This is a genomic window from Phyllobacterium brassicacearum (assembly GCF_003010955.1).
GTDB classification, from domain to species: Bacteria; Pseudomonadota; Alphaproteobacteria; order Rhizobiales; family Rhizobiaceae; genus Phyllobacterium; species Phyllobacterium brassicacearum.
In genome coordinates this window covers 341,449-393,795 of record NZ_PGGO01000003.1, presented here as the reverse complement: position 1 = coordinate 393,795, position 52,347 = coordinate 341,449, and the positions used below count along the sequence as shown (strand labels likewise).

The 52,347-nt window shown below is 57.2% G+C and carries 49 protein-coding genes and 1 riboswitch (1 of these 50 only partly in view); of the genes, 20 read left to right on the top strand and 29 right to left on the bottom strand.

Going from position 1 to position 52,347, the window contains the following annotated elements:
- Positions 1 to 89: 89 nt before the first annotated feature.
- Both CU102_RS07080 and CU102_RS07075 read right to left on the bottom strand, forming a co-directional pair.
- Positions 90 to 2,171, bottom strand: coding sequence for a putative bifunctional diguanylate cyclase/phosphodiesterase (locus tag CU102_RS07080; protein ID WP_245425246.1), 2,082 nt, complete (start codon positions 2,169 to 2,171; stop codon positions 90 to 92).
- Positions 2,172 to 2,549: 378 nt separating this feature from the next.
- Positions 2,550 to 2,852 (bottom strand): ArsR/SmtB family transcription factor, encoded by a 303-nt coding sequence (locus CU102_RS07075; RefSeq protein ID WP_106710298.1) that lies wholly within the window; start codon positions 2,850 to 2,852, stop codon positions 2,550 to 2,552.
- 105 nt (positions 2,853 to 2,957) lie between these two features.
- Here CU102_RS07075 and CU102_RS07070 point away from each other — a divergent pair, with 105 nt between their 5' ends.
- The 4 genes from CU102_RS07070 (at position 2,958) to CU102_RS07045 (ending at position 7,404) form a co-directional block, all read left to right on the top strand.
- A complete protein-coding gene (locus CU102_RS07070) occupies positions 2,958 to 4,055 on the top strand; it encodes an NADH:flavin oxidoreductase/NADH oxidase (RefSeq protein ID WP_106710297.1) in 1,098 nt (365 codons plus the stop codon).
- A gap of 841 nt (positions 4,056 to 4,896) precedes the next feature.
- Positions 4,897 to 5,937 carry a methionine ABC transporter ATP-binding protein gene (locus CU102_RS07055; protein ID WP_106710365.1) on the top strand — a complete coding sequence of 347 codons (1,041 nt, stop codon included), beginning with the start codon at positions 4,897 to 4,899 and terminating at the stop codon, positions 5,935 to 5,937.
- A complete protein-coding gene (locus tag CU102_RS07050; protein ID WP_106710295.1) occupies positions 5,927 to 6,592 on the top strand; it encodes a methionine ABC transporter permease in 666 nt (221 codons plus the stop codon). The genes CU102_RS07055 and CU102_RS07050 overlap by 11 nt, the downstream gene beginning before the upstream one ends.
- A 32-nt stretch (positions 6,593 to 6,624) precedes the next feature.
- Complete coding sequence (locus CU102_RS07045; protein WP_106710363.1) at positions 6,625 to 7,404, top strand: MetQ/NlpA family ABC transporter substrate-binding protein; 780 nt, start codon at positions 6,625 to 6,627, stop codon at positions 7,402 to 7,404.
- 26 nt (positions 7,405 to 7,430) lie between these two features.
- Here the strand turns inward: CU102_RS07045 and ugpC are convergent, their stop codons facing one another.
- From ugpC to CU102_RS07000, 9 genes are all read right to left on the bottom strand, one after another.
- A complete protein-coding gene (gene ugpC, locus CU102_RS07040) occupies positions 7,431 to 8,510 on the bottom strand; it encodes a sn-glycerol-3-phosphate ABC transporter ATP-binding protein UgpC (RefSeq protein ID WP_106710294.1) in 1,080 nt (359 codons plus the stop codon).
- Between the two features lies 1 nt (position 8,511).
- Positions 8,512 to 9,360, bottom strand: a complete 849-nt coding sequence (gene ugpE, locus CU102_RS07035; RefSeq protein WP_106710293.1) for a sn-glycerol-3-phosphate ABC transporter permease UgpE — start codon at positions 9,358 to 9,360, stop codon at positions 8,512 to 8,514.
- A 9-nt stretch (positions 9,361 to 9,369) separates the two neighbouring features.
- Complete coding sequence (gene ugpA, locus CU102_RS07030; protein ID WP_106710292.1) at positions 9,370 to 10,260, bottom strand: sn-glycerol-3-phosphate ABC transporter permease UgpA; 891 nt, start codon at positions 10,258 to 10,260, stop codon at positions 9,370 to 9,372.
- A gap of 65 nt (positions 10,261 to 10,325) precedes the next feature.
- Positions 10,326 to 11,636: a sn-glycerol-3-phosphate ABC transporter substrate-binding protein UgpB gene (gene ugpB, locus CU102_RS07025; protein WP_106710291.1), complete on the bottom strand. Its 1,311-nt coding sequence runs from the start codon at positions 11,634 to 11,636 to the stop codon at positions 10,326 to 10,328.
- A 139-nt stretch (positions 11,637 to 11,775) separates the two neighbouring features.
- The gene (pncA, locus tag CU102_RS07020) at positions 11,776 to 12,375 is read right to left on the bottom strand and encodes a bifunctional nicotinamidase/pyrazinamidase (protein ID WP_106710290.1); all 600 of its coding nucleotides are present in this window, start codon (positions 12,373 to 12,375) and stop codon (positions 11,776 to 11,778) included.
- Positions 12,376 to 12,428: 53 nt separating this feature from the next.
- Positions 12,429 to 13,589 carry an N-acetylglucosamine-6-phosphate deacetylase gene (gene nagA / locus CU102_RS07015; protein ID WP_106710289.1) on the bottom strand — a complete coding sequence of 387 codons (1,161 nt, stop codon included), beginning with the start codon at positions 13,587 to 13,589 and terminating at the stop codon, positions 12,429 to 12,431.
- On the bottom strand, positions 13,586 to 14,596 hold the full coding sequence (locus CU102_RS07010) for an SIS domain-containing protein (RefSeq protein ID WP_106710288.1): 1,011 nt from the start codon (positions 14,594 to 14,596) through the stop codon (positions 13,586 to 13,588). Before CU102_RS07010 ends, nagA begins: the two co-directional genes overlap by 4 nt.
- Positions 14,597 to 14,613: 17 nt before the next feature.
- On the bottom strand, positions 14,614 to 15,402 hold the full coding sequence (locus CU102_RS07005; RefSeq protein WP_106710287.1) for a GntR family transcriptional regulator: 789 nt from the start codon (positions 15,400 to 15,402) through the stop codon (positions 14,614 to 14,616).
- The gene (locus CU102_RS07000; RefSeq protein ID WP_106710286.1) at positions 15,395 to 16,282 is read right to left on the bottom strand and encodes a glucosamine kinase nucleotide-binding domain-containing protein; all 888 of its coding nucleotides are present in this window, start codon (positions 16,280 to 16,282) and stop codon (positions 15,395 to 15,397) included. Before CU102_RS07000 ends, CU102_RS07005 begins: the two co-directional genes overlap by 8 nt.
- Before the next feature lie 198 nt (positions 16,283 to 16,480).
- Here CU102_RS07000 and CU102_RS06995 point away from each other — a divergent pair, with 198 nt between their 5' ends.
- The 8 genes from CU102_RS06995 to CU102_RS06960 all read left to right on the top strand — a co-directional run bounded on the left by CU102_RS06995 (position 16,481) and on the right by CU102_RS06960 (position 25,341).
- Positions 16,481 to 17,392: an N-acetylmuramic acid 6-phosphate etherase gene (locus tag CU102_RS06995; RefSeq protein ID WP_106710285.1), complete on the top strand. Its 912-nt coding sequence runs from the start codon at positions 16,481 to 16,483 to the stop codon at positions 17,390 to 17,392.
- A 35-nt stretch (positions 17,393 to 17,427) separates the two neighbouring features.
- Positions 17,428 to 18,687, top strand: coding sequence for an ABC transporter substrate-binding protein (locus tag CU102_RS06990; RefSeq protein WP_106710361.1), 1,260 nt, complete (start codon positions 17,428 to 17,430; stop codon positions 18,685 to 18,687).
- 142 nt (positions 18,688 to 18,829) lie between these two features.
- Complete coding sequence (locus CU102_RS06985) at positions 18,830 to 19,780, top strand: carbohydrate ABC transporter permease (RefSeq protein WP_106710284.1); 951 nt, start codon at positions 18,830 to 18,832, stop codon at positions 19,778 to 19,780.
- A gap of 13 nt (positions 19,781 to 19,793) precedes the next feature.
- Positions 19,794 to 20,633: a carbohydrate ABC transporter permease gene (locus CU102_RS06980; protein WP_106710283.1), complete on the top strand. Its 840-nt coding sequence runs from the start codon at positions 19,794 to 19,796 to the stop codon at positions 20,631 to 20,633.
- Positions 20,630 to 21,691 (top strand): Gfo/Idh/MocA family protein, encoded by a 1,062-nt coding sequence (locus tag CU102_RS06975; protein WP_106710282.1) that lies wholly within the window; start codon positions 20,630 to 20,632, stop codon positions 21,689 to 21,691. The genes CU102_RS06980 and CU102_RS06975 overlap by 4 nt, the downstream gene beginning before the upstream one ends.
- A 27-nt stretch (positions 21,692 to 21,718) precedes the next feature.
- A complete protein-coding gene (locus CU102_RS06970; protein WP_106710281.1) occupies positions 21,719 to 22,720 on the top strand; it encodes an ABC transporter ATP-binding protein in 1,002 nt (333 codons plus the stop codon).
- Between the two features lie 107 nt (positions 22,721 to 22,827).
- On the top strand, positions 22,828 to 23,889 hold the full coding sequence (mgrA, locus tag CU102_RS06965) for an L-glyceraldehyde 3-phosphate reductase (RefSeq protein WP_106710280.1): 1,062 nt from the start codon (positions 22,828 to 22,830) through the stop codon (positions 23,887 to 23,889).
- A 132-nt stretch (positions 23,890 to 24,021) separates the two neighbouring features.
- Positions 24,022 to 25,341, top strand: coding sequence for a UDP-glucose dehydrogenase family protein (locus CU102_RS06960; protein WP_106710279.1), 1,320 nt, complete (start codon positions 24,022 to 24,024; stop codon positions 25,339 to 25,341).
- 83 nt (positions 25,342 to 25,424) lie between these two features.
- Here CU102_RS06960 and CU102_RS06955 read toward each other — a convergent pair whose 3' ends face one another.
- Both CU102_RS06955 and CU102_RS06950 read right to left on the bottom strand, forming a co-directional pair.
- A complete protein-coding gene (locus CU102_RS06955; protein WP_133624411.1) occupies positions 25,425 to 25,955 on the bottom strand; it encodes a hypothetical protein in 531 nt (176 codons plus the stop codon).
- Positions 25,956 to 26,130: 175 nt separating this feature from the next.
- The gene (locus CU102_RS06950; protein ID WP_106710359.1) at positions 26,131 to 27,027 is read right to left on the bottom strand and encodes an NAD(P)/FAD-dependent oxidoreductase; all 897 of its coding nucleotides are present in this window, start codon (positions 27,025 to 27,027) and stop codon (positions 26,131 to 26,133) included.
- A 130-nt stretch (positions 27,028 to 27,157) separates the two neighbouring features.
- Here CU102_RS06950 and CU102_RS06945 point away from each other — a divergent pair, with 130 nt between their 5' ends.
- Positions 27,158 to 27,616: an Rrf2 family transcriptional regulator gene (locus CU102_RS06945; RefSeq protein WP_106710277.1), complete on the top strand. Its 459-nt coding sequence runs from the start codon at positions 27,158 to 27,160 to the stop codon at positions 27,614 to 27,616.
- Positions 27,617 to 27,618: 2 nt separating this feature from the next.
- Here the strand turns inward: CU102_RS06945 and fae are convergent, their stop codons facing one another.
- The 7 genes from fae to CU102_RS06910 all read right to left on the bottom strand — a co-directional run bounded on the left by fae (position 27,619) and on the right by CU102_RS06910 (position 34,917).
- On the bottom strand, positions 27,619 to 28,158 hold the full coding sequence (gene fae / locus CU102_RS06940; protein ID WP_106710276.1) for a formaldehyde-activating enzyme: 540 nt from the start codon (positions 28,156 to 28,158) through the stop codon (positions 27,619 to 27,621).
- Between the two features lie 124 nt (positions 28,159 to 28,282).
- The gene (locus CU102_RS06935) at positions 28,283 to 29,971 is read right to left on the bottom strand and encodes an ArnT family glycosyltransferase (RefSeq protein ID WP_106710357.1); all 1,689 of its coding nucleotides are present in this window, start codon (positions 29,969 to 29,971) and stop codon (positions 28,283 to 28,285) included.
- Positions 29,972 to 29,985: 14 nt separating this feature from the next.
- A complete protein-coding gene (locus tag CU102_RS06930) occupies positions 29,986 to 30,306 on the bottom strand; it encodes a lipid-A-disaccharide synthase N-terminal domain-containing protein (RefSeq protein ID WP_106710275.1) in 321 nt (106 codons plus the stop codon).
- A complete protein-coding gene (locus CU102_RS06925; protein ID WP_106710274.1) occupies positions 30,299 to 31,030 on the bottom strand; it encodes a glycosyltransferase family 2 protein in 732 nt (243 codons plus the stop codon). The genes CU102_RS06930 and CU102_RS06925 overlap by 8 nt, the downstream gene beginning before the upstream one ends.
- Positions 31,031 to 31,134: 104 nt before the next feature.
- The gene (locus CU102_RS06920; protein WP_106710273.1) at positions 31,135 to 32,784 is read right to left on the bottom strand and encodes a thiamine pyrophosphate-binding protein; all 1,650 of its coding nucleotides are present in this window, start codon (positions 32,782 to 32,784) and stop codon (positions 31,135 to 31,137) included.
- Positions 32,768 to 33,955, bottom strand: coding sequence for a CaiB/BaiF CoA transferase family protein (locus CU102_RS06915; RefSeq protein ID WP_106710272.1), 1,188 nt, complete (start codon positions 33,953 to 33,955; stop codon positions 32,768 to 32,770). Before CU102_RS06915 ends, CU102_RS06920 begins: the two co-directional genes overlap by 17 nt.
- A gap of 5 nt (positions 33,956 to 33,960) precedes the next feature.
- The gene (locus CU102_RS06910; RefSeq protein ID WP_106710271.1) at positions 33,961 to 34,917 is read right to left on the bottom strand and encodes an alpha/beta fold hydrolase; all 957 of its coding nucleotides are present in this window, start codon (positions 34,915 to 34,917) and stop codon (positions 33,961 to 33,963) included.
- 971 nt (positions 34,918 to 35,888) lie between these two features.
- On the opposite strand from CU102_RS06910, the gene ettA reads away from it, so the two are divergent.
- The 3 genes from ettA to bluB all read left to right on the top strand — a co-directional run bounded on the left by ettA (position 35,889) and on the right by bluB (position 39,261).
- Entirely contained in the window at positions 35,889 to 37,538 is a 1,650-nt protein-coding gene (gene ettA, locus CU102_RS06905; protein ID WP_106710270.1) for an energy-dependent translational throttle protein EttA, read from the top strand.
- Between the two features lie 114 nt (positions 37,539 to 37,652).
- Positions 37,653 to 38,261, top strand: coding sequence for an MOSC domain-containing protein (locus CU102_RS06900; protein ID WP_106710269.1), 609 nt, complete (start codon positions 37,653 to 37,655; stop codon positions 38,259 to 38,261).
- A gap of 26 nt (positions 38,262 to 38,287) precedes the next feature.
- Positions 38,288 to 38,464, top strand: a riboswitch (cobalamin riboswitch).
- Positions 38,465 to 38,511: 47 nt separating this feature from the next.
- Complete coding sequence (gene bluB / locus CU102_RS06895; protein WP_106710268.1) at positions 38,512 to 39,261, top strand: 5,6-dimethylbenzimidazole synthase; 750 nt, start codon at positions 38,512 to 38,514, stop codon at positions 39,259 to 39,261.
- Here the strand turns inward: bluB and CU102_RS06890 are convergent.
- Positions 39,194 to 39,511, bottom strand: a complete 318-nt coding sequence (locus tag CU102_RS06890; RefSeq protein WP_106710267.1) for a DUF2293 domain-containing protein — start codon at positions 39,509 to 39,511, stop codon at positions 39,194 to 39,196. The genes bluB and CU102_RS06890 overlap by 68 nt on opposite strands.
- Before the next feature lie 131 nt (positions 39,512 to 39,642).
- On the opposite strand from CU102_RS06890, the gene CU102_RS06885 reads away from it, so the two are divergent.
- Both CU102_RS06885 and metF read left to right on the top strand, forming a co-directional pair.
- On the top strand, positions 39,643 to 40,650 hold the full coding sequence (locus CU102_RS06885) for an ArsR/SmtB family transcription factor (RefSeq protein WP_106710355.1): 1,008 nt from the start codon (positions 39,643 to 39,645) through the stop codon (positions 40,648 to 40,650).
- On the top strand, positions 40,650 to 41,576 hold the full coding sequence (gene metF, locus CU102_RS06880; RefSeq protein ID WP_106710354.1) for a methylenetetrahydrofolate reductase [NAD(P)H]: 927 nt from the start codon (positions 40,650 to 40,652) through the stop codon (positions 41,574 to 41,576). Before CU102_RS06885 ends, metF begins: the two co-directional genes overlap by 1 nt.
- Positions 41,577 to 42,083: 507 nt before the next feature.
- Here the strand turns inward: metF and CU102_RS06875 are convergent.
- Positions 42,084 to 43,022: a DMT family transporter gene (locus CU102_RS06875; protein WP_106710353.1), complete on the bottom strand. Its 939-nt coding sequence runs from the start codon at positions 43,020 to 43,022 to the stop codon at positions 42,084 to 42,086.
- Between the two features lie 142 nt (positions 43,023 to 43,164).
- Between CU102_RS06875 and CU102_RS06870 the strand changes: the two genes are divergently transcribed.
- A complete protein-coding gene (locus CU102_RS06870) occupies positions 43,165 to 44,394 on the top strand; it encodes an alanine racemase (RefSeq protein ID WP_106710351.1) in 1,230 nt (409 codons plus the stop codon).
- On the opposite strand, the gene CU102_RS06865 is transcribed toward CU102_RS06870, so the two are convergent.
- The 3 genes from CU102_RS06865 to CU102_RS06855 form a co-directional block, all read right to left on the bottom strand.
- A complete protein-coding gene (locus CU102_RS06865; protein WP_106710266.1) occupies positions 44,391 to 45,605 on the bottom strand; it encodes a lytic murein transglycosylase in 1,215 nt (404 codons plus the stop codon). The genes CU102_RS06870 and CU102_RS06865 overlap by 4 nt on opposite strands.
- Before the next feature lie 116 nt (positions 45,606 to 45,721).
- Entirely contained in the window at positions 45,722 to 46,543 is an 822-nt protein-coding gene (locus CU102_RS06860) for a glycoside hydrolase family 25 protein (RefSeq protein ID WP_106710265.1), read from the bottom strand.
- A gap of 208 nt (positions 46,544 to 46,751) precedes the next feature.
- Positions 46,752 to 47,021, bottom strand: coding sequence for a DUF2277 domain-containing protein (locus CU102_RS06855; RefSeq protein ID WP_106710264.1), 270 nt, complete (start codon positions 47,019 to 47,021; stop codon positions 46,752 to 46,754).
- 251 nt (positions 47,022 to 47,272) lie between these two features.
- Between CU102_RS06855 and CU102_RS06850 the strand changes: the two genes are divergently transcribed.
- Complete coding sequence (locus CU102_RS06850; RefSeq protein WP_106710263.1) at positions 47,273 to 48,295, top strand: Tle-like phospholipase domain-containing protein; 1,023 nt, start codon at positions 47,273 to 47,275, stop codon at positions 48,293 to 48,295.
- Positions 48,296 to 48,303: 8 nt separating this feature from the next.
- On the opposite strand, the gene CU102_RS06845 is transcribed toward CU102_RS06850, so the two are convergent.
- From CU102_RS06845 to CU102_RS06830, 4 genes are all read right to left on the bottom strand, one after another.
- Positions 48,304 to 48,960, bottom strand: a complete 657-nt coding sequence (locus CU102_RS06845) for a class I SAM-dependent methyltransferase (RefSeq protein ID WP_106710262.1) — start codon at positions 48,958 to 48,960, stop codon at positions 48,304 to 48,306.
- Positions 48,961 to 48,965: 5 nt separating this feature from the next.
- On the bottom strand, positions 48,966 to 50,219 hold the full coding sequence (locus tag CU102_RS06840) for a BtaA family protein (protein ID WP_106710261.1): 1,254 nt from the start codon (positions 50,217 to 50,219) through the stop codon (positions 48,966 to 48,968).
- A 234-nt stretch (positions 50,220 to 50,453) separates the two neighbouring features.
- On the bottom strand, positions 50,454 to 51,494 hold the full coding sequence (locus CU102_RS06835; RefSeq protein WP_106710260.1) for an HlyD family secretion protein: 1,041 nt from the start codon (positions 51,492 to 51,494) through the stop codon (positions 50,454 to 50,456).
- Between the two features lie 7 nt (positions 51,495 to 51,501).
- Positions 51,502 to 52,347: the 3' portion of an MFS transporter gene (locus CU102_RS06830; protein ID WP_106710259.1), read on the bottom strand. It continues 816 nt past the right edge of the window; 846 of the gene's 1,662 nt are visible here — the last part of the coding sequence; its start codon lies beyond the right edge, outside the window; the stop codon is at positions 51,502 to 51,504.

Below are 52,347 nucleotides of genomic sequence, written 5' to 3'. Positions count from 1 at the left end.
CGATCATATGGAAGTTTCTATCACCAGACATAGCAGCAGACATAGAAATTCACACCGAAGCTTATTGCTCCAGCATCAATACCGGCCCCTCAAAGCGCCCGCCAGATGGGGCGACCTTGGCGCTTACTGATCTTGTCGAAAGGCATTTTACGCAGATAGCTCAAGCTGGAATAGCCGGTACCGAAATCATCGAGAGCAATGCTTACGCCCATGGCGCGGAACTGGCGCAGCAGCGAAATCGCCGCGACGTTAGCCTCCAAGAAGACAGACTCTGTGATTTCCAGTTCCAGACGATTTGGTTTGAGCTTGTTCTTGGAGAGGGCATCCCGAACGATCGATGCGAGATCCGAGTGCCGGAACTGAATTGCAGATATGTTGATGGCGACGTGAATATCCTGTGGCCATGAGACGGCAATGCGGCATGCTTCCTGAATAATCCATTCGCCAAGCGGAATGATATTGCCTGTCTCTTCGGCGATCGGAATGAAGATCGTCGGAGAGATGAAACCGTGCACCGGATGTTTCCAGCGAAGCAGGGTTTCGAAGCCGACTGTCTTCAGGCTCTGCGCCGAGACAATGGGCTGGAAGTGCAGAATGAATTCTCCGCGGGCTAATGCACCACGCAGATCCATGGCGAGCGCACGTTTGGCCTCGATGCGCGCGTCCATTTCGACCTCGTAGAAACGGAAGCTGTTGCGGCCTTCGTTTTTGGTGCGGTAGAGGGCGAGGTCGGCACAGCGCATGATATCGTTGACGCTGTCAGTCGGCGCAATGGCAATACCGACGCTGATGTGAATGTTGATCTGGATACCGTCGATCCAGAACGGCTGTGAGATGCTTTGGACCAGTTGCTCGGCAAGTTCTGTCGCAGCAGCCTGGTCGGCGCCCCGCGCCAGAATCGCAAATTCATCGCCAGACAGCCGGGCAACCACATAGGTTGCGGGGGAAGAATTGCGCAGACGCTCCGCCACCTGTTTCAGAAGCTGGTCGCCTATCCCATGGCCGAAACTGTCATTGACGGTCTTGAACTCGTCGAGATCGATACAGAAAACTGCAAAGCTGCGAAGACCCTTTTCAAGGTCCTTCGTCGCCTGGCTGAGCTGGTCCGTAAACAGCGTGCGGTTGGGTAGATCAGTCAGCACATCATAACGTGCAAGGTAGGATAGCTGATCGTCCGACTGCTTCGCGGCAGTCACGTCCGAGCCAACGCCCCTGTACCCGACGAACTGGCCGGCATTGTCGAAGATGGCCTTGCCAGTCAGTGACCACCAGCGGGTTTCGCCCTTGATGTTGATCGGCAGAATGTGGTTTCGGAATGTGGTGCGGTTTTCAATGGCCTGCCAGATGGAACCGACCTTGACGGCTTCCTCCGCATGCGACTGGTCGATCTTGAACAGTTGCGCAAAGGGCATCCCTTGCAGCTCTTTGGTCGTCTTCGCGGCAATCTGGGCGAGACGCGGGGAGGTGTGCTGGAGTTTCAGGTCCGAGTCGGTCTCCCATATCCAGTCACTGGCATTCTCCTCGAAATCATACAGCAGCAGGCTGATGACTTCCTTCTGCTGCTCAACCTTGATCTGGTCCAAAGTGCGCATCACGATGAGATTGCTCATGTGAACGATAGTGAAGAGGATGAACAGAGCGTAGAACGCCAGGAGGATGGCGATAAAAAGAAAAAAATCTTCGCCCGTCGAGGCCAGTGCGAAAAAGGAGCCGGTGATAATCGTGCCGGAATAGGCGATTGCCGCCAGAGGCACAACGGCCACACCGATACCGGTGGCCATCAACCCGGCCGCAGTACACGCGATCAACAGCCGATGATAAGCGTCCGCATCGAGAAACAGCATCAAAGGAATACTGGCGAGGCAGATGCCATAAAGCGATGATACGATGATCAGATATTTGATCGCATCGAAGCTGAGCTCCTTGACCTTCGGCACTTTGTACCATTGAAAGCAGGCGATGAGTGAGCCTACCGTCAGAAGTGCGACAACGATTGCGACTCCTGCCAGGTAGACGCGAGGTCCGAGGTCCCAGAATACAAACGAAACAACGAACACCACACACATTGCAACGAGCACTGTAAAGGGCGCCAGTCTCAAGGCTACGTCCATCTGTTCGGCATAGACACGGCGCTTGACCGCCGGGTTTATGGCCCCGCGCATTCCGAACATGGATCGGATCGCGTCAAAGGTATGAAAGTTGGACAATCGCACGCAAAGACCTCAGGCAGGTGAGTTCATCGTTTCCCCATGTTAGTTTTTTTACGTTCGGCATTGGTTAATATACTTAACATTTTTTGTAATAGTTACCAATGTCTTTATGCCCGTTCGGCTTACTCCGGTAAAGATGTATTTTTTTGGACTGGCCTTTTTCGGCAATGAAAATCAATACAATTTTACATAATCTTAAGTATTATAAAGAATATATTAGCAAGTCATATAGTATATGTTAAAATAACGCAATTTTACATTCAAATATTGCTTTTGATCTCGAGTTGAGCAAATTTGCAGGTTGTTCAAACCCAGTGTTTGCATGCGGCCGGGACACCCTCATTTCGGTGCGGCAAGGATTGCGGCCAGCAAACCAGGAAAGGTAGAGTTCAGATCACCACTGCGCAACTCGTTCATGTGCGATGTGCCATCGTTGCGGGTCTTCACGATGCCGCACTCGCGCAGGACACGAAAATGGTGAGACATGCTGGATTTGGGACGCCCGCCGTCGAGCGCTGCGCATGTCGCTTCGCCTTCGCGCGCCAATTGCCGGACGATTGACAAGCGAACCGGATCACTCAGGGCATAAAGTACGGATTCGAGCTGGATATCACTGATAGCGGGGTGTCGGAAATTTCTCATACCGCCACCCTAGCACAAAATTTTGTGTATTGCTATTGTTCGAATATTATCGAACAATAAAACATTGTTGGCATTCGCCGTAGAACCAAATTGGAGTGATGATTGATGGCCTCTCTTTTCGAACCCTTCGTGCTGAAGGATGTGACACTTCGCAACCGGATTGCCGCATCGCCCATGTGCCAGTATTCCGCAACAGATGGAATGATCAATGACTGGCACCGGGTGCACCTTGGAGCATTGGCGCGCGGCGGGTTGGGTCTGTTGGTCATGGAGGTGACAGGCGTTTCGCCGGAAGGGCGCATCACGCCGAACTGCCTTGGCCTGTGGAATGACGAACAGGCCGCAGCGCTGGCTCCATCCGTCCAACTCATCAAGAACGCAGGCGCCGTACCGGGCATCCAGATCGGCCATGCCGGTCGCAAGGCCAGCGCAAATCGCCCCTGGGAAGGTGACGATCATATCCGCGCGGGCGATCCACGTGGTTGGGAGACGATTGCACCGTCTGCAATTGCCTATGGCGGAGGTCTTTCAAAAGTTCCGCATGAGATGACGAAGACGGACATCGAACGCGTGAGACAAGCTTTCGTGGACAGCGCCAAACGAGCTCTGGCGAGTGGCTTCCAATGGCTGGAATTGCATTTCGCCCATGGCTATTTGGCGCAGAGTTTTCTATCGAAGCACTCGAACCATCGCACCGACGAATATGGCGGCAGCCTTGAAAACCGTAGCCGCTTCATTCTTGAGACGCTTCGCGCTGTACGTTCAGTCTGGCCGGAAAATCTCCCTTTGGCGGCACGTCTTGGTGTCATCGAGTTCGATGGCAATGACGAAGAGACGCTGAGCGAGGCGATTGAACTCGTCAGGCAGATGAAGGCCAATGGGCTTGACTTCATCGATGTCAGCATGGGTTTCTCACTCGGCAAGGCGAATATCCCTTGGGGTCCGGCATTCCTTGGTCCAGTTGCGGCCCGGGTGCGTCGCGAAGCCGCTCTTCCGGCCTCCACCTCATGGTACATAAGCACACCTCAACAGGCGGATGGGCTGGTACGTGACGGCTCAGTTGATCTGGTCATGCTGGCGCGGCCGCTTCTCAATGATCCACATTGGCCCTACAAGGCTGCCAAGGAACTTGGCGTCGAGAACCCTGCTTCGGTGCTTCCGGCGCCCTACGCTCATTGGCTTGACCGGTATCGGGCCGCTTAGGCCTTCTCCGGTGTGAATCGATCGGTCGAAACCATCGGCGGCTTCGGTTAGTGTCACAGTTTGACTGGATCGACGCGGAGGATGCCACCATGACCGATGAAGCACAGCGTGAGCCGGCGCGAAATCCTCAGGATCTGGAGCGCCTGCTTATCGCCCGACAGTGGATCGGCGACGTTGACGGGATGGCGGCGCTATTTGAGCCAAATGCCGAACAACGGCGAGGGGCCATTGACGGTCGGGAGAGAAGCAATCCGCGCCTTGTTCGCGGATATCACTGCAACGGGGCAAAAAATTTGCAGCCGGAATCCAGAGTCCGGCTGTTGTCAGTGGCGACTTGGCGCTGACTTCAACCCACCTCCCCGATGGCAGCGTCACCGCCGAGGTGGCGCGGCGGCAAAGTGACGGAACGTGGTTGTGGGTCATCGATCGATTCTCCGTTACGTAGAAGGCGGTCGCACCGTTCATTCCAGAACTCGGTGGCTTGCGAGTATGCCGGGTTGAATGCAACACTGTCGGCCTTCGTTTTGGAATAACATTTTCAGAATGACGCCAAATATGGAACGCCGGATGTGTCCGGCCCGCGGAACATTTCCTATTGTCGGCGTCGCGGCGGCACCTTTGGCCGCATTCTCCAATCCATCTCAAATCGCGTTGAAATGTTCATGCCTGTTGTCAAGGTCTATCGAAAATCCCAGATGGTCTGTATAGACGGTCGCAAAAAGACAACAGGGCGGTTGTGCGAGCACCGCAAATGAACATGGCGATTATAACGAACAGGGTGAAAAACCCACTCAACATGGCTGCGAATGATGAACCGCAGGTGCACAAGTCAGCGAACCCGATGGTCGCTTTCGAATGTGTTTCCAAGCGCTTTGCGGCGGCCCGTTCCAGTGCGGAAGTGATCGCGCTGGACAGTATCGACCTCGTTGTTCCGCGCGGTTCGGTGACCGGCATTATCGGTCGTTCAGGTGCCGGCAAATCCACGCTGATCCGCCTCGTCAACGGCCTGGAGAAGCCAAGTTCCGGCCGCGTCCTGGTTGATGGTGTCGACGTCGCCGGGCTGGATGAGAAAAATCTGCGTTCCGTGCGCCGCTCGATCGGCATGATCTTTCAGCATTTCAACCTGCTTTCCTCGCGCACTGCCTTCGACAATATTGCCCTGCCGCTGGAAATTGCCGGGGTAGACCGGCAGTCGATCGAAAAACGTGTCGCGCCACTCCTCGACCTGGTCGGCCTTTCCGACAAGCGCGACCGGTATCCATCCGAACTGTCCGGGGGGCAGAAGCAGCGTATCGGTATTGCCCGCGCACTCGCCACGGAGCCGAAGCTTCTGCTTTCCGACGAGGCAACCTCGGCGCTTGATCCGGAAACGACGCGCTCAATCCTTGCCCTGCTCAAGCAGATCAACAAGGAACTCGACCTGACCGTCCTTTTGATCACGCATGAGATGGAAGTGGTGAAGACTATCGCCGATCATGTAGCGGTGATTGATGGCGGCCGCATCGTTGAGCAAGGACCAACATTCGACGTCTTCACGGGCCACGCCCACGAAACCACACGTGCCCTGCTTGGTGGTCTCGCCGGCATGCGTTTGCCGGAATTTCTGACCAGCCGCATGACGGAGCAACCGGAACCGGATTCCCGCACGATCCTCCGTGTCATCTTCAAGGGCGAGAACGCAACAGAACCCATGCTGGCCCGGCTTGGCAGCGATCTCGGCATTGAAGTCAACATCCTGGCGGGCGCTGTTGACGAGATCGCCGGACGGCCGTTCGGCATGCTCGTCGTATCCCTGCGCGCCGATGAGGCGAAAATCGCCGAAGCGAGGCAATTTCTCGCCAATCATGGCCTGGCATCGGAGGTGGTTGGCTATGTCCGCTGATATTCTGGCGCTTCTCGTCAAAGCAACCGGACAGACGCTCTATATGGTCGTCGTCGCTGGCCTGGTCGGTTCGCTCTTCGGCATCCCGCTAGGCGTCTTTCTGGCGACCAGCGGAAAAGGCGAGCTGTTTCCTGCGCCATCGGTCAACAAGGTTCTTGGCGCTATCGTCAATGCCACCCGGTCGACACCGTTCATCATCCTTGTCGTTGCGATCATTCCGTTTACACGGCTCATCGCCGGAACCTCGATAGGCACGTCCGCCGCTATCGTACCCTTGACGATCGCGACCATTCCCTTCGTCGCGCGGCTTGTCGAGACAGCAATCCGCGAGGTCGATCCGGGGCTGACGGAGGCTGCGCGCGCCATGGGTGCTAGTCCGATACAGATCGTGTTCAAGGTGCTGCTTGCCGAAGCCCGACCTGGCATCGCCTCAGCCCTGACCCTGACCATCGTCAGTCTGATTGGCTATTCGGCCATGGTCGGCGCTGTCGGCGGGGGTGGCCTTGGCGATCTTGGCATTCGGTATGGCTACCAACGCTTCATGCCAGATGTCATGGCCACCGTTGTCGTGGTGCTTATTGTACTTGTCCAACTGGTTCAAAGCGCCGGTGACCGGCTTGCGCGCCGCTTCGACAAGCGCGTTCGCCCCCGCTGAGTTCTTCGTATAATAAACAGGAGTATGAAATGCTGAAGAAGATCCTTGCCACCGCCGCCGTGGCGGCAATATTGAGTGCGACCGGCGCACTGGCTGAGACGATCAAGATCGGTGTGACGCCGGGTGAGCACGCGCAGATCATGGAAAAGGTCAAGGAAGTTGCCCAGCCGAAGGGGTTGGATATCGAGATCTTTGAGTTTTCGGATTATGTCGTTCCGAACCAGGCGCTGAACGATGGCGAACTTGATGCCAATTCTTTCCAGCACAAGCCCTATCTCGACAACCAGATTGCTGACCGCAAGTTCGATCTTGTCGATGTAGCCTATACGGTCAATTTCCCGATGGGCGTCTATTCGAAGAAGGTGAAGAGCTTCGATGAATTGGCCGATGACGCGACCATCGCGATCCCGAACGATCCGACGAATGGCGGTCGTGCCCTTCTGATCCTTGCTGACAAGGGCGCGATCAAGCTGAAGGAGGGCGTCGGCCTCAAGGTCACAACGGCAGACATTACGGAGAACAAGAAGAACTTCAAGTTCGTCGAACTCGATGCCGCGCAGTTGCCACGTTCTATCGATGACGTGGATGCCGCTGCGATCAACACCAATTATGCGCTCGAGGCCGGACTTGATCCGATGAACGGCACCATCCTCAAGGAAGGCGAGAAGGCTCCGTACATCAATCTCATCGCTGTTCGCACGGCCGACAAGGACAAGCCTTGGGTCAAGACGTTGATCGAATCCTATCATTCGGATCCGGTGAAGCAGTTCATCGTCGACAAATACAAGGGCGCCGCTGTCCCAAGCTGGTAACTCTGGATTCAAGGCTGGATCTCACCCTATGCGGGTGGGATCCTTTTTCCATCTGCGCCAAACAAGTGCAGCTTTTCCTTGGGGATGATCACCCGCAAATGATCGCCGGTCTGTGACGGAGAACGGCCGGCCACGCGAACCACGACGCGTTCGCCGCCGACCACGCCGTAGACATAGCTTTCCGCGCCCACCGGCTCTACACCCAAAACCTTCAGGTCGAGCTGCAATCCACCAATGTGCTTTTCATGTCCAGCTGCGACCTCCAGGTCTTCCGGCCGGAAGCCAATGACTGCTCCGGTCGTTGGGACTGTCAGTCCTTCAGCGCCGATATGTGTCCCATCCTTCAGGATGAGGCCGGTATTGTCCGCGGTAACGTGGACGAGGTTCATGGGCGGGGCCCCGATGAAACTTGCAACGAACGTGCTTGCCGGTTTTTCATAGATATCAAGTGGTGCACCGATCTGTTCGACCGAGCCGGAATTCATGACGACGAGCGTATCTGCTAGGGTCATGGCCTCAAGCTGATCATGTGTCACGTAGACGCTGGTGACCCCCAATTGGCGCTGCAGGTTCTTGATTTCGACCCGCATCTGTCCACGCAGTTTGGCATCAAGATTGGACAGAGGTTCGTCAAATAGGAAAACCTTGGGGTTGCGGACAATGGCTCGCCCCATGGCAACGCGCTGGCGCTGGCCGCCAGAAAGTTCCTTGGGACGGCGCTCCAGTAGGTGAGTCAATTCAAGTGTTTGCGCGGCTTCTCTGACGCGTTTGTCGATCTGGTCCTTGGGCATGCCGCGGTTGCGCAGTCCGTAGGCCATGTTGTCGTAAACCTTCATGTGCGGGTAGAGCGCATAGTTCTGGAACACCATGGCGATGTCGCGCTCGGCTGGTCCGAGATTATTGACCACTGCGTTCTCGATCTTGACCGTGCCGTCGGTGATCGATTCGAGCCCAGCGATCATGCGCAACAGCGTTGACTTTCCGCAGCCGGAAGGACCAACGAGCACGCATAGTGCGCCATCCTCAATGGCAATATTGACGCCTTTGACCGCTTCGACCGAATTCCCATAGACCTTGCGGACGTTGGTCAATTCTACATTTGCCATTTCATTTCTCCGTTTCGACCAGCCCGCGCACAAACCAGCGTTGCATCAGCATGACAACGAGGATCGGGGGAACAATGGCGAGAATGCAGGTGACCATCACCAGATGCCATTCGGTATCTGCATCGGCGAAGGAGATCATTTTGCGCAGGCCGATGACAATGGTCGTCATGTCATTGCGGTTGGTCATCAGTAACGGCCAGAGATATTGCGTCCAGCCATAGATGAAGAGGATCACGAACAGTGCGGCGATATTGGTCTTGGACAAGGGCAGGAGGATGTCCTTGAAGAAGCGCCACGGACCGGCCCCATCGACGCGGGCAGCCTCGACCAACTCGCCGGGGATGGTCATGAAGAATTGGCGGAAGAGCAGCGTCGCCGTTGCTGATGCCATCAACGGCAGTGTCAGCCCCGTATAGGTGTCGATCAGACCGAGATCAACCATGACCTTGTAAGTCGGCAGGATGCGGACTTCGACTGGCAGCATCAGGGTGATGAAGATGAGCCAGAAGAAGATCATGCGGCCGGGAAAACGGAAGAAGACGATCGCGTAGGCTGACAGGATCGAGATCGCGATCTTACCGACGGCGATCGCGAGCGCCATGACGATCGTGTTGAAAAGCAGGCGATCGACCCCGACGCCGCCTATCCGACCGACGCCACCGAAGAGGGCGGCCGAATAATTTTCCCAGAAGTGGTTCCCGGGAAGCAGTGAAAGGGGCGGCCGCATGATCTCCTGCAGCGACTGCGTCGAGGCCACGAAGGTATAATAGATCGGAAACGCGACGATCATGATGCCAATAATCAGGATGATGTGCGCAATAAACCGGCCGATGGGGTTGTTCTGGATCATGTTTCCACCTCAGCCGTAATGGACTTTGCGTTCGACGTAGCGGAATTGGATCGCTGTGAGGCCGATGACGATGATCATCAGGATCACTGACTGCGCCGCAGAGTCGCCGAGGATAAGATTTACAAAGCCATCATTGTAGACCTTGTAGACCAGCGTTTCCGTCGCCTTGCCCGGGCCGCCTCCAGTGACGGCGTGGATGATACCGAATGTGTCGAAGAACGCGTAGACCGTGTTGACGACCAGCAGGAAGAATGTTGTCGGAGCGAGCAGCGGAAAGATAATGGTCCAGAAGCGCTTGGTCTCGCCTGCACCATCGATCGCGGCGGCTTCGATCAGTGATTTCGGAATCGACTGCAACCCAGCGACGAAAAACAGGAAATTGTAGCTTATCTGCTTCCACGCCGCGGCGGATACGACCAGCACCATGGCCTGGTCGCCATTGAGCAGCGGATCCCAGTTATATCCGGCCGAGCGGACCAGGTAGGCCAGCGTTCCCATCGATGGGTTGAACAGGAAGAGCCAGAGCATGCCAGCAATAGCTGGCGCAACTGCATAGGGCCAGATCAGCAATGTCCGATAGATGCCTTTGCCGCGGATGACCTTGTCGGCCATGACGGCGAGGAGCAGGGCAAGAGCCATAGCAATAAGCGCGGTGGCGACGGAAAAGATCACTGTCACCTGAAGCGAATTGACATAATTCGGATCGCTGATGACGCGCCTGAAATTATCGAGGCCGACAAACTGCGTCGACAGTCCAAATGGATCCTCTCGCAGGACAGACTGGTAGATCGCCTGCGATGCGGGCCAGTAAAAGAAAATCGCCGTGATGGCGAGCTGCGGTGCCAACAGAAGATAAGGCAGAAGCTTGTTTGGAAAAGTGACGCGCGTTGACGATGCCATGAATGCCTCGCGAAAAAATTGCCCTGTCCGTATTGGGTACGGACAGGGCGGTCATGAGGGGATGATTACTGGCCGATGGCCTGCTTGATGGCAGCGTTGCCGCGCTTGACGGCATTGTCGAGGGCCTGCTGGGCTGTCTGTTTGCCTGCCAGCATGTTTTCATACTCTTCATTTTCGATGTCGCGAACCTGCGGCAGGTTCACGAGGCGAACGCCTTTGGAGTTTTCCGTCGGAGCCTTACCCATCATCTGCTTGATCGGAATCTCGCGGGCAGGGTTCTTGTCGTAGAAGCCGGATTTCTTCGTTTCCTCATAGGCCGCCAGCGTCACTGGCAGATAACCCGAAACCTGATGCAGGCGGGCCTGGATCTCGGTCTTCGACAGGAAATTGAAGAATGCTGCGACGCCCTTGTACTGTTCGTCACTCTTGCCCGCGAATACCCAGAGGCTGGCGCCGCCCGGTATGGTGTTTTGCGGAGCACCCTTGGCTTCCGGTTCGTACGGCAACTGACCTGTGCCGTAGTTCATCCCCGACTTGATCACATCGCCAAGGCCACCTGAGGATTCGGTGAAGATACCGCATTCGCCGGAGATAAACAGCTGCTTGGCTTCCGAAGTGCGCCCACCGTAGCGGAATGTACCGTCCTTGGCGAGGTCAGCCAGTTCCTGGAAGTGCTTGACGAAAATCGGTGAGTTGATCTTCAATTCGACATCGGTGCCGGCAATTCCGTTCTCGTTGCTGCCGAACGAAAGATCGTTCCAGGCCGCAAAGTTTTCCGTATGGATCCAGGTCAGCCACGTCGAGGTAAAACCGCAATTTGCTGCACCGCTGGTCTTGATCTTCTTTGCTGCTTCCCAGACTTCCGGCCAGGTCTTTGGCGGGTTGTTTTCGTCAAGTCCCGCCTTCTTGAAGATATCCTTGTTGTAATAAAGGATCGGTGAGGAGCTATTATAGGGGAAGGACAGCATCGTGCCGTCCGGCTTCGAGTAGTAGGAGACGATGCCAGGCAAATAGAGGCTCTTGTCGAACTTCGTGCCGCCCATCGACAAGATATCCGCGACCGGTTTGATCGCGCCTTGAGCACCCATCATCACCCCGGTCCCTGCATCGAATACCTGCATGATATCGGGTGCCTGCTTGGCGCGGAATGCGGCGATGCCGGCATTGAGCGTTTCGGGATAGGTTCCCTTGAATACCGGAACGACCTTGTAGTCGCTCTGGCTTTCATTGAATTCCTTGGACAGCGTTTCAACAACCTCGTTGTTGGCGCCAGTCATTGCGTGCCACCAGCTGATTTCCGTGAGGGCAAAGGATGAAGTGGATGAAGCGAGCATAATGCCAAGAGCAAGGCTCAAGCGGGTACCGCGATAGGTCATTTCAATCTCCCATGATAAGGCGTCATCTGAAGTGCGCTTGAGGGCAGTATTCCCATTTTGTGACAAAGAAACAACAAGCTTATGACTTAAGCCCGACGGGACTGTGGAAAATTGCGCAGCTGTTCATTTTCGAGGCTGATTAGATCAGCGTGACGCCTGCCTTGCGCATTTTCGTGATCATCGCTGCGAGTGAACCGCCAAGGTCGATTCCACGACATGCATCGAGGAGAACATCGGCGGCAAAACCATGTTCAACTGCGTCGAGTGCGGAGTAGGCGACGCAATAATCTGTTGCAAGACCGGCGAAGGTTACGTTGGTGATCTTGCGTTCCCTCAGATAGCCGGCGAGGCCGGTAGGAGTCTTGTGGTCGTTTTCGAAAAATGCCGAATAGCTGTCGACATGCGGCCTGAAACCCTTGCGGATCACCAGTTCAGCCTTTGTCCAATCCAGGTCGTGATGGAAATCCGCACCGACCGAGCCTTGGATACAGTGCTCTGGCCATAGCGTTTGCTCGCCATAGGGCATCATGATCGATTCGAATGGCGCCTTGCCGGGATGCGATGAGGCGAAGCTTGAATGGCCAGCCGGGTGCCAATCCTGCGTGATGATAACGTGGTCGAACCGTACCATTAGCCTGTTGATGATCGGAACGATCTCATGGCCGGCTTCCACTCCAAGTGCGCCACCCGGACAGAAATCGTTCTGCACATCAACGACGATCAGCGCGTCCTTGGCCATTCCAATTCTCCAACTCATTGAAGATTATGAATATGGCCAATCGGTTTGCGGCGTCAACGAGCGTAATGCACGTCTCCATCGATCCAGACGTGATTGACATCGAGCTCGTTGTCGAGGTGGACGATATTGGCCACATAACCCGCAGCAAGCCGGCCATAGCGGTGATCGATGCGGATGCTTTCCGCCGGATAGAGCGAGGCCATGCGCAGCGCCTCACCGAGGGGCAGTCCGAGATCGCGGTGAACGAAGCGGACGGCGGAAATCATGTCGAGATCGGCACCGGCGAGCGTGCCGTCTTCCAGAGTCAGGCGGCCTCCGGCGCGGGTGATCTTGCGGCCGTTCAGGGTGAACGAGGTAATGTCTGTGCCGATCGTAGACATGGCGTCGGTGACGAGGAATATCTTCGATGGTCCCTGTTTTGCACGTAGTGCGATCGCCATGGAGGCCTTGTCGACGTGAAATCCATCGGCGATCAGTCCTGCGGACAATTCGCCCGATTGCAATACTGCTCCGACAACGCCCGGACTGCGATGGCCAAGCTGGCTCATTGCATTGAAAAGATGCGTCACCATGGTTGCGCCTGCATCCTTTGCCGCCATGGCGACTTCATAGGAAGCGCCGCTGTGGCCGAGGCTGACGATCACGCCGGCATCAGTCAGCGCCCGGATCTTTTCTATGGGAACTGTTTCCGGAGCAACGGTGGTCAGGAGAACCGGCACTTCCTGCACCGCCTCGATAAGAGCCATGAAATCGGCATCGTCCATTGGCCTGATCAGTTTGGGATCGTGTGTGCCCTTATGCGTCAGGGAAAGGTGCGGCCCCTCGATATGCAGCCCGATGAAACCTGTAACCTTTTCCTGCGCTGCGGCCTTGCCGGCGGCAAGTGCGGCGGTGGTGATCTGCGGCGTATCGGTGATCAGGGTCGGGAGTAGGGCAGTGGTGCCAAAGGCAAAATGCGCGTCGCATATGGTGCGGATGACATCGACGCTCGGGCCGTCGTTGAGAAGCACACCGCCGCCGCCATTGACCTGGAGGTCGATGAAGCCCGGCACGAGCTTGCCGCCCCTCAACGCGACCTGGCGAAGTCCGGCAGGCAGGTCCGAATTTGCAGTCAAGCTTTGGACAACTCCGCCGTCTACGATGAGCGCCGAATTGGCATGCCAGTTCTCGCCGTCGAATATCTCGGCGCCGGTGAGTGCGTATGGTGAACTCATATCGTCTCGGTCACTTTTCTCAAATGCGGAGGTTCATCCGGATTCAGTCCCCGGCTGCGGGCAAAGGCTTCCACGAACGCATAGAACGACACGAGCAAAGCCAGTGGATCGGTCAAAGGATGCGACGTTGCGACAAAGGGCACGGCCGTTGCCTTCGAGGGCTTTGCCGATGTGACGAATACGGCTGCGCCCTGTTCGGCGAGACGGTTGGCAGACTCAATGATCGAGTCTTCGGCGGCGTCACGCGCGGCCAGAACCAGGACTGGAAAGCCTTTCCCGACTATGGCTTTCGGGCCGTGCATGACTTCTGCCGCGCTGTAGGACTCGGCATGAACTGCACTCGTTTCCTTGAATTTCAGCGCGACCTCGTTCGAAATTGCAAGCGACGGGCCGCGTCCGAGCACGAAGAGAGAATTTTCATCCTTCAAAGTGGTGGCGAAGGGCGACCAGTCACAGTCGACCGCTTTTTCCAGGGCGGTGGGAAGAGCGTCGATTGCAGCAAGCAGTTGCTTGTCTTCGGTCCAATGGCCGATGAGCGCCAGACCGGCAACGGCCGAACTGACAAAGGACTTCGTTGCGGCGACGCTGCGTTCGGGACCGGCCAGGATATCGATGGGAAAATCACTTGCATTGGCAAGGTCGGAATTGATGACATTCGTGATGGCTATAGTCAGCGCGCCGCTTTCACTGGCCGCCTTGGTCATGCTGACAATGTCTGGGCTTTTGCCGGATTGCGAGATCGACAATGTTGCCGCGCTGCCGAGCTTCAGCGTGACACCATAGATCGATGCGACTGAGGGACCGAGCGAGGCAACGGGAATGCCCGCAGTTAGCTCGCTCGAATATTTCAGGAAGGCGCTGACATGATCGGACGAACCCCGGGCGATCGATGCCAGAAATGGCGGGTCCTTCTCGCGCAACTTCGCGCCTGCCGCTGCAAGCGTGTCGCGTGAGGCATCGAGAAATCGCGCCGTGACCGCGGGAATGGACAGAATTTCTTCCCGCATGAGGGTTGTTTTGGTTGTCAAAGCACTGCTCCTGATATTTCCGAAGAATCGCCGAGTTTCAGTTCGGCGACAAATTCATAGGCGTCGGCCCGATAGATCGATTTGGTGAATTCGATCACTTTGCCCGATTCCAGATAGGATATGCGCTCGATGTTCAGACTGGCCGAGCCAGCGGGAACCTGCAGCAATTTAGCATCATTCTCTTTCAATATGGCTGCAGAAATGCGCTGGATTGCCCTGACCGGCCGATTTCCGCTTTCTGCCAGCACGGCGTAAAGCGACAGCGTGACCAATTCAGGGTTGGGCAGAACATGGATCGACAGTGCCGCGCGCTCTATTGCCATTGGTGTCTCGTTGGCAACGCGCAGACGGCTGATGCGTGCCACCTTCTCGCCGGACGAAAGGCCGAGCGTGACCATCTCTTCCGGCGAGGGCGCATATATGCCGCGATCAAGCCATGTCGAACGGACGATCATGCCGCGACGGGCCATGTCCTCGGTGAACGATGTCAGATGTGACAGCGACTGTTCAACACGTTCGGAACGCGGTGCAACGAATGTGCCGGAGCCATGTCGCTGTACGAGCAGCCCGCTATTCACGAGACCTTGGACCGCTTTCCGCACCGTGACGCGCGATATGTCGGCCATGGCCGCAAGCTCGCGCTCGGGTGGCAAGGCATCTCCCGGATGCAGCATCCCATCCCGGACGGCATTTTCGATGAGGCGCTGGAGTTTCACATAAAGCGGACCGCCGGCGGCCGAGCCGTCATTGAGTGAAGGCAAGATATCGATCAAACCATCAGCCATGGACGGTCTCCGTGACTTTCGAAGCAAAATTCTGTGCCGCCAATTGGACCGCTCCGGTGAGTGCGTCGTTGAGAGGCGTCTGCAATTGGGCCCGATATCGCGGCGATAGAAGCGGACCATAGAGCGCGCCAAGGCCACCCAACAAGGAGAGGCGGGTTGGGTTGTTCGCTGTGATAGCATCCAGTCCTTCTTCGATCTGGCCGATCGTTTTCCGCAAGAGAGCAAGAGCAACATCATCTTTCTGCGATGCATACTCGAACACCATTGGCGCAAACGAACCAAAATCGCTTGGGCGCGCCGAATGAGCGAACTGGACAATGCGATGCGGATTGCCACCAAACCGTTCCATGATCGCCTCGGTCAACGGCGACGAGGGGTGGAATTTATCATAGGCGAGCAACGTCTCTTCGAGTAGATCGCGGCCTAGCCGAGCGCCACCGCCGAGATCACTGACCTTGAATCCCCAGCCGCCCGCAAAACGGATATCGCTTCCAACCCGGGTTACATAGGCCGAGCCGGTTCCAAGGATGACCACTGTTCCGTCATGGTCGCCGAGTGCGCCCTGTAGCGCGATAACGCCGTCAGAATAAACAAGCGAATTCCTGAAAGGCAGCATGGCTTGAAGCTGGGCGGCATTGCTCCCGACATTTGCACCGGCAAGACCAAGAACGGCCGATAGAGAGGGGATCGCCGAGTGGTCGATCCGAGCATCGGCCAGCGCTGCTTCCGTGGCGTCCAGAATGTTGAGGCGTGCGGTATTCATGTCGGTCATGATGTTAGCCGAACCGCTCTTGCCGGTACCCAGAACCTGGCCGTTCATGTCAGCCAGCGCCGCCCTGCAGCCCGTTCCACCACCATCAATTCCCAGGAGATAAGTCACGTTCAATCATCCTCCAAAAACAGAATACCAATAAAATACCAATATCCAAGCATTAATTTCCGCTTTTTCAGGATTTCCTTCTTACCATTGAATTCATTGCATAAAAAGCCTTGTTAAAAAATCATTGCGGAAATTTTTTAAGATTTGCTGGACAAGTGGTATTTTTTTGGCATTAATTGTCCCAACGAGGAGAGAGCAGTGGGAACAACCCGTACCGAGCAACGCAATGACAGGGCATCAGGTCTGGACGAGCGATCGCCAGAAGATATCCTGCGTTTGCTGTACGAGGCACAGGTCGAGGCGGCGGCGTCGGTTGCCCGGGCTACGGATTCCATCGCAAAGGCGTCACTTTTGGCCGCTGAAACTCTTCGGGCTGGCGGCCGTCTTGCTTATGCCGCGGCTGGGAGTTCCGGCCTGATGGCGCTGGCGGATGCGCTCGAATTGCCGGGTACATATGGCATCGCCCCAGATCGCATCGTTATCCTGCTCGCTGGCGGCGTTGCCAGCCTCAATCGCCTCGCCGGCACTTACGAAGATGACACTGCCCAGGCGGCGAGAGACATTGCTGCTGCCGGACTTGCAGAGGGTGATTGCCTGATCGCGATTTCGGCCAGCGGTTCGACGCCCTATGCACTGGCGGCAATCGACGAGGCTACAAACCGCGGTCTGAAGATCATATCAATCGCCAACAATCCGGATGTTCCGCTGTTCAGTCTTGCGGATGTGGCTATCACGCTACCAACCCCGCCGGAGATGGTCGCCGGGTCGACGCGCATGGGGGCAGGTACTGCCCAGAAAATTGCGCTCAATCTGCTGTCGACATTGATGGCTGTTCATCTCGGTCATGTACACGACGGCTACATGGTCAACCTTACCGCGGACAATATCAAGCTGCGCGAGCGGGCGGCACGCATAGTATCTGCCATTAGCGCCTGCGACATCAGCGATGCGGCAAGGCTGCTCGAGGCAAGCGGCGGGTCTGTCAAATCTGCAATTCTGCTCGCGGCCGGTGCGCCAAGTGCAGAACAAGCAACAGAGATTCTCGAAAGCAATCAACAGAGGCTTCGCCCGGCGCTTTCGAAATTGAAAGGGAGCCTCGGCTCTCGTTAACGGCACTGGTCATGAGGGTGCAACAGGAGACTAAAATGGGAAGCAAAACACTGAAAACACTGCTAATGGCGACGAGCATTCTGGCTACGGCCGGATTTGCCCATGCAGCAGATACCACACTGACGATTGAAAGCTGGCGTACGGACGATCTTGCGATCTGGCAGGAGAAGCTGATTCCGGCTTTCGAAGCCAAGAACCCCGGCATCAAGGTCAAGTTCTCTCCAACGCCTCCGACCGAATACGACGCTGCCCTCGGTGCGCGTTTCGATGCGGGCAGCGCCGGTGACATCATCACCTGCCGTCCATTCGACAAGTCGCTGGAACAGTTCAAGCGCGGCAATCTCGCAAGCCTCAATGACCTTTCGGGCATGAAGAACTTCTCCGACGTCGCCAAGGCTGCCTGGACGACGGACGATGGCAAGGACACGTTCTGCGTACCGATGGCTTCGGTTATCCATGGTTTCATCTACAACAAGGATGCCTTCGACAAGCTTGGAATTGCCATCCCGACCACGGAAGCTGAATTCTTCGCTGCGCTCGACAAGATCAAGGCCGACGGAACCTATATTCCAATGGCAATGGGCACGAAGGATCTCTGGGAAGCCGCAACGATGGGCTATCAGAACATCGGACCGACCTACTGGAAGGGTGAAGAGGGCCGCGCCAAACTGATCAAGGGCGAATCCAAGCTCACTGATCCGGAATGGGTCGAGCCTTACAAGGTTCTTCTCAAGTGGAAGGATTATCTCGGCGACGGTTTCGAAGCGCAGACTTATCCAGACAGTCAGAACCTGTTCACGCTCGGCCGCGCTGCGATCTATCCGGCTGGTTCGTGGGAAATCGGTCTGTTCAACACGCAGGCCCAATTCAAGATGGGTGCCTTCCCGCCGCCGGTCAAAAATGCCGGTGACGCATGCTACATCTCCGACCACAACGACATCGGTGTCGGTCTCAATTCCAAGAGCGGGCACCCGGAAGAAGCCAAGAAGTTCCTGGACTGGGTTGCCTCTCCGGAATTTGCCGACATCTACGCCAACGCCCTTCCGGGCTTCTTCAGCCTGAATTCGACCGCGGTGAAGATGCAGGACCCGCTAGCCCAGGAATTCGTGTCCTGGCGCGAAAAGTGCAAGCCGACGATCCGCTCGACCTACCAGATCCTGTCACGCGGCACGCCAAACCTCGAGAACGAAACCTGGGTTGAATCGGCCAACGTGATCAACGGCACCGACACACCGGAAGCTGCGGCCAAGAAGCTTCAGGACGGACTCGACAGCTGGTTCAAGCCTGCCAAGTAACCACTCAATAGCCGGAGCGTCCGTCATGGGCGTTCCGGCCATTTCTTTATCTGAAGCACGGTATTGGCCGTTGCGCTATCATCTTGAGAACGGCAGTCGTGTGCCGCGTTATGCACGACCAAAAATCAAAAGCAGGGCTCTAATGACCACAGTCGCAGAAGTATCGATCGACAGAGGCGCAGACAAGCGCCAGCGGCGCTGGCACATTTTGGTGTTTCTCGCACCGGCGGTGCTTGTCTATACGGCTGTGATGATCCTGCCGCTCATCGAAACGTTGCGGCTCTCCCTGTTCAACGTCAAGGACGGCCAGAGCGTATTCGTTGGCTTTGGCAATTTCCAGGTTCTGTTCGGTGATCCGCGCTGGGCGGCAAGCTTCTGGAATGCGCTGCGCAACAATTTCGTTTTCTTCCTGATCCATATGCTGGTGCAAAACCCGATCGGTGTGGCGCTGGCCGCCTTGCTTTCCGTGCCGAAGCTGCGCTTTGGTGCGTTTTACCGTACCGCCATGTTCCTGCCGACGCTCCTGTCTTTCGTGATCGTCGGCTTCATCTGGAAGCTCATCCTGTCACCCATCTGGGGCGTATCGCCCTATCTGATGGACCTGGTCGGTCTGAAGTCGATGTTTTCACCCTGGCTCGGCAAACCGGGCACGGCACTTATCGCTGTGTCGCTCATCTCGGTCTGGCAATATGTCGGCATCCCGATGATGCTGATCTATGCGGCCATGCTGAACATCCCCGATGAAGTTCTCGAAGCTGCCGAATGCGATGGCGTCACCGGCTGGAGCCAGTTCTGGAAGATCAAGCTGCCGCTGATCCTGCCGTCGATCGGCATCATTTCCATCCTGACTTTCGTCGGCAATTTCAATGCGTTCGACCTGATTTATACCGTACAGGGTGCGCTCGCCGGGCCGGATGGCTCAACGGATATCCTTGGTACTTTGCTCTACCGCACCTTCTTCGGCTTCCAGCTGCAGATCGGCGACAAGTCCATGGGCGCGACGATCGCGACGGTGATGTTCCTAATCATCCTCTCGGGTGTCTGCCTTTATCTCTTTGCTATCCAGCGGCGCATGCGCCGGTACCAGTTCTAGGAGCGATCGATCCATGGCCAAACCAACCGCATCGCCCCTGCGCACCGGCCTCGTGCACCTCGCGCTCGGCACCTACACGCTGATCGCGCTCTTCCCGGTGTTCCTGACCGTAATCAACTCGTTCAAGGACCGGGCATCGATATTCCGTGATCCGCTCGGCCTGCCGACGCCGTCCACATTCAGCCTTGTCGGGTATAATACCGTGCTGGGGCAAGGGGATTTTGTCCTCTACTTCCAGAACAGTTTCATCGTCACGGCCGTTTCGATCTTCTTCGTTCTGCTGTTCGGGGCAATGGCCGCCTTTGCGCTTTCGGAATACCGTTTCAAAGGCAACACCATGATGGGCCTTTATCTGGCGCTGGGCATCATGATCCCCATCCGCCTCGGCACGGTAGCGATCCTGCAAGGGATGGTTGCCGCTGGGCTCGTCAACACGTTGACGGCGCTCATTCTGGTTTACACGGCGCAGGGCCTGCCACTTGCGGTCTTCATCCTCACCGAATTCATGCGGACCGTTTCTGACGATCTCAAGAATGCGGGACGGATCGATGGCCTCTCCGAATATTCGATCTTCTTCCGGCTGGTGCTGCCGCTGGTCCGGCCCGCCATGGCCACCGTAGCCGTCTTCACCATGATCCCGATCTGGAACGATCTGTGGTTCCCGCTGATCCTTGCTCCAAGCGACGCGACCAAGACAGTGACGCTCGGCTCGCAGGTGTTCATCGGACAGTTCGTCACCAACTGGAACGCAGTCCTTGCCGCGTTGACGCTGGCAATCTTGCCGGTCCTCGTCCTCTACCTCGTCTTCTCGCGGCAGCTCATCCGCGGCATCACATCGGGAGCGGTCAAATGATAGCGCAAAAGCCAATCCGGGTTCTTGTGGCGGGGCTCGGCAATATGGGCCGCAGTCATGCGCTGGCCTACCACAACAATCCGGGTTTCGAGATTGTCGGGCTGGTCAACCGTTCGATTGTGCCCCTGCCGGAAGAACTGCGCTCCTACACGATCCATCCGTCGTTCGACGAAGCATTGGCCGAGCTCAAGCCCGATCTCGTGTCGATCAATACCTATTCCGACAGCCACGCGGATTATGCCGTGGCGGCCATGGATGCGGGCGCTGACGTCTTCGTCGAGAAGCCGCTTGCAACGACGGTAGCCGATGCCGAGCGGGTCGTCGCTGCCGCCAGGAAGCATGGCCGCAAGCTCGTGATCGGCTATATCCTCCGCCATCATCCTTCGTGGGTGCGGTTGATCGAAGAGGCGCGTAAGCTCGGCGGTCCCTACGTGTTCCGCATGAACCTCAACCAGCAGTCGAGCGGTGCTACCTGGGAAACCCATAAGTCGCTGATGAAGACGACATCACCCATCGTCGATTGTGGTGTGCATTATCTCGATGTAATGCTGCAGATCACCGACGCCAAGCCAGTTCAGGTTCGCGGCATGGGCGTTCGCCTTTCCGGCGAGATCGATGCAGACATGTACAACTACGGCCACCTGCAGGTCCTGTTCGACGACAAGAGCGTCGGCTGGTACGAGGCTGGGTGGGGTCCGATGATGTCGGAGACGGCCTTCTTCGTGAAGGATGTCATCTCGCCAAACGGCTGCGTTTCCATCGTCATGGACCAAAACGCCAAATCAGATGACATCGACTCCCACACCAAGACTTCGACCATACGGCTGCATTCCGCAAGGACTGCGGCGGACGGACGCTTTGCCGAGCCGGACGAACTCTTGAACATGGCCGGAGAGCCGGGACATCAGGAGCTTTGCGATCTGGAGCAGGCCTTTGTCCTGAAGGCAATTCGCGAAAATCTCGACCTTGCCCGCCACATGCTGGATGCGGTGCGTTCGCTGAGCGTCTGCCTCGCGGCGGATGAAAGCGTCAGAACCGGCAGGCCGGTAGACCTATAAATTTATCCAAGAAACGGGAACAAGACATTGGGTTCTTTGAAGATTGAAAATATCCGCAAGTCCTTCGGCCATGTCGACGTGCTGAAAGGCATCGACCTTGAAGTCAAGGATGGCGAGTTCGTGATTTTTGTCGGACCGTCCGGTTGCGGCAAATCCACCTTGCTGCGGGTGATCGCGGGGTTAGAGGATGCGACATCTGGCGATATCCTGATCGATGGCAAGAAGGTCAATAACACGCCGCCCGCCAAGCGCGGCATTGCCATGGTGTTCCAGACCTATGCGCTTTACCCCCACCTGTCAGTTCGCGACAATATGGGCCTTGGCCTGAAACAGGCGGGCAAGCCTGCAGACGAAATCAAGGAACGCACCGGGATCGCGTCTAGCATGCTGTCGCTGGACGAATATCTCGAACGCCGCCCGGCAGAACTCTCAGGTGGTCAGCGCCAGCGCGTCGCGATTGGCCGCGCCATTGTGCGCGAACCGCAACTGTTCCTCTTCGACGAGCCGCTCTCGAACCTCGATGCTGCGCTGCGCGTCAACACCCGCCTCGAGATCGCGCGCCTCCACCGGCAGCTCAAGGCGACCATGATCTATGTGACGCACGACCAGGTCGAGGCGATGACGCTCGCCGACAAGATCGTGGTGCTGAACAAGGGCAAGATCGAGCAGGTTGGCTCGCCCATGGAGCTGTACAACGCGCCGCAGACGATCTTCGTCGCCGGCTTCATCGGCTCACCACAGATGAACCTCATCGATGCGGCAAAGCTCGGCCAGAGCGGAGCCAAGACCATCGGCATCCGGCCCGAGCACATCCAGGTCAGCAAGACATCGGGCGAATGGAAAGGTTCGGTGATTCACGTCGAGCACCTTGGCGCCGACACGATCATCTATCTCCAGACCGATTTCGGTCCGCTGACCGTCCGGCTCTTCGGCGAGCACAATTACGATGTCGACGGCGTGCTCTATGCCACTCCGGATGCGGGGCGGACCTACCGGTTTGACAATGATGGGCAGGTCATCAAGGGCTGATTTTACCAATTCATGTCATGACATGATCAAACGTTTGGGCCATAGTCCGGCGCGCCGTGGAATCGATTTCACGCGGCTCTGATATGGACAGGAACAGGACGACGACCATGGGCTGGACACCGGATTCCAAACGCTACGACACAATGAAATACAATCGCTGCGGCAGGAGTGGTCTCAAGCTTCCCGCTATCTCTTTGGGGTTGTGGCACAATTTCGGTAACGATACACCACACAGCCTCAAGCAGGCGATCTGCCACCAGGCTTTCGATCTCGGAATCACGCATTTCGATCTCGCCAACAATTACGGGCCGCCGCCCGGATCTGCGGAGGAAGCGTTCGGCGAAATCCTGCGCAATGATTTCAAGGGTTATCGCGATGAGCTGATCATTTCGTCGAAAGCCGGCTATGGCATGTGGCAGGGACCCTATGGCGAATGGGGCAGCCGCAAATATGTCATCGCCAGCTGCGACCAGAGCCTCAAGCGGCTCGGTCTCGACTATGTCGATATCTTCTATTCGCACCGGTTTGATCCGGATACGCCGCTGGAAGAGACGATGATGGCGCTCGACCACATTGTCCGGTCCGGCCGCGCACAATATGTCGGCCTCTCCTCCTACAATTCGAAACGGACCCGCGAAGCCGAAGCCATTCTTGAAGAGCTTGGTACGCCTTGCCTTATTCATCAGCCCAGCTATTCGATGATCAATCGCTGGATCGAGGAAGATGGCTTGATCGACACCTTGGAGGAACTCGGGATCGGCTCGATCGTGTTCTCGCCGCTGGCGCAGGGCATGTTGACCGACAAGTATCTGAAGGGCGTCCCAGAGGAGAGCCGTGCGGCGCAGGGCAAATCGCTCAACCCGAATTTCCTGAGCGAGCCCAACATTGCAAATATTCGTGCACTCAATGACATTGCCGGTAAACGTAGTCAGACGCTCGCCCAGATGGCAATTGCCTGGGTGCTCAGGAAGGGCCGCATCACGACCGCATTGATCGGGGCGAGCAAACCACAGCAGGTCGTCGACTGCGTCAAGGCGCTCGACAATCTCGAGTTTACGGATGCGGAGCTTGCAGAGATCGACAAGTACGCCAATGACGCCAATGTCAACCTCTGGGCAGCCTCGGCCGAACGTGACGGTCCGCAGCGTGTGCCGCCGAAACTGGCCTGATACCCGCAGTTGCGCCTTCAACGCCAGGATATCGTCACTCTGGCGTTGTTTCGCACAAAGCTGAGATTGGCAGCGCAACGCTAATGTGCGAAATGTCTGCGCCATGAAATCGATACGGATTGGAATAGTTCGATGAAGATTGCGATGATCGGGACCGGATATGTCGGTCTGGTGTCGGGTGTCTGCTTTGCGGAATTTGGTTTCCAGGTCACCTGCGTGGACAAGAATCCGGCGATCATTGAGCGCTTGCAGGCTGGTGAAGTCACCATCTATGAGCCTGGCCTTGATGAGCTGCTGGTGCGCAATGCACGCGACGGACGCCTCGTGTTCACGACGGATCTCGCAACGACTGTTGCGGAAGCCGATGTCATCTTCATAGCCGTTGGTACGCCCTCCCGCCGTGGCGACGGCGAGGCTGACCTGCAATACATCCACGCGGCGGCCGATGAAATTGCTGCGGCGATGAAGCCGGGCGCTGTTATCGTTATCAAATCGACTGTAGTTGTCGGCACCAATGCCGACGTGCGCGAGCGCATTGCCCGGGCACGGCCGGACGTTCCGTTCTCCATGGTGTCCAATCCGGAGTTCTTGCGCGAAGGTTCCGCCGTCGAAGACTTCCTGCGTCCCGACCGCGTTGTTGTCGGCGTGCATGACGAGCGCGGTACAGCGGCAATGAAGCGTGTCTACCGCCCGCTTTACCTGCGCGAGACGCCGATGATCGTAACGACGCTGGAAAATGCCGAGATCATCAAATATGCGGCCAACGCGTTCCTGGCGATGAAGGTGACCTTCATCAATGAGGTCGCCGATCTCTGCGAGAAGGCCGGCGGCAATGTGCAGGATGTGGCGCGGGCAATCGGCATGGACAATCGCATCGGCTCGAAGTTCCTGCATGCAGGCCCCGGCTTCGGCGGCTCATGCTTCCCCAAAGACACCCGCGCCTATGCCGCGACGGGCCGCAAGATGAATGCGCCGCAGACGCTGATCGAGCAGGTTGTCACCGTCAATGAACAGCGCAAGCGCTCCATGGCCGAGAGGGTCATCGAAGCGGCGCAGAAGGAAGGCGTGAAGACCGTTGCGGTCCTCGGCATCGCTTTCAAACCCAATACCGACGACATTCGCGAGTCGCCTGCGCTGGACATCATTCCTGTGCTGCAAAAAGCGGGTTTGGCTGTCCGAGCCCACGACCCGGAAGCGCGTGTCGCGGCGGAGCAGGTTTTGCCGGGGGTCACCTGGTGCAAATCCGCTTACGAGGCCACCGACGGCGCTGGGATCACCGTTCTCCTCACCGAATGGAACGCCTACCGCGCGCTTGACCTTAAGCGGGTAGCGGGCTTGATGAGCGGCAACATCCTGTTCGACCTGCGCAACGTCTATAGCGCCCAGGATCTCGAAGGGACCGGGCTCGATTATCGGTCTGTCGGAAGGCCGCTGGTGGGGAAGGACGTTTAGAAGCAGACTTCAGTTGCTGCGTATAGTTCTAGGCGAAGCCGCCGGATTTGATCCAGACGGACGCATCGGGTGCAGCGAACCTGCTATTGTCTCTCGACTTTGGGCAGCGCAGTCCAACGAGCGGCCAGACCACCCGCTGCGCCTGCGAGTGTGAAGTAGAGCACATTCAGGAGTTTGAACAACCAACCGAACAGCGTTGGTAAGCCATCCTTCGTCACCTGATAGCCCCAACTCCAACTATTGTAGCTAGAGTTGTCATCGAAGTAGGTCCTCAATCCCATGACGAGACTGAACGTTAGCAAAAGCAAACCAATAGTCGCGCCGACATTAGCACCCAGTGCGATCGCGTCGCGGCTGCTGCGCAAAGGCCGAGACTCCGCACGCTTCCATACTGGCAGACCAATGGCCATGCTGAAGATCAGGGATAACGGAAAGCCGAACACCGCATAGAGCAGCACGCCTTGAAAGACTGGCGGAGTTCTCCACTCTTCGTTGGAAACGAGCGTGGCAACGGCAAGCTGGAGCAGGTTAGATGCGAAAGTGATGCCGATTAACGCCGCCAGCCCAGCGGCGGCTGCGGCGGTAAGGCCAAGCAGCATTCGTTTTGTGGTCAACGTTGATGTGGAGCGTCCATTGTCCCGAACTTTGCATTAATCGAACGTGTCCGTAAGCATATGCACCAATTCGGGCGGCCACAACCACGACCGCTTTCCATCCACCCACTGACTTCCCTGATGATCTGTCGAGCCAGGTTTACCGTCAATTCGACATTCGTCGCATTCCAGTCCATTACGCCATGATGAGAGACTGGTGCGCGCTGACACCCGCCATGACTCCCGCCGCAGATGCAAGTGTGGCATTGGCCATGGCGCTTGACGCATCGCCTGCTGCGTAGACACCGGGAACCGTCGTCGCCTTGTGGCCGTCGATGCGAATGAGCGGCCCGAGCGGTCCGTCATCGAAGGCGCAGCCGAGCTGCTCGGCAAGCGGGCTTGCCATGTGTGTCTTGGGGGCAGTGAAGATGGCAGCCACGGGCACGATCCTGCCGTCGCTGAGCCTGACGGCCTCCATCGCAGGTGAGGTGCCCAGGAGTTCGACGATAGGTGTCTGCTCGATGCGAGCGCCGCGGGCGGCAAGCTTGGCGGCCTCCGCTTCGTCGGGTTCGAAAACGCCTTGCGTGAAATAGGTCGTCGGTCCCCAGTCAGGCAGGAGCAGCCCATGGTGGATCGAGAGATGGGTGTTGGCGAGGACACCCAACGGCTGGTTGCCCACTTCGTAGCCATGACAGTACGGGCAATGCAGGACTGTCACGCCCCAACGTTCCGCAATACCGGGGATCGCAGGCAATTCGTCCTTCACGCCAATCGCAAGGACAAGGCGCCGGCCGGACAGCTCTCGTCCATCAGCCAACGCTACGGAAAATCCAGTGTCGGTCTGCCGGGCCGCAATGGCCTCCGTGTGAATGAATTCAACGGTCGGATACCGGGCAAGTTGCTGCCTGGCGTCCTGAACAATGTCGCGGGGTGATCGGCCATCCTGACCGAGGAAGCCGTGGGAGGTTGCCGCAAAACGGTTGCGCGGAAGGCCGGCATCAATGACCAGTACCTGCCGCCTCGCACGGGCAAGCTGCATTGCGGCCGATAGCCCTGCGAAACTGCCGCCAACTACGATTGCATCATGGGACATGGCCGCTCCTTTGCCGAAAATGAAGATAGAGAACAACATAAGTTACATGAAACGGTCGTGTCAACGGTTATGTAACACATCTTGTTACGGAACATATCGCGTGCTAGGAAAACCGGAAGGAGCCAGGAATTTGCGACACGACAGCCGACTATCACGCATGCTGCACGTGCTGATCCACATGGATCGGCATGACGGCTCTGCGACCTCAGAAGTGATCGCCCGGATGCTCAATACCAATCCGGTGGTGGTGCGCAGGACTATGGCGGGTTTGCGCGAGCAAGGTTATGTGCATTCGGTGAAAGGCCACGGCGGCGGCTGGACGCTTTCCCGGCCGCTCGAGCAGATCTCGCTCCTCGATATCCACCGGGCTTTGGGCAGCCCGGAGGTATTCGCAATCGGGCTTGCAATCGATCACCCGACCTGTCTGGTCGAACAATCAGTCAATGCAGCGTTGCAGGATGCCTTTGCCGAAGCAGAGGCAATCCTGATATCACGCTTCGGCAATGTCACGATCGCGGACGTTGCCCGCGATTTCGACGACAGGTTCCAGCGGTCCACGGAAAAACCTGGGCCGGGCTCCTGTCACTAGGCTCAGTAGGCGATGACACCGTCCAGAGCGTAGTGCTTCACCGTCTTGCGATTGGCGATCAGCTCTTCCACGGTCGGCGAGCCGGTCATGGCCCGCGAAATCGCGAGCTTCGTGGCCTCGTAGTTGGTCCGGTAGAGATCCTTGTGGTCTAGATTTTCGTCTTCGGCACAACGGGGGTCAAGCCAGACTGTAATGATCATGCATAGTTCGTCGGCCTGGTCCTTGGGGAGAATATCCTCAATCAGGCAGTCTACGATTGCATCGCCCATAGCTGCCTGTACCACTCCTCCGAGCAATTCCGCATATGCCATGTTCTTGATGGTCACTTTCGTGGTCATCATCGTTGCCGGACGAACCGCCTGGTTGAGGTCACGGACGACGAACATGCGGGTATGACCCTTAACCTGGCCCATCATCGAGGCAAAGGCCTGCCCGACAGGGCCTCTGACCGAGCCGATGACAACTTCCGGCATGGCATCCGTCGCCTGTCCCTCTGCTGCCAGAACCGTTGCTTCACCCGTACGAAACCATATGTCAGTCATGTCTTCTCCCTTTCGATTTGCGACCCGAAGCTATCGGCAAGATCTGCGCCACGTCCAGTTGACGAAAGGTCGCTTACGGTCCCTTGCGATGGCGGATAATAAAACGAGCCGGCGGCTGATCGGCCTATTGCAGCGCCCTGTACAGCGTTATGGTCGTCCTGCGACCTTTGCTGTAATTGATGCCCGAAACCGTCGCGACTGCCGCAACCGATTGCTCGCCCTTCGGCAGGCTCGCGATAAAGGCATCACGCTCGCGTTCATCGACGGCGGCAACGGCACAGGCCGGATCCGCCAGAAGGTGCTGTGCTGCGCCCTGACCATTCGTCAGTACCGTTCCGGTGCCGGCCAGAAACACAAGGCTGGGCTCGGCGTAACTCGCTGAGGCGAGCACACTGTTATTGCACTGCTTGGCGGCTTTGAAGGCATCGGCAATGGCCGGGCTCAGCCATATCGGCGTCAAGGCCGGGATGACACCCCAGGTGAGCAGCCCGAAGGTGATAATCGCAAAAGTTGCAGCAGCTTGCAGCGCTCCCTTGAGATTGTGATTCAAGATGAGGCCGCTGGCAAAGACGCCGGCCGCAAGGGCGGTAAAGAAGACGATTATTCCCGGAAACGAGAACGAATCGGTCATGACATAGGGGAGCACGAGGCCGGCTCCCATGAAGCCAAGCGTTGCCGCGGCGAGGCCAAACAGCGTCAGGCGCTCCAGCCAGATCTGCCAGCGTCCGCGATACGGCTCATTGGCGATGCCTGTATCAATTGCCCACGCCATCATAAGCAGCAGGGCCGGATAGGCCGGCAGGATGTAATGCGGCAGCTTGGTCGGAATAAGCTCCGTTACCAGCCAGAACGGGATGTACCAGGCGGTCAGGAAGGCGAGGCGTGGGTCGTCACGCAGGCGGGCCAGCGCTTGCAGTCCGCCGCGAACAGCCAGTACGCCAAATGGCCAGATGAAGACGACGAAGATCAGCGCGAAATAGCCGGGCGGTGCGCCATGGCTTTCCTGGCCATCGCCGACTTTCGACAGGAAGTCCTTGTTGACGGATTCGTTGAAGAACGCGCCGCCGCTCTTAAGGGTGATCAGAATTAGCCAGGGCAGGACAATCGCCAGCAGGATGAGAATGCCGCTCAGCGGCTTCAGCCGTTTCAGCCAGCGCCAGTCGCGGTAGAACAGGCTGAGCGTCGCCATGGTCAGGAGGCTTACAAACGGCGTAATCGGCCCCTTGATCAGGACGCCGGCTGCAGTTGCCACCCAGAACACAAGTGCTGGCGCCCATCTTTCCGGCGCCTGCATGCGGCTTGCCATCCAGATCCAGGCAAGACCGCCCTGCGCGAATACGACGGTGGTCAGGACCATGGCATCGGTCTTGGCCACGCGGGCTTCAAAGCCAAGCATGACAATTGCGGCGAGAGCGATCCCAGCCAGCAAGCCGGCGCTCTGGCCGAAGAAGGCGGCGCCAAGGATGGCAGTGCCAAGCACCGCCACCGTCGCACCGGTCACCGACACCAGCCGGTAAGCCCAGATCGGTGCATCGCCGTCATGGCCGGTCAGCTTCAACGCGGCGCTCTGCAACCAGTAGATGCCGATCGGCTTCTTGTAGCGGGACGCGTCCTGAAAGCGGATGTCGACGTAGTCGCCGCTCTCGGCCATTTGATGCGTGGCCTGGACATAGCGGGATTCATCCCGGTCCAGCGGCGGTATCGAGCCGATACCGGGAAGGAAGGAGACAAGGCAGATGAAGATCAGCAACAGATAGTGGCTGACGCGAAGCCGTCTGAGGCTACTGGAGGGTGCAGAATGGGAGTCGGTCATCGACAAACCCGTACTCATGTGTCCTGCGTCATTGCTTTCTTCTCATTGGCGATCAGCCAGAGATTGCGGATGTAAACCACAAGTCCGAGGCCTTGTCCGGCGATGAACACGGGGTCCTTGCGGACGATGGCATAAACGAACAGCAGTGCGCCGCCGAACAGCGAAAAGAACCAGAAGGTCACCGGCACGACACTGCGCTTGGCCCGTTCGGAGGCGAGCCACTGCAGCACGAAGCGCATGGTGAAGCATGCCTGCGCGAAAAAGCCGAGCACGACCCAGGCATCGAACTGCGCGATGAAAACCGAGTGCAGCCAGTTGGTGATAGCGTCAGCCATGGCTGATCTCCGTAATCGTTGGAACGGTCTTGCGGCGTTTTCTCAGCCACCACACTCCGTATAGATCGAGAATGCCGCGCAGGCCGCGGTCGAGAATGCCGTAGTTGGATTTGCCATGGCGGCGCTCGCGGTCGACCACATCGACATGCACGACGCCATAGCCCTCGCGGATGACCAGTGCCGGCAGATAACGGTGCCAGCCGTCAAAGAACGGCAGTTCGCGGAAGAGGTGTGTGTGCACGGCCTTGAGGCCGCAGCCGGAGTCGCGGGTATAGTCCTGGAGGATCGCGCCGCGCAGCATGTTGGCATATTTCGACGAGATCTGCTTCAGCTTGGTGTCGGTCCGCTTCAGGCGCTGCCCGGCGGCAATGCCGATTGCGGGACCCGCCTGCAGCAGCGCGTCGGCCAGCCTGGGCAGGTAAGCTGGATCGTTCTGCCCGTCGCCATCCATCGTCACGACGACCTTGCCCTTGGCAGCAAACACGCCTGAACGCACCGCGGCGCTCTGGCCTGCGGATTTATCATGTCGCACATGGCGCAGCGGCTTTCCGGCCTTGATCCTTGCCTCCAGAGCGGCGCCCGTCGCATCGGTCGAGCCGTCATCGACGACAATCACCTCGTAGCTGCGGCCATCCATGGCGGCATCCACTTCATCAAGGAGAAAGGCTAGATTTGCGGCCTCGTTTCGGCACGGAATGACGATTGTGATTGCCGGATTGCTCAAGTCAGACGCTTTCGTATAGTCTCATCAGGCGCGCTCCATAACATTGAAAGCGCCGCCTTGCTATCCTCATTTGCGTTACGGGGATGTAATGGTGGTCATGGCAATCAGTGCTTGTTGCGGATGTCGGTCAGCGTCTTCGCGGGTGTGATCACTTCGGGATCGAGGCGGATTTCGATAATCGCCGGCTTGCCGCTCTGGACAGCGCGCTGCCAAGCGCCCTCGAATTCCTCGGTCGTCTCAACTGTCTCGCCATGACCGCCAAAGGCGCGCGCCAGCATGGCGAAGTCCGGGTTGGTCAGGTCCGTCGCGGATACGCGTCCGGGATATTCTCGCTCCTGATGCATGCGGATCGTGCCGTAAATGTTGTTGTTGATCACAAGGACGATGATCGGTAGCGCGTATTTGACCGCCGTCGCGAAGTCCTGACCGTTCATCAGGAAACAGCCGTCGCCGGCAAAGCATACGACGGTGCGTTCGGGGTAGAGCTGCTTTGCGGCAACGGCTGCCGGCAGCCCGTAACCCATCGAGCCCGAAGTCGGAGCAGCCTGCGTGCCAAAACGGCGAAAGCGATGGAAGCGGTGCAGCCACGTCGCGTAATTGCCCGCACCGTTGGTCATGATCGCATCCTCGGGCAGTACGCTTTCGAGAAAGGACATGATGGGTCCCATCGCCACTTTGCCCGGCCCGGTCTTCGGCGGCGTCGACCAGGCAAGATAGGACCCGTGGGCAATCTCGGCTTCGCCCGGCCAGTTGATGTGCGAGGGTGGCGCGAGATGTTCCACAGCTTCGGCAAACGCGTCAGGGGCAGAGTTGATTGCGAGGCTCGGACGATAGACGCGTCCTAGTTCGTCGGCATCTGGATGCACATGGATCAATGTTTGCTTGGGGTAGGGACTGTCCATCAGCGTATAGCCCGAGGAGGGCATTTCACCGAAGCGTCCGCCGACTAGCAGTAATACGTCGGCCTCTTTGACCCGCGCTGCGAGTGCTGGATTGATGCCGATACCGACGTCGCCCGCAAAGTTGGGATGAAGATGATTGAACAGCATCTGCCGGCGGAAGGAACAACCGACGGACAGGTGCCATTTTTCGGCAAAGCGTGTGATCGAGTGAACTGCACGCTCGTTCCAACGCGAGCCGCCGAGGATCATAAACGGCTTTTTTGCCCCTTGCAGCAGATCTGCAAGCTTCTCGATACTGGCGGGTGAGGGGCCGGTCTCGACCGGTTGCCAGCCCTGAGCCGTGACGGCTTCGACCTTGTCGGTCAGCATGTCCTCGGGCAATGCGAGCACGACCGGGCCCGGACGGCCCGATGTCGCGACCGAAAATGCTCGCGTGACGAATTCCGGAATACGCCGCGCGTCGTCAATTTCCGCAACCCATTTTGCAGTGTCAGCAAAGAATCGACGGTATTCGACTTCCTGAAATGCCTCGCGTTCACGTGCTTCGCGCTGTACCTGACCGATGAACAGGATCAGCGGGGTGGAGTCCTGTTGGGCGATATGGATGCCGGGAGAGGCATTGGTTGCCCCGGGGCCACGGGTAACAAAACAAATGCCGGGCTTGCCGGTCAGCTTGCCCCATGCCTCAGCCATCATCGTGGCGCCGCCTTCGGCCCGGCAGACGGTCACGCCGACATCGGCGTCATAAAGGGCGTCGAGCACCGCCAGATAGCTCTCGCCCGGGACGCAGAACAGGCGCTCGGTTCCATTGGCGACCAACGCCTCAACGATCAGTTCACCGCCGGTTTTCATCGGATGTATCCTTCAATTCGCTCAATATTTCTGCGCTGTGTTCGCCAAGGCGTGGGCTCGGCCGGTCATAGCTGAGTGGCGTCTTCGACATGATGATCGGCGTGCGCACCGAAGGAATGGTGCTGCCATGCGCATCGTCGAGATCGAGCTTCAACTGGCGCGAAACGATCTGCGGATCGTCGAACATTTCGCCGATCTGGTTGATCGGGCCGGCCGGCACAGCATTTCTGGCGCAGGCCCCGAGCAACTCGGCACGAGTGTGTTTGATGGTCTCGGACCTGATCAGTGCCGTCAATTCGGTACGGTTTTCCAGCCGGGCCCGGTTCGTCAGGAAGCGAGGATCGCTGGCGAGACTTGTCAACCCGACAATGCTGCAAAACCGGGCAAACTGTCCGTCATTGCCGACCGCCAGGATCATGTGACCGTCCGAGGTCGGCACGACTTCGTAGGGCGAAATATTCGGGTGCGCATTGCCCATGCGGTGTGGGCTCTTTCCCGTCGCTAGGTAATTCATCGCCTGGTTGGCCATCACTGCCGACTGCACGTCGAAGAGCGCCATGTCGATCAGTTGGCCCTCGCCTGTCTTGGCCGCGTGCGTGAGTGCAGCCTGAATTGCGATGACTGAGTAAAGCCCGGTAAAGACATCCGCAACGGCAAGCCCGACTTTTTGCGGTTCACGGTCCGGCTCTCCGGTCACCGACATCAGGCCGGACATGCCTTGGATAATGAAATCATAGCCCGCCTGCGTGGTATAGGGACCGGACTGGCCGAATCCGGTGATCGAGCAATAGACAAGACGGGGATTGTCAGCGCTCAGCGATTCATAATCGAGCCCGTATTTCCTCAGGCCACCGACCTTGAAGTTCTCCAGTACCACATCGGCCGTCCGGCAGAGTGCCTTGACGGTTTCCTGACCTTCCGCCGATGTGAAATCAGCGGTAATCGAGCGTTTGCCGCGATTGCAGGAGTGAAAGTAGGCGGCGGAAAGGTTCTCACCCTCCTTGCTGGTGATGAACGGAGGACCCCAGCCGCGGGTTTCATCACCCCCCGCAGGATTCTCCACTTTGATCACGTCAGCGCCAAGGTCAGCGAGAATTTGTCCCGCCCAGGGGCCAGCGAGGACGCGGGCCAATTCGATGACACGTATTCCTTTAAGAGGGGCATTAGACATAACGGTCAGGCACTCTTCAGTTTCATCATTTGTCGCTCGGCAACTTGCCTCGCCCAATCAGCGAAATCCTGCATGATCAACTCCCGGTTGATCTCATTCAGGCCCTCATGTCGCGTGTCCTCGTATATCTTGGTCGTAACATGGATAAAGCCGTGCTTGCGCATCCGGTTTTCAAGATCTTTGACGGCCTTACCCTTGGCCGTAGCAGGATCTTCTGCACCGCCCACCAGATTAAACGCCATGTCGCGAGGCACTTTGGCCAGCAGGCGATCATCCGAACCGGCGAAAATAAAATCGAAGATATCACGCCACATGCTCACCGTCGGGTTCCAACCCGAGAGGGGGTCGGCAAGGTAGGCATCCACTTCGTCAGGATCGCGCGACAACCAGTCAGATGCTGTTCGCCCGTTCTTCATGCTGCGGCCCCATTCCCGAAACGTAAGTTTTGGCAAGACCATGCTCGGAACGTCGGATCCGAGAAACATGCGTTCAGCCCTGAGGATTCCTTGTGCCAGACGCCCAAGAATTCCTGCAGAAAAATTGGCGTTCCAGATCGCAGCGGCGTCAACCTTGTCCGGGTGTTTCATGACATAATTCAATGCAACCAGCCCACCCATTGAATGCCCAAACAGAATCAAAGGCAGACCGGGATGACGGCTGCGAGCAAGGTCGTTGATCGCATCGACATCATCAAGCACGTGAAGGAGCCCGCCGGATGGTGCAAAGCGGCCGGCCGGTGCGCCCGGAGCCTTGGTCAATCCATGGCCGCGATGATCATGGGCGTACACATGAAAGCCCTTTTCATTGAGAAACCGCGCGAAACGGCTATAACGGCGGGAATGCTCACTGACACCGTGATTGATTTGAACGATGCCGCGTTGCGGGCCATCGGCTGGCGAAAAGCGCATGGCGAGCGTGGCCCCCGTTGCAGTTTTCACCGTTTCTACGTCATCAAATGCCATTCAGAGCCTCCCGTCGCAGTTTGAAAGGGTGGCGCATGATTAGTCAATGCGGAAAAAATGCTGGTTGAATCCGCCTAAATTAATTCGGTGTTGCACAATAAATAATCATGTTGATGCCAATGCAATTTTATTTTGCAAAACCTCTTGCAAACGGCAAAAACATGCCGCAGAACTTCATTCCGAAAGAGATTGGATACAGGTCTCCTTGTCAATGATCACAACTGCAGACACGCCAAATGGGCGCTTGATTGCAGGCAGCGTGACGATCGATCGGGCCTGAGGGATCCAGGTCTTGCCAGCTACATGGCCGTTCACGGGAGAAGAGGACGCTCCCCGAATGCGGCCCCAGAGGGGAAACCGGGTGACGGAAATATCCGCGCCCGGTTTCGCTCGTTTTAGGGCGACGTCTTTATCTCCCCCTTGTGGGGGAGAAAGTGATTTCAGCATCTTAGCGCAGCTAAGTGCTAGAAATCACAAGGGGTAACTCGTGCATTCAAACAAATACCCTCGCTTGGATTTTCTAAGGGTTAGCTGCGCTAACGCCAAGAAAATCCTTCTCTCCCGCAAGGGGGGAGATAATCGGCATTGGCTGTTGGCGTGCAGATCGCCGCCTTCAAATCACCGGCGCGTGCTGGACGAGCACTCTAAGGGGCGCGTAGGCGACGCATGGAGTATCGCAAATGGTACTCCCCGATGCCGAGGCCTCCCAAGCGGAACGGAGGGGATGAAAAGTCGCCGGACGGGCGGTCTTCGGATCGCACCATTACTACCCCAAAGACGCGCTTCGATGACCGCCCGTCTTCCCAACCAGTTCAATGGCCAGACTCAGATGCGGGCGTGGCGAGGGAGGGGCTTAAGATGGGCGGAATACCCGAAATAACCCACCCATGCATTGCCACACGGGTCCCTTTCGCCTACATACGGCGCAAATTCATGTCCCTAAATTCCCGAACACCGGAGTGACGCGCGTTATGGCACGCCAATTCATTTATCATATGGCCGGCCTGAACAAGGCATATGGAACCAAAAAGGTTCTTGAAAACATTCATCTTTCTTTCTATCCGGACGCCAAGATCGGCATCCTTGGCCCGAACGGTGCTGGTAAGTCGACCATCCTGAAGATCATGGCTGGTATGGACAAAGAGTTCACCGGCGAAGCATGGCTGGCCGATGGCGCAACAGTTGGCTACCTTGCGCAGGAGCCCGTTCTCGATCCCACCAAGGACGTGATGGGCAATGTCATGGACGGTGTTGCCGATAAAAAGGCCATCCTCGACCGCTACAATGAATTGATGATGAATTATTCCGACGAGACCGCCGAGGAAGGCGCCAAGTTGCAGGATCTCATCGATCACAAGAACCTGTGGGATCTGGAATCCCAGGTCGAAATGGCCATGGAAGCGTTGCGCTGCCCGCCTGGCGACAGTGAGGTCACCAACCTTTCCGGCGGTGAGCGCCGCCGCGTCGCGCTTTGCCGCCTGTTGCTGTCGCAGCCGGATCTGCTGCTCCTCGACGAACCGACCAACCATCTTGATGCCGAAACCACCGCATGGCTGGAAAAGCACCTGCGGGAATATGCGGGCTCCGTGCTTCTCATCACCCACGATCGCTACTTCCTCGACAATGTAACCGGCTGGATTCTCGAACTCGATCGTGGGCGCGGCATCCCTTACGAGGGCAATTATTCGGCCTATCTCGGCGCCAAGGCCAAGCGCATGCTGCAGGAAGGCCGCGAGGACGACTCGCGCCAGAAGGCGCTGGAGCGCGAGCGTGAGTGGATTTCTGCCAGCCCCAAAGCACGTCAGGCCAAATCGAAGGCGCGTATCAAGGCCTATGATGCACTCGTAGATGCCGCGAATGATCAGCGTCCCGGCGACGCGCAGATCCTCATTCCGGCGGGCGAGCGCCTTGGCCAGGTCGTGATCGAAGCAGAAGGTCTCACGAAATCCTTCGGCGATCGCATGCTCATTGAAAACCTGACTTTCAAACTGCCTCCGGGCGGTATTGTCGGCATCATCGGTCCCAACGGTGCAGGCAAGACCACGCTGTTCAAGATGATCACCGGTCAGGAAAAGCCGGATTCCGGCTCGATCCGTGTCGGCGATACGGTGCATCTCGGCTATGTCGACCAGAGCCGCGATCATCTGAAAGCGGACAAGAACGTCTGGGAAGAAATCTCCGGCGGCAATGAAATCATCAAGCTCGGCAAATATGAGATGAATTCGCGCGCCTATGTCTCGGCGTTCAATTTCAAGGGCAGTGACCAGCAGCAGAAGGTCGGCAATCTTTCCGGCGGTCAGCGCAATCGCGTGCATCTCGCCAAGATGCTGCAGGCCGGCGGCAATGTTCTCCTGCTCGACGAGCCGACCAACGATCTCGACACCGAAACATTGGCGGCACTTGAGGATGCGCTGGAAAAATATGCAGGCTGCGCTGTGATCATCAGCCACGATCGCATGTTCCTCGATCGTCTGGCGACGCATATCCTGGCATTTGAAGGCGACAGCCATGTGGAATGGTTCGAAGGCAACTTCGAGGACTACGAAAACGACAAGATCCGCCGCCTCGGTCCGGACAGCGTCAATCCGAAGCGCCCGACCTACAAGCCTCTGACACGTTGATATTGGCGGGAGGGTGGAAACCCTCCCATCACCATTTTTGACAGACCCATCAGTCATATTCGCTGGTTTTCGCGGTCGATTTTCGTAAAGTGCGGCGAAATCCAGGAGCGCCAAATGACTGATCTAACAGCAACCCCGACCGAGATCGTTCCCGCGCGCAAGATCAGCGGCCGGGTAAGCGGGGTGTTCGAGGCTCGCGCAGGCAATTTCATCACGGCACCGGCAAGTTCACTCGAACTGACATTTGACGGGATCGTCGGCGACCATCACGCCGGCCAGACCCGCATGTCGGGTGGTCGCGAACCCTGGTATCCGCGCGGCACCGAAATGCGCAACGAACGCCAGCTTTCTATCCTCGCGTCGGACGAGCTCAAGGAAATTGCGACTGGCATGGGGCTCTCGGAACTCAAGCCGGAATGGATCGGTGGCAATATGGTCATCGAGGGTGTTCCATCACTTTCGATGCTGCCGCCGCGTACACTGTTGTTTTTTGAGGGAGGCGTGACCCTGCGCGTCGATGGGCAGAACGCACCCTGCAAGGTTTCCGGCCGGTCCGTCGCCGAGCACGCCGGCACAGTGGACCATATGGTGACTGCACTCGATTTTGTCCGGTTATCCCGGCGTTTGCGTGGCATCGTTGCCTGGGTTGAGAAGCCTGGCACCATCCGCACTGGTGAAAAGGTGGATGTGCGCGTACCTGAACAATGGATTTATCAGCCTTGAGGCTTGCGTCAGAGAAGTTTCTGTGGCGAATGGATTGAAGGTCCGGTGCCCGATATTGCGGGAGAATCGGGAAGCCGGTGTAAATCCGGCACGTGCCCAACGCTGTAAAGGGGATGGGCCGCGCAGATGCCACGGAGATATCCGGAAGGCGCGCGGTTCAGATGAACCTCAGTCAGAAGACCGGCCGGACCTTATAGCCTGAATCCGCGCGGACGGCGGGGAGGGTTTGAAGCGTTGTTGGGAGCAAACAATGCACGATGTTTCGCATGGTCCGGTCGCTGCGGCTGCCTTTTCTGATGAAGAGCGTGCGGCGGTCTACAAAGCCATTTATTCCCGCCGCGATGTGCGCGACCAATTCCTGCCTCGGCCGGTCCCGGATGAGGTACTCATGCGGCTGCTCGATGCCGCACATCATGCGCCGTCGGTCGGCTTCATGCAGCCGTGGAATTTCATCCTTATCCGCGATGAAGCCCGTAAGGCGCAGGTGCATCGCGCCTTCATGCGTGCCAATGATGAGGCGAAAGGGCTATTTACGGATGAGCGGCAGGCGCTTTATGCATCGCTGAAGCTCGAGGGCATAAGGAACGCTCCCGTCAATCTCTGCATCACCTGTGATCGTACGCGCGGCGGCAAGGTGGTGCTTGGACGCACGCATAATCGCCAGATGGACGTTTACAGCACTGTCTGCGCCGTGCAGAATCTCTGGCTTACCGCACGGGCAGAGGGCATTGGCGTCGGCTGGGTCAGCATTTATCACGACCAGGACATGCGGCACATCCTGGGAATTCCCGATCATGTCGAGATTATCGCCTACCTCTGCATTGGCTATGCCGACGAGCTCTACGACGCTCCGGAGCTGGAAATACGTGGCTGGCGGAAGAGACTGCCCCTGGAAGGCCTGATATTCGAGGAGGAATGGCAGAGATCTGCGATCAGCTCGGATCCTCCTCGTCCGGATCCAGCAACCGGGTTGCCCGCCACTCGGTCAACTTGCGATTGATTGCATCCAGCACGAAAAACCGCGCCGACTCCTTGTCGTAGCCTTCGTCACGCAAGGCATCATAGTCGGTATGCTGATGCCGGACATGGGCAACTGCAGCGAGCCAGACGGCGATTGGCGGCGGCAGGCTCCTCATGTGCGGGGCGCTGGCGGCTGAACGGATGGGTTCCGAATCGGAGTAGGGTACTGCCGGCAGAAGCAGCGTCAGCGCCTTGTTGATGGCGCGCTGGCGGTTTGTACCTGTGCTCATTCGGAATTCCCTTGTAGCGATTCTCCCGGCTATTTCAGACGCGGCAAATTTTGTCGTCAATGGCAAAAACCAACTTGCAAATAATGTATTTCTCACATAAACATATCTTTATGTCTTTTGAGGGTGATGTGATGGACAAGCGTGATCTCAATCTTGATCTGATGGTCGATACGCTCAAAGCTGCGGCCGAGCCTAGTCGTCTGCGCATCCTGGCCCTGCTGTCGCGTGGTGATCTGACAGTTTCCGACCTTACGTCCATCCTCGGTCAGTCCCAGCCCCGTGTGTCGCGCCACCTCAAGCTGTTGTTTGAAGCCAGCCTGATCAACCGCTATCAGGAGGGATCATGGGCTTATTTCCGACTGGCCGATTCCCTCATCGTCGGCGATATCGCGCGCTCCTTGCTGGAACGCCTTGACAGCTCTGATCTGCTTCTCGAGCGTGATCTCGAACGCCTTTCGTCAGTCAAGTTGCAACGCCGCGAACGCGCCGCCGCCTATTTCAGTGCTAATGCAACAAGCTGGGACGTGATCCGGTCATTGCATGTGCCGGATGGCGCAGTGGAAGACGCTCTTCTGAAGATCATTGGCCGCAAGCCGTTCCAGGCCATGCTTGATGTCGGCACAGGCACAGGCCGCCTGCTGGAACTCTTCGCTCCGCTTTATGTGCGCGGCGTTGGCATCGATATCAACCGCGACATGCTGACGATCGCCCGCTCGAACCTCGACAGGGACGGCATTACCAATGCGCAGGTGCGCCATGGCGATGTTTATTCATTACCGGTCGACCGGGAATCCTTCGATCTGGTGACCATTCACCAGGTGTTGCACTTCCTCGACAATCCAGCAGACGCCATTCGCGAGGCCGCGCGTGCGCTGCGTGCAGGCGGGCGCATGCTGATCGTCGATTTCGCTCCACACGAACTTGAATTTCTGCGCGACAATCATGCGCATGTCCGTTTGGGCTTCGCCGACGAGCAGATGCGTGAATGGCTCACGGAAGCTGGCCTGATGCTTGAAGACAGCCTGCAACTTGAGCCAAAAGGCAAAGATAAATTGACCGTCAAATTGTGGCTGGCACGCGACCCACGCTTGCTGATCGCCGATCCGACTTTAACCTCCCGCGTCACGGAGAGTGTATGATGAGTTTTTTCCGCCAATCCCGCCGTCCCGATCTAGGAACCAACATTCGGGTTTCATTTGAATTCTTCCCGCCCAAGACCGAGGTGATGGAGGAACGTCTTTGGGAGACCGTGACACGGCTTGCGCCTCTCAATCCCGAGTTCGTCTCGGTAACCTATGGGGCAGGAGGCTCAACCCGTGAACGTACCGCCCGCACAATCAAGCGAATCCTCACCGAAACGGATGTCAATGCCGCGGCGCACCTCACCTGCGTGGACGCGACAAAGGAAGAAGTCGACACGGTTGTGCGAGAATTTGCAGCGATGGGGGTCAAGCGCTTCGTGGCGTTGCGAGGTGATCCCGCGAGCGGAGTGGGTGCGCATTACAAGCCAACTCCGGGCGGTTATGAGAATGGTGCCGATCTGGTCGCCGGCCTGAAGGCGTTCGCGGACTTCGACATCTCGGTCTCGGCCTATCCAGAAAAGCATCCGGAGAGCCCGGACTTTGCGACCGATATCGATATGCTGAAGCGCAAGGTGGACAATGGTGCCACAAGGGCGATCACTCAGTTCTTCTTCGAGAATGATCTTTACGAACGCTATGTCGAGAAGGTTCGCCGCGCCGGTATCTATATTCCGATCCTGCCAGGCATCCTGCCGATCCACAATTTCACGCAGGTGACCAATTTCTGCTCGAAGGCGGGAACACATATTCCAGGTTGGCTCACCGAGCGATTTGATGGACTGGAAAACGATCCACAGACCCACGCGCTGGTTGCCTCAGCGGTGGCAGCTGAGCAGGTGCTCGATCTTGTCGAGCGCGGGATCCAGGATTTCCATTTCTATACGATGAACCGGGCCGATCTTGCGTTTGCGATCTGCCATTTGATCGGCATTCGCCCCGGAGGCACTGCGTTAGAGGCCAATCTGGCTGGCGCTGCGGCCTGATGACAAAGTAGGCTACCGTAAAATGGGAAACGGCCCGGTTGCTTTAACCGGACCGTTCCATCTTGTTTCACTCTGATAACGGTCTGAGACCATCTCCGTAGCGTTCATGATTTATGTCAGGGTATTAGTCCTACGACCATTGCACCAATAAATGCGAACGCTGCACAGATCATAAGGACATTCATCGATCGAGTTAGTCCCATCGTTTGTCTCCTGCAGTTAACCGATTTAGCATAGCGCAAATTTGCCACAGAAAAAGCCTAATTATTACCGATGTGTGACAGGACGAGTAGAAATTTTTTGCCCAAGAACCTTAAGTTTTTGAAATGAAACAGATTTATAGTAGCAAAAAAATTCTAAATTCACGATAAAATGTACGTGAATCGGGTATATTTTTGCACTGCACAACGACATTCGTTGTAACTAGCATTTGTAACGCTTTGCCACAATCCCGCCGAAATTCAACTTGGCACTTTGAGCTATAGTGCTAACGCATTATTGAAAACTTTACACTTTTTGCCGTTTTTGCCAAACGTTCATTAAGCGTCCGTCGATGATCAGCAGACCAAAGGCTATCAATGCCATGCCCATGAAATCGTGAGCCGCCAGACGTTCATCGAGAAAAATTGTTCCAAGAAGTATGGCGCTGACCGGTACGATCAAAGTGACGAGTGATGCATTTGTTGCGCCGGCGGTCCGCACGATCGAAAAATAGAGGATATAGGCGAAGGCGGTCGACAGGAGGCCAAGACCGAGAATGGCCAGCCAGACACCAGTATCGATGGTCGTCACGGCGGGAACGCCGTCGTAGATGAGCACCACGGGTATCATGACGAGCGTGGATGCTGTCATCTGACCGGTCGAAGTCACTGTAGGGGGCACTCCCTTGAAGCGCTTTGCCAGAATGCCGGCAAAGGCATAGGACAGGGTGGCGCAAATGACAGCAATTTCTGCCCACAGCGGACCGCCCAGACCCGTAAGAACACCGGGGCCGATCATGATGACAAGCCCGAATATTCCCAGCAGAATGCCGACAAGTTTATTGATGGTAACCTTTTCGTCTACCGTAAGGATAGCGGCGACAACGACAGTCCAAATCGGTGTTGTCGCATTGAGGATTGACTCGACGCCTGCGCCAAGAACTGTCTGGCCGATAAAGAGCAACGAAAAGGGGATGACGTTCATCAGCAGGCCAAGCCCGGCGAACTCAAATGCGTGGTGACGGTAGTCCCAGAACCGGACGCCGCGGTTAAGCAAATAGACATGCAGTGCGAGAGCTGCGACTGCTACGCGAAAAAGCACCAACGTCAACGGCGGAACAACCTGAACCGCGACACGCGCAAAGAAGAATGAGCCACCCCAGATTGCGCCGAGAAGAAGCAGTTGCAACCATGCGAAGCTGGTCATGGCAAGAGGATTTGGCGACGTTGTTTGCGCAGTGGACACGGGTAGATCCTTTCGGACAGTGCTGTCTGATGAGGTTTCTAGCTGATCAACGGTATAAAACCACCCGATTCCAGCTGCAAGAAACCGACTTTCGTCTGTCACCTGTCCTTGATAAGAGTTTTGCATGACGCAGAACAAAACGATGCAACGATTCGCCTCGGCCCGTGAAGCAGCGCTCACCCTGCGGCCGGATCAACCGGTTTACTGCTTCCGGCCACAAGTACTGGTTGAAGACGCGCATCAGTTCATGCAGATGTTCCCCGGCGAGACGGCCTATGCAGTCAAGACCAACGGCGAAAATCTCGTGCTGGAGACGCTGGCGCGCAACGGCATTAATACATTCGATGTTGCGTCCCCCGGAGAATTTGAAGCAGTGCGCAAGGTCGCGCCAAACGCACAGATGCTCTACATGCATCCAATCAAGGCGCAGTCGGACATTCGCCTGGCACTTGAAACCTATGGCATCCGGGTTCTGTCCGTCGATCATGAGGACGAAATCGCCAAGGTGACACGTATCGTGCGGGCACTCGATATCGATCCTGGCAGTATCACTCTCTACGTGCGCCTGCAGACCAAGGGGCATGCGGCGTATGAACTTTCTAAGAAGTTCGGCGCGGCGCCGGCGCATGCGGTAGAGCTTCTGCAGCGCGCCCACAAGATCGGCTACATGGTCGGTCTGTGTTTTCACGTCGGCAGCCAGATTGAGGATCCAGACACCTATGAGCGCGCCTTGAGTTCGGCGGATTGGGTTCGCAATCGTGCGGGAGTGCCCTTGGCTGGCCTCGACGTCGGTGGCGGGTTTCCTGCCGAATATGGCCATGACCCCAAGCGCAAGCACGTGGAGATGCCTTCGCTTGGCCAGCTGATGTCGCGGCTACGCGGGGACATCAAGGAATATGCCTTTGACGATTTACCACTCGTTGCAGAGCCAGGCCGGGTCATTGTGGCGCGCGCATTTTCGCTCATCGTGCGTGTGCTTTTGCGCAAGGGCCGCCGCCTTTACATTAACGACGGCATATGGGCCTCGCTCTCTGATTCATGGACAGGCAAGATCACGTTGCCCGCCCGCTTCATCCCGGATCCCGCCAAGAAGCACCGGAACGGCGATCCGAAGGAGATCGTCCCGTTTAAGGTCTGCGGAGCGACCTGTGATTCCGTTGATATTCTCTCACGCCCATTCTGGCTGCCTGAGACGGTCGACACCGGCGACTGGATCGAGATAGGCCATATCGGCGCCTATTCGCTCTCGCTGCGCACGCGCTTCAACGGCTTCTACCCGGATACGTTTGTCGAGGTCGAGACGCCGTTCGATGCTGGTGACCGACCAGAGGGGTTTGCAACGCTCGAAACGATGGCTCCTGCCGAACATTAGAGTTTGCCGAGCAGCTCCGGCGTTGGCCAGGAATCAGCCGGCAGGCCGAGGCGGATTTGCTCCTCGCGCACCGCGTCGCGGGTGAGGATGCCAAACACGCCATCGATCTTCGGCCCCATGTCGTGGCCGCGCGCTGCAAGCTTATTCTGCAATTCTTTCATCTGCTCCGGATTGAGACCGGGTTCAGGATTAGTCGGCTCAAGCGGGCCCGCGCCAGCAAGGCGCGTGGCGAAATAGGCAGCAGTCGTCGCGTAGATGATCGACTTGTTCCACTCAACGAACACGTCGAAATTCGCATAGGACAGGAAGGCCGGTCCCTTGCGCCCCATGGGAAGGAGCAGGGAAGCATTGCCGTCATCGGGTCCAAGAGGTCCCTTCATGCCCGTCACCCCCCATTCCGCCCATTTCGAATGGGGCAGGCGATTGGTGCGAATGGCATTCTCCCAGGGCAATTCCCGTGTCAGCTTGACTTCTTCGAGCCAAGGTTCGCCCTTGCGCCAGCCGAGATCACGCATCACGCGTGCTGCCGTCATGATGGCGTCCGGAGCACTGTGTTTCAGGTCGACCCTTTCATCGCCATCGCCGTCTACACCGCGCTCGAGATAGTCGGTCGGCAGCATCTGCATCTGGCCAATTTCACCGGCCCAGGCGCCAGTCGTCTTGGCATCCACAACGCCGCTGTCGAAGAGTTTCAGGAGAGCGATCAGTTGCGGGCGGAAGAGTTCCGGGCGGCGGCAATCAAATGACAACGTCAGGAGCGCGTTGAGCGTGTCGAAATCACCCTGAACAGCACCGAAGTCGGTTTCCAGACCCCAGAAGGCAGCGATTACCGGGCCGGGCACGCCATATTCTGCCTCAGCTCGGGCAAAGACGTCTGCATATTTCTTGAGATTTGCCGCACCCTGCTTCAAACGGTAATCGGACACCATGCGCGAGGAAAACGTCAGGAATGTCTGGTTGAACACGCCCTGAGCGCGATCGCGCTCCAGAACTTTGTCGTCCATCGATGCTTTGAACAGCTCGCTGATACCCTTATCGGAGACACCGGCAGCTTTGGCCTCGTTGATCAGTCCGTTGAACCAAGGCTCCAATTCACCGCCACAGGCAGGCTTCGCGATTGCCGGCTGCGGTGACGCCACCTGGTCGAGTGCATTGGCGGCGCTGGACAAAACCAAAAGGCTGGCGGCTAGGGCAATCGATAGTTTGTTCATCAGGGATTCTCGTTGGTAACAGGCGCATCCAATGGTGCGCGGACATGACCTGCTAATGCACGAATATGCTGGTGGCGTGAAGACAAAGAATTGCGAGATAGGGCAGGGACGAACCTTTATCGTGCCTTGTTGCGCACCAGCCACTGTTTCCAGGCACTTTCATTGCCCGCAAAAACATTAATATCCGCGTCACCCCGTATCCCGGGAACAGAGCCAGTTCCCGTGTATTGCCAGAAGGTCCAGGGATGCGGTCCATATTTCTCATCCGGATGGCCCGCTACAGAGCGCAGCCAGAACGGATAGCCGACAAATTGCCTCAAATCATTGTCGTCGAAGAAATCGACAGTCGTGTAGATGATCGGACGCTTGCCGTAATGGCGCTCGACAATGTCCAGGAACGTGCGCATTTCACTGCGAACAACGGCGGCATTGGGCCGGAGCTTGCACGTGGGTGATGCCGCATTCCATTCCATGTCGAGAACAGGAGGCAGTGCGTCCGGATCTTTTGGCACATGACGAATGAACCACCGCGCCTGATCCTTGGCGGTTCGGCAAAAATAGTAAAAATGATAGGCGCCGCGCGAGATGCCTGCAGCTCGTGCCGCCGCCCAGTTCTCGGCCAAGCGGTCGTCAACGCGGTCACCACCTTCCGTCGCCTTGATGAAAACGAAGGAAATGCGATTGCCGCGGACAGTCTGCCAATCAATTTTAGATTGATACTTGGATATGTCAGTACCGTGAATCGGGTAGCCCCAGGGCGATTTGCCGTTCCAGTCATGCGGATCGCGATCACCGAAGCGCGCCGCGCCTACCTTGCCGGATGGCGCAGCGATTTGCTGGACGGCGGAGGGACGCTTTGCTTCCGAAAAATCATAGTCAACGGTCGTGCAGCCGGTCAGAAGAAGAAGGGTCAGCAAGCCTGCTGCAAGTCGTTTCATCAATATTGGTCCGTGTTCGAATCGTGGCGGGAGCGTCTGGTACCCCATAGTGATGTGCCATTACGCTTAACAAAAGGTACTTCAATCCCCATCGGCTTCAACTTTTTATCGCCGCCTTATTAGCGGGCTCGGGCTGCCGAAAAATCACAGCCCGCACCACGGGTCAATATCACACTACCGATGCCGGATGTGCAAAAAGGGGATGACTTCAGGAGGCAAATCTTGCCCTTGATCGCTCGCGCGCCTTCTCGGCCTCGATGCCCCGGTCGCGCGCCGGCGCTTGGGTATGCAGTGAAAAGAGCAGGCGCCGTGCCGCATCCGAAACTTCCTCGACTGCAAGATTGAAGGCTTCGGCATTGGCATGCGACGGTTTGTTGAAGCCACTGAGCTTACGGACGAACTGCAGCGAAGATGCGTGAATTTCGTCCTCCGTGGCCGGTGGATCAAAGTTGAATAACGTCTTGATGTTACGACACATGGCAGTTTCCCTGTTCTCGACAGCAGGCGATCCAGTCCACGTCGGTGACAGGTTTCTTGAAGCGCAGACCCCGATCCTCATGGACCGAGCTTTACGACGATCAATACGGTCACCGTCCGGATTGGACCGGCAAAACTATACAGGCTTTGATTTCGCGGACAAGTTCGCCAACCTTAAAGTCAATTTGTTGGCTGCGCGTAGCCCGGAGCCATGTTACTCGTTACAACCTGAATTTGAGGCGGGGGAACGAAATGATCAGAAGACTTGGCCTGCTGGCTGTTCTTGTCGGACTTGTTGCAGCAGCCAATGCTTTCTTCGCATCATGGGTGACGATCAACCGGGACGATCTCGGTATTTCGGCCGGTCAATCCGGAAGTTGCATACGGCCCATGATCCCCAGTTTCTGGCGCAACTATCGGGGCTTTCCCGATTACGACAATGAACTGATTTCCGATTACTTTGGCATTTACGCGGCCTTTGCCTCGAACGCCTATCGCCCCATCCCCCGTGAGCAGTTCAAGCTGATGCCGGATTATTTCGGTTGGGTTTCACAAGGGGAACCTATCGTAAGGCCTGGTGGCCTATATGCCGAACTTTACTATCGTCGCAGCGCCGACCGCCTGTCAGTGATGGTGGTTTTCCGGGGAAAGGACAGCGTTACCAACCTGACCGACATCATCAGCGAGAACACCTATTTTACGCAGATGATCAATCCCTGGGATCAATATCGTACTGCCCGCAAGGAGTTCGCAAAGATCAGAAGGGACGCTCAATCCGGCTCTGATGGGCTGCCGGTCGAGTATTTCACGGTTGGCCATGGCTTGGGCGGTGGGCTTGCTCGTCACATTGCAGCGGCATTTCCCTGCACGGCAGCGATCACGTTCAATTCGACGTTCGTGTCGAACAATCGACGCCTGGCGGAGCCCTATGACGGGCAGGTGGTGGATCTCTTTGCTGACAATGATCTGACCTCAAGAATGGCGATTCTGTCCAACCCGCGGGCCTTTTTCCGTATTTCACGTACGCATCAATGGTATCGCGTGCGCAATGCTGGCAATTTTGCCGGACAAGAGGGCATGTTCAGGGCAGCGGTCGCGATGGCGCGAATACCGGTCATGTGCCTGCTTCGTCCAGATTGCGAATTGAACCGGCCGACGAGCGGCGATACGGCCGAGCCTAATCCGCAGAGCACCCGCTCGGCCGCGGACATGTCAATGCTATATTGCCTCGCCGGACCGAATGCCGAGGGTTCCAAAGCCGATCTTTGCAAGTAGCGGTTTCTTCAGGCTTTGCGGCGAATGACCGAGATCCAGGCAAAACCGCCGTAGAGCCGTTGTGCCTCTGTTTCGGTCTCAGTTTCGACGGCAATCTTGTCCGCCACATCTAACAGCTCGTTGCGCGGAGTGACATGATACCATTCGAGCCATTTGTAGAGTGCAGTCCTGGTGAACCGTGGGAGGTCTTTCAGGTCGCCGAAGTCGACGACGTGCAGTGCCCCGCCCGGCGTGAGGTGGCTCACCGCTTCACGCATCACGGCTTCCCATTGCGGGATCATCGATACCGCATACGAGATGAAAATCCGGTCGAACTTACGCCGCCCAAACAGCTCCACCGGGTTGAAATCGGCAGCATCCGCATAGGCCAGGTGGGCGCGGCCGCCAAGCCCGGCGGCAGCGATATTTTTGTGCGCTGTAGCGAGCATTTCGTGCGATATATCAATGCCATAGAGCGAAGTCTTAGGGTATGCCTCGCCAGCCAGCACCAGATTGCGGCCGGTGCCGCAGCCAATTTCAAGAATACTGCCCCGCTCCGGAGGATTGAGTCCGGCGATCATCGGGTCGCGACCGAGCAGATAGTATTTGCGCGTAGCATCATAGAAATGCCGCTGGTGCCGATAGACGCGATCCATCAGCCGCCCATGTTCAATCTTTGCAAACATCAAAGTCAGTCCTTGAGCAGATAAAGATGGAAGCCGCCATAGATGGACGAGCGGTCGCGGTCATGGAGCGCGAGCGACTCTTCCGCCTGATACGCCCAGCGGTTCAGCAATGCGTCATTGATGCGACCGGGGAGGATCGTTGGTTCGGCCGCTGTTCGGAAAATAACGCGCGCGCCCGGGGCAGCGGTACGGCTGATTTCTCGCCAAAGATCATTGAGCTGCGTATCGGTCATCCAGTCTTGCGCGTCGAGAAGAATAAACCTGTCGACGGAGGCTGCCGGTTTTGCGGCAAGGAATTCTGTCAGGGACGCATTGACGACACTCATCCGGCCGGCGCGTTCGCGCACGGTCGCAAAATTGTTGCGGGAGAGGTAAGGGGGCAGCGGCCCCGTTTCGGCATTGTCGCTGTAGCCACGCCCGAATGCCTGCCAGGCGAAATAGTTCTCCGACAGCGGAAAGCCGCAGGCGAGCTTTTCAAGGCGGCCACGGAGAACCTGTGCCATGTTGCCGTTTCCGGCTGTTGCCAGCGCATCGTACTGCTGCGGCGGGATACCGAGGCCGAACAACGAGGATTTGCGCTTCGTTGCCCAACGGATCATCCGCTTGTCGAAGAGCGGGGCGAGCGCGCGGTCGAAATAGGCGCGCTGCTCTTCCATGGTCGATGCCTTGAGGATGTCGCGCGGATCAATGCCGTAAAGCCTGGCTACACGATGGCCCATGCCGATGAAAACACCGAGCAGGCCGTGACGATAGAGGTCGCGCGAGAAGATCGTGATGCGGCGGCGGCCCGAAAGCATGCGCTTTTCCCAGTAGGCGCGGCTGGTGGTGTCCAGATGCGGCTGGATAAAGCGCTCGTAGGCAGCAAGGTTGGCCTTGTCATCGGCCGTACCATAGAAACGATAGAAAGCGTCATAGTTGGGCAGGTTGGCAACCGCAGCGAGTTTAAGCCGGTTGAAAGCAACGTGGGCAGTGTTGAGATCGACTGCTTCGACACTTGCCGGATCGGCAGTGAGATACGACATGGCGTTGCAGCCGCCGGAAGCGATGGTGACGATGCGGTGACCAGCGCGGATCTGCAGCGCTTCCATGTCCACTTCCGGGTCTTCCCAAATTTGCGGATAGACCAGTCCCTTGAAGACATGGGCAAAGAGCCGTTCGGACAATCCAGCGCGCGATAGAAGTCTGTTTTGGCGAACTGCCTTGTTCAGCTTCTCATTGCGGGGGTGAGAGGCGCTTCTGGATTGTCGAGCAATAGGCATCTAATCGAATCCCCTTTGTTGGAAATTCCTGCCCGCCTAACATTTCGATGTAACAAACCGGTGACGATGCCGGTTTAACAAATTGGTAAGTTGATTCAATTCACAGCCGTAACACCTTGGGAAGGCTTATACGCGCTATGTGACAGTCTTGCCGCATAAATGACCTGATGCGTCTAATCTCTTGTTTTTCCGCCCTTCTTCCGATTCAGCCAGAAAACGTCCTTTCGTCCTGGGTTACGCGCCTTCACTTTGTGTTCGAACGACCACGGACATGCCGGGCGAGAGCTGTTTGGCGAGTTCCTGATCAGGATCGACTGCGATGCGCACGGAGATGCGCTGGGCGACCTTGGTGAAGTTGCCGGTCGCATTATCCGGCCTGAGGACGCTGAACTCCGAACCTGCGGCTGGTGAGAAACGTTCGACGTGCCCCGTCAGACTTTTGTGGTCCAGGGCATCGACAGTGAAGTTGACACGTTGACCGAGTGCGATATTGCTCAGTTGCGTTTCTTTGAAATTGGCTATGACCCACACATCGGGCGGGACGATTGCCATCAACTGAGTGCCGGCGCTGACATATTGTCCGAGTTTCACGCCGACCTCACCCAAGGTACCATCCCGCGGTGCAACGATCCGCGTGTTTGCCAGATCAATCTGCGCAAGTTCAACTGCGGCCTGTGCCCCGGCGACCGCAGCCTCGAGCGATCCGCGGCTCACCTTTATCGTTTCGAGGTCCTGCCGGGATACTTCAAGTGCTGCTTGTGCCTGGGTGACCGACGACTGCGCCTGTTCCAGTGTCGTCTGGCTTTGCTCGGCATCGCTCTTGGTCATCACCCCTTGGCGTGCCAGAGGCTCGATCCTTGCCCAATTGGCCTGCGCGCGTTTGAGGCCTGCGGTCGCGCTGTCGTGTTGCGCCTGGCTCGAACCGATTCGGGCTTCTGCGGCTCTCTGCTGCTGGGTGGAATTGGCAAGGGCGGCCTGTTCACTCGCAAGGGTGGCTCGTGCCTGATCCAGTTTCTGCGCGAAGATCCGGTCATCAATGCGCGCCAGCAACTGGCCCTTGCTGATGTGGTTGTAGTCCTGCACCGGCACTTCCACGATGTAGCCGCTCAATTGTGGGCTGATCAGCGTTACATAGCCTTTGACATAGGCATTCTCGGTGGATTCGACGTTGCTTTCGAAGGGTGGCAGGCGCCACGCATAAAGGACCAGGACGAGCCCGGCGATGCCGACGGCAATCGCAATAAGGGTTGCAGATTGGTGAAGATATCTGGACATGGTTCAATCAACTCATTTGAGCAGTGGCGGGCGTCAGGTGTGAGCGGAACAGTCCGCCCATCGCCACGTGCAAGAGAAGTGCGATGAGTGCACAAAGGGACGTTCCGGCGATCAGCAGGAAGGCGTCGTTATACGCAAGAATGTTTGCCTCGCGCGTAACCTGCTGAGAGAGCAAGGCGGCACCTTCCGCATTGAGCAACGCCTTGTCGCCGATCACCCGGCCGTAGGCGTTTGCGAGTTGCGCTGCTCGCTGGACAACCAAGGGATCGGACATGGTGATGTGTTCGGCGAGAATATTGGAATGGAATTTTTCGCGGATCGTAATGAACGAACCGAATGCCGCCTGCCCGAGGAGGCCGCCGAGGCTCTGCGTGGACAGGAACACGATGATGAAACTGAGTATGTAGTTGGGACCGCGTTTCAATGCCGACATGAGCCCAACGGACATGGCGGGTGGCAGGAAGAGCGCCGTCGCCGCGGCAATAAACGCCTGGCTGACATACATGTTTATCGGGCGTGTGAGATTGGTCGACTGGCTGTCCATATAGGAGCCGATGATCAGGAGGATCAAAGCGGTGGCGTGAATCGCCGGAACGCGTTCAATTTTCATGACCGCGGCGCAGCAGAAACAAGCGGCGATCATTGACAGAATGCTGACGATATAGACCAATGATAACTGGTCGTTCTGCAGTCCCAGATTCTGGAAAAAGTTGCTGGCAACCGACGACTGCTCGGAAACGGCCAGCCGAAAGAGAAGGATCGTCCCGGCAAAATGCAGGACCTCCTTGCTGGCAATCCATCTTATATCGAGGAGAGGCTTTTCGCGGTTGAGCTCGATCACAACTGCGCTTGT

Excerpts from the sequence above, each read along its gene's own strand:
- CU102_RS07080 (WP_245425246.1), bottom strand. The coding sequence starts at position 2,171 with ATGTTCGGAATGCGCGGGGCCATAAACCCGGCGGTCAAGCGCCGTGTC.
- CU102_RS07075 (WP_106710298.1), bottom strand. The coding sequence starts at position 2,852 with ATGAGAAATTTCCGACACCCCGCTATCAGTGATATCCAGCTCGAATCC.
- CU102_RS07070 (WP_106710297.1), top strand. The coding sequence starts at position 2,958 with ATGGCCTCTCTTTTCGAACCCTTCGTGCTGAAGGATGTGACACTTCGC.
- CU102_RS07055 (WP_106710365.1), top strand. The coding sequence starts at position 4,897 with ATGGTCGCTTTCGAATGTGTTTCCAAGCGCTTTGCGGCGGCCCGTTCC.
- CU102_RS07050 (WP_106710295.1), top strand. The coding sequence starts at position 5,927 with ATGTCCGCTGATATTCTGGCGCTTCTCGTCAAAGCAACCGGACAGACG.
- ugpC (WP_106710294.1), bottom strand. The coding sequence starts at position 8,510 with ATGGCAAATGTAGAATTGACCAACGTCCGCAAGGTCTATGGGAATTCG.
- ugpE (WP_106710293.1), bottom strand. The coding sequence starts at position 9,360 with ATGATCCAGAACAACCCCATCGGCCGGTTTATTGCGCACATCATCCTG.
- ugpA (WP_106710292.1), bottom strand. The coding sequence starts at position 10,260 with ATGGCATCGTCAACGCGCGTCACTTTTCCAAACAAGCTTCTGCCTTAT.
- ugpB (WP_106710291.1), bottom strand. The coding sequence starts at position 11,636 with ATGACCTATCGCGGTACCCGCTTGAGCCTTGCTCTTGGCATTATGCTC.
- pncA (WP_106710290.1), bottom strand. The coding sequence starts at position 12,375 with ATGGCCAAGGACGCGCTGATCGTCGTTGATGTGCAGAACGATTTCTGT.
- nagA (WP_106710289.1), bottom strand. The coding sequence starts at position 13,589 with ATGAGTTCACCATACGCACTCACCGGCGCCGAGATATTCGACGGCGAG.
- CU102_RS07010 (WP_106710288.1), bottom strand. The coding sequence starts at position 14,596 with ATGCGGGAAGAAATTCTGTCCATTCCCGCGGTCACGGCGCGATTTCTC.
- CU102_RS07005 (WP_106710287.1), bottom strand. The coding sequence starts at position 15,402 with ATGGCTGATGGTTTGATCGATATCTTGCCTTCACTCAATGACGGCTCG.
- CU102_RS06990 (WP_106710361.1), top strand. The coding sequence starts at position 17,428 with ATGGGAAGCAAAACACTGAAAACACTGCTAATGGCGACGAGCATTCTG.
- CU102_RS06985 (WP_106710284.1), top strand. The coding sequence starts at position 18,830 with ATGACCACAGTCGCAGAAGTATCGATCGACAGAGGCGCAGACAAGCGC.
- CU102_RS06980 (WP_106710283.1), top strand. The coding sequence starts at position 19,794 with ATGGCCAAACCAACCGCATCGCCCCTGCGCACCGGCCTCGTGCACCTC.
- CU102_RS06975 (WP_106710282.1), top strand. The coding sequence starts at position 20,630 with ATGATAGCGCAAAAGCCAATCCGGGTTCTTGTGGCGGGGCTCGGCAAT.
- mgrA (WP_106710280.1), top strand. The coding sequence starts at position 22,828 with ATGGGCTGGACACCGGATTCCAAACGCTACGACACAATGAAATACAAT.
- CU102_RS06960 (WP_106710279.1), top strand. The coding sequence starts at position 24,022 with ATGAAGATTGCGATGATCGGGACCGGATATGTCGGTCTGGTGTCGGGT.
- CU102_RS06950 (WP_106710359.1), bottom strand. The coding sequence starts at position 27,027 with ATGTCCCATGATGCAATCGTAGTTGGCGGCAGTTTCGCAGGGCTATCG.
- fae (WP_106710276.1), bottom strand. The coding sequence starts at position 28,158 with ATGACTGACATATGGTTTCGTACGGGTGAAGCAACGGTTCTGGCAGCA.
- CU102_RS06935 (WP_106710357.1), bottom strand. The coding sequence starts at position 29,971 with ATGACCGACTCCCATTCTGCACCCTCCAGTAGCCTCAGACGGCTTCGC.
- CU102_RS06930 (WP_106710275.1), bottom strand. The coding sequence starts at position 30,306 with ATGGCTGACGCTATCACCAACTGGCTGCACTCGGTTTTCATCGCGCAG.
- CU102_RS06920 (WP_106710273.1), bottom strand. The coding sequence starts at position 32,784 with ATGAAAACCGGCGGTGAACTGATCGTTGAGGCGTTGGTCGCCAATGGA.
- CU102_RS06915 (WP_106710272.1), bottom strand. The coding sequence starts at position 33,955 with ATGTCTAATGCCCCTCTTAAAGGAATACGTGTCATCGAATTGGCCCGC.
- CU102_RS06910 (WP_106710271.1), bottom strand. The coding sequence starts at position 34,917 with ATGGCATTTGATGACGTAGAAACGGTGAAAACTGCAACGGGGGCCACG.
- ettA (WP_106710270.1), top strand. The coding sequence starts at position 35,889 with ATGGCACGCCAATTCATTTATCATATGGCCGGCCTGAACAAGGCATAT.
- CU102_RS06900 (WP_106710269.1), top strand. The coding sequence starts at position 37,653 with ATGACTGATCTAACAGCAACCCCGACCGAGATCGTTCCCGCGCGCAAG.
- bluB (WP_106710268.1), top strand. The coding sequence starts at position 38,512 with ATGCACGATGTTTCGCATGGTCCGGTCGCTGCGGCTGCCTTTTCTGAT.
- CU102_RS06890 (WP_106710267.1), bottom strand. The coding sequence starts at position 39,511 with ATGAGCACAGGTACAAACCGCCAGCGCGCCATCAACAAGGCGCTGACG.
- CU102_RS06885 (WP_106710355.1), top strand. The coding sequence starts at position 39,643 with ATGGACAAGCGTGATCTCAATCTTGATCTGATGGTCGATACGCTCAAA.
- metF (WP_106710354.1), top strand. The coding sequence starts at position 40,650 with ATGAGTTTTTTCCGCCAATCCCGCCGTCCCGATCTAGGAACCAACATT.
- CU102_RS06870 (WP_106710351.1), top strand. The coding sequence starts at position 43,165 with ATGCAACGATTCGCCTCGGCCCGTGAAGCAGCGCTCACCCTGCGGCCG.
- CU102_RS06865 (WP_106710266.1), bottom strand. The coding sequence starts at position 45,605 with ATGAACAAACTATCGATTGCCCTAGCCGCCAGCCTTTTGGTTTTGTCC.
- CU102_RS06860 (WP_106710265.1), bottom strand. The coding sequence starts at position 46,543 with ATGAAACGACTTGCAGCAGGCTTGCTGACCCTTCTTCTTCTGACCGGC.
- CU102_RS06855 (WP_106710264.1), bottom strand. The coding sequence starts at position 47,021 with ATGTGTCGTAACATCAAGACGTTATTCAACTTTGATCCACCGGCCACG.
- CU102_RS06850 (WP_106710263.1), top strand. The coding sequence starts at position 47,273 with ATGATCAGAAGACTTGGCCTGCTGGCTGTTCTTGTCGGACTTGTTGCA.
- CU102_RS06845 (WP_106710262.1), bottom strand. The coding sequence starts at position 48,960 with ATGTTTGCAAAGATTGAACATGGGCGGCTGATGGATCGCGTCTATCGG.
- CU102_RS06840 (WP_106710261.1), bottom strand. The coding sequence starts at position 50,219 with ATGCCTATTGCTCGACAATCCAGAAGCGCCTCTCACCCCCGCAATGAG.
- CU102_RS06835 (WP_106710260.1), bottom strand. The coding sequence starts at position 51,494 with ATGTCCAGATATCTTCACCAATCTGCAACCCTTATTGCGATTGCCGTC.